45 protein-coding genes and 1 pseudogene (2 of these 46 running past the window's edge) are annotated in these 57,671 nt (G+C 72.5%); 15 read left to right on the forward strand and 31 right to left on the reverse strand.

All coding sequences use genetic code 11. The annotated features are described in order from the left end of the window. On the forward strand, positions 1-1,676 hold the 3' portion of the coding sequence (locus tag OHT01_RS16060; RefSeq protein WP_443043403.1) for a sulfatase-like hydrolase/transferase. Its footprint begins 595 nt before the window's first position; the window shows 1,676 of its 2,271 coding nt (coding positions 596-2,271); its start codon lies off the left edge, out of view; it ends in the stop codon at positions 1,674-1,676. A 170-nt stretch (positions 1,677-1,846) separates the two neighbouring features. Here the strand turns inward: OHT01_RS16060 and OHT01_RS16065 are convergent, their stop codons facing one another. The 3 genes from OHT01_RS16065 to OHT01_RS16075 all read right to left on the reverse strand — a co-directional run bounded on the left by OHT01_RS16065 (position 1,847) and on the right by OHT01_RS16075 (position 5,244). Further along, the gene (locus tag OHT01_RS16065) at positions 1,847-3,403 is read right to left on the reverse strand and encodes an ABC transporter substrate-binding protein (protein WP_328553851.1); all 1,557 of its coding nucleotides are present in this window, start codon (positions 3,401-3,403) and stop codon (positions 1,847-1,849) included. A 146-nt stretch (positions 3,404-3,549) separates the two neighbouring features. Continuing rightward, entirely contained in the window at positions 3,550-4,986 is a 1,437-nt protein-coding gene (locus tag OHT01_RS16070; protein ID WP_328553852.1) for a metallophosphoesterase, read from the reverse strand. A 15-nt stretch (positions 4,987-5,001) separates the two neighbouring features. Further along, on the reverse strand, positions 5,002-5,244 hold the full coding sequence (locus OHT01_RS16075) for an SCO4848 family membrane protein (protein WP_328553853.1): 243 nt from the start codon (positions 5,242-5,244) through the stop codon (positions 5,002-5,004). Between the two features lie 109 nt (positions 5,245-5,353). Here OHT01_RS16075 and OHT01_RS16080 point away from each other — a divergent pair, with 109 nt between their 5' ends. Next, positions 5,354-6,661 carry a D-alanyl-D-alanine carboxypeptidase family protein gene (locus tag OHT01_RS16080; protein WP_328553854.1) on the forward strand — a complete coding sequence of 436 codons (1,308 nt, stop codon included), beginning with the start codon at positions 5,354-5,356 and terminating at the stop codon, positions 6,659-6,661. 178 nt (positions 6,662-6,839) lie between these two features. Here OHT01_RS16080 and OHT01_RS16085 read toward each other — a convergent pair. The 4 genes and pseudogenes from OHT01_RS16085 to OHT01_RS16100 all read right to left on the reverse strand — a co-directional run. Next, positions 6,840-7,763 (reverse strand): annotated as a pseudogene (locus OHT01_RS16085) (YihY/virulence factor BrkB family protein); the annotation flags it as partial. Next, a complete protein-coding gene (locus tag OHT01_RS16090) occupies positions 7,751-8,200 on the reverse strand; it encodes a GtrA family protein (protein WP_328558137.1) in 450 nt (149 codons plus the stop codon). The pseudogene OHT01_RS16085 and the gene OHT01_RS16090, both read right to left, overlap by 13 nt. Positions 8,201-8,370: 170 nt before the next feature. After that, entirely contained in the window at positions 8,371-9,315 is a 945-nt protein-coding gene (locus tag OHT01_RS16095) for a decaprenyl-phosphate phosphoribosyltransferase (protein ID WP_328553855.1), read from the reverse strand. Further along, entirely contained in the window at positions 9,308-9,838 is a 531-nt protein-coding gene (locus tag OHT01_RS16100) for a phosphatase PAP2 family protein (RefSeq protein WP_328558138.1), read from the reverse strand. The genes OHT01_RS16095 and OHT01_RS16100 overlap by 8 nt, the downstream gene beginning before the upstream one ends. A gap of 190 nt (positions 9,839-10,028) precedes the next feature. Between OHT01_RS16100 and OHT01_RS16105 the strand changes: the two genes are divergently transcribed. Together OHT01_RS16105 and OHT01_RS16110 are read left to right on the forward strand one after the other, a co-directional pair. Continuing rightward, a complete protein-coding gene (locus OHT01_RS16105) occupies positions 10,029-11,378 on the forward strand; it encodes an FAD-binding oxidoreductase (protein WP_328553856.1) in 1,350 nt (449 codons plus the stop codon). A 60-nt stretch (positions 11,379-11,438) separates the two neighbouring features. Beyond that, positions 11,439-12,194 (forward strand): decaprenylphospho-beta-D-erythro-pentofuranosid-2-ulose 2-reductase, encoded by a 756-nt coding sequence (locus OHT01_RS16110; RefSeq protein WP_328553857.1) that lies wholly within the window; start codon positions 11,439-11,441, stop codon positions 12,192-12,194. 111 nt (positions 12,195-12,305) lie between these two features. Here OHT01_RS16110 and OHT01_RS16115 read toward each other — a convergent pair whose 3' ends face one another. Both OHT01_RS16115 and trpS read right to left on the reverse strand, forming a co-directional pair. Continuing rightward, a complete protein-coding gene (locus tag OHT01_RS16115; protein ID WP_328553858.1) occupies positions 12,306-12,887 on the reverse strand; it encodes a 2'-5' RNA ligase family protein in 582 nt (193 codons plus the stop codon). Positions 12,888-13,113: 226 nt separating this feature from the next. Next, positions 13,114-14,127, reverse strand: a complete 1,014-nt coding sequence (trpS, locus tag OHT01_RS16120; RefSeq protein ID WP_328553859.1) for a tryptophan--tRNA ligase — start codon at positions 14,125-14,127, stop codon at positions 13,114-13,116. 390 nt (positions 14,128-14,517) lie between these two features. On the opposite strand from trpS, the gene OHT01_RS16125 reads away from it, so the two are divergent. Then, the gene (locus tag OHT01_RS16125; RefSeq protein ID WP_328553860.1) at positions 14,518-15,282 is read left to right on the forward strand and encodes a hypothetical protein; all 765 of its coding nucleotides are present in this window, start codon (positions 14,518-14,520) and stop codon (positions 15,280-15,282) included. A 142-nt stretch (positions 15,283-15,424) separates the two neighbouring features. Here OHT01_RS16125 and OHT01_RS16130 read toward each other — a convergent pair whose 3' ends face one another. Next, positions 15,425-16,870 (reverse strand): glycine hydroxymethyltransferase, encoded by a 1,446-nt coding sequence (locus OHT01_RS16130; RefSeq protein ID WP_328553861.1) that lies wholly within the window; start codon positions 16,868-16,870, stop codon positions 15,425-15,427. Positions 16,871-17,275: 405 nt separating this feature from the next. Between OHT01_RS16130 and rocD the strand changes: the two genes are divergently transcribed. Together rocD and OHT01_RS16140 are read left to right on the forward strand one after the other, a co-directional pair. Further along, the gene (gene rocD / locus OHT01_RS16135; protein WP_328558139.1) at positions 17,276-18,490 is read left to right on the forward strand and encodes an ornithine--oxo-acid transaminase; all 1,215 of its coding nucleotides are present in this window, start codon (positions 17,276-17,278) and stop codon (positions 18,488-18,490) included. Positions 18,491-18,617: 127 nt separating this feature from the next. Next, on the forward strand, positions 18,618-19,514 hold the full coding sequence (locus OHT01_RS16140) for a hypothetical protein (RefSeq protein ID WP_328558140.1): 897 nt from the start codon (positions 18,618-18,620) through the stop codon (positions 19,512-19,514). A gap of 628 nt (positions 19,515-20,142) precedes the next feature. Here the strand turns inward: OHT01_RS16140 and pdxR are convergent. Next, on the reverse strand, positions 20,143-21,534 hold the full coding sequence (gene pdxR, locus OHT01_RS16145; protein ID WP_328553862.1) for a MocR-like pyridoxine biosynthesis transcription factor PdxR: 1,392 nt from the start codon (positions 21,532-21,534) through the stop codon (positions 20,143-20,145). Positions 21,535-21,581: 47 nt separating this feature from the next. On the opposite strand from pdxR, the gene OHT01_RS16150 reads away from it, so the two are divergent. Both OHT01_RS16150 and OHT01_RS16155 read left to right on the forward strand, forming a co-directional pair. Next, on the forward strand, positions 21,582-22,172 hold the full coding sequence (locus tag OHT01_RS16150) for a carboxymuconolactone decarboxylase family protein (RefSeq protein ID WP_328553863.1): 591 nt from the start codon (positions 21,582-21,584) through the stop codon (positions 22,170-22,172). Continuing rightward, entirely contained in the window at positions 22,169-22,879 is a 711-nt protein-coding gene (locus tag OHT01_RS16155) for an isocitrate lyase/PEP mutase family protein (protein WP_328553864.1), read from the forward strand. The genes OHT01_RS16150 and OHT01_RS16155 overlap by 4 nt, the downstream gene beginning before the upstream one ends. A gap of 66 nt (positions 22,880-22,945) precedes the next feature. Here OHT01_RS16155 and OHT01_RS16160 read toward each other — a convergent pair whose 3' ends face one another. The 5 genes from OHT01_RS16160 to OHT01_RS16180 all read right to left on the reverse strand — a co-directional run bounded on the left by OHT01_RS16160 (position 22,946) and on the right by OHT01_RS16180 (position 30,251). Next, complete coding sequence (locus OHT01_RS16160) at positions 22,946-23,908, reverse strand: ABC transporter substrate-binding protein (protein ID WP_328553865.1); 963 nt, start codon at positions 23,906-23,908, stop codon at positions 22,946-22,948. A 1-nt stretch (position 23,909) separates the two neighbouring features. After that, positions 23,910-25,856 (reverse strand): ABC transporter permease, encoded by a 1,947-nt coding sequence (locus tag OHT01_RS16165; RefSeq protein WP_328553866.1) that lies wholly within the window; start codon positions 25,854-25,856, stop codon positions 23,910-23,912. Then, positions 25,856-27,019 (reverse strand): quaternary amine ABC transporter ATP-binding protein, encoded by a 1,164-nt coding sequence (locus OHT01_RS16170; protein ID WP_328558141.1) that lies wholly within the window; start codon positions 27,017-27,019, stop codon positions 25,856-25,858. The genes OHT01_RS16165 and OHT01_RS16170 overlap by 1 nt, the downstream gene beginning before the upstream one ends. Before the next feature lie 80 nt (positions 27,020-27,099). After that, complete coding sequence (locus tag OHT01_RS16175; protein WP_328553867.1) at positions 27,100-28,629, reverse strand: GMC family oxidoreductase; 1,530 nt, start codon at positions 28,627-28,629, stop codon at positions 27,100-27,102. Between the two features lie 110 nt (positions 28,630-28,739). Beyond that, on the reverse strand, positions 28,740-30,251 hold the full coding sequence (locus OHT01_RS16180) for an aldehyde dehydrogenase family protein (protein ID WP_328553868.1): 1,512 nt from the start codon (positions 30,249-30,251) through the stop codon (positions 28,740-28,742). A 298-nt stretch (positions 30,252-30,549) separates the two neighbouring features. Between OHT01_RS16180 and OHT01_RS16185 the strand changes: the two genes are divergently transcribed. Continuing rightward, positions 30,550-31,464 carry a bifunctional helix-turn-helix transcriptional regulator/GNAT family N-acetyltransferase gene (locus OHT01_RS16185; RefSeq protein WP_328553869.1) on the forward strand — a complete coding sequence of 305 codons (915 nt, stop codon included), beginning with the start codon at positions 30,550-30,552 and terminating at the stop codon, positions 31,462-31,464. A 7-nt stretch (positions 31,465-31,471) separates the two neighbouring features. On the opposite strand, the gene OHT01_RS16190 is transcribed toward OHT01_RS16185, so the two are convergent. From OHT01_RS16190 to OHT01_RS16210, 5 genes are all read right to left on the reverse strand, one after another. Then, on the reverse strand, positions 31,472-32,494 hold the full coding sequence (locus OHT01_RS16190; protein ID WP_328553870.1) for a hypothetical protein: 1,023 nt from the start codon (positions 32,492-32,494) through the stop codon (positions 31,472-31,474). A gap of 355 nt (positions 32,495-32,849) precedes the next feature. Beyond that, positions 32,850-33,839 (reverse strand): malate dehydrogenase, encoded by a 990-nt coding sequence (locus OHT01_RS16195; protein WP_328553871.1) that lies wholly within the window; start codon positions 33,837-33,839, stop codon positions 32,850-32,852. A 678-nt stretch (positions 33,840-34,517) separates the two neighbouring features. Then, positions 34,518-35,756, reverse strand: a complete 1,239-nt coding sequence (locus OHT01_RS16200) for an XRE family transcriptional regulator (protein WP_328553872.1) — start codon at positions 35,754-35,756, stop codon at positions 34,518-34,520. A gap of 598 nt (positions 35,757-36,354) precedes the next feature. Beyond that, the gene (locus OHT01_RS16205; protein ID WP_328558142.1) at positions 36,355-36,972 is read right to left on the reverse strand and encodes a DUF3017 domain-containing protein; all 618 of its coding nucleotides are present in this window, start codon (positions 36,970-36,972) and stop codon (positions 36,355-36,357) included. 454 nt (positions 36,973-37,426) lie between these two features. Beyond that, entirely contained in the window at positions 37,427-38,281 is an 855-nt protein-coding gene (locus OHT01_RS16210; RefSeq protein ID WP_081218974.1) for a bifunctional methylenetetrahydrofolate dehydrogenase/methenyltetrahydrofolate cyclohydrolase, read from the reverse strand. Between the two features lie 269 nt (positions 38,282-38,550). Here OHT01_RS16210 and OHT01_RS16215 point away from each other — a divergent pair, with 269 nt between their 5' ends. Next, the gene (locus OHT01_RS16215) at positions 38,551-39,201 is read left to right on the forward strand and encodes a hypothetical protein (protein ID WP_328553873.1); all 651 of its coding nucleotides are present in this window, start codon (positions 38,551-38,553) and stop codon (positions 39,199-39,201) included. A gap of 75 nt (positions 39,202-39,276) precedes the next feature. Here the strand turns inward: OHT01_RS16215 and purH are convergent, their stop codons facing one another. Both purH and purN read right to left on the reverse strand, forming a co-directional pair. Further along, positions 39,277-40,866: a bifunctional phosphoribosylaminoimidazolecarboxamide formyltransferase/IMP cyclohydrolase gene (purH, locus tag OHT01_RS16220; RefSeq protein ID WP_328553874.1), complete on the reverse strand. Its 1,590-nt coding sequence runs from the start codon at positions 40,864-40,866 to the stop codon at positions 39,277-39,279. Beyond that, complete coding sequence (gene purN, locus OHT01_RS16225; RefSeq protein ID WP_328553875.1) at positions 40,863-41,483, reverse strand: phosphoribosylglycinamide formyltransferase; 621 nt, start codon at positions 41,481-41,483, stop codon at positions 40,863-40,865. Before purN ends, purH begins: the two co-directional genes overlap by 4 nt. 471 nt (positions 41,484-41,954) lie before the next feature. Here purN and OHT01_RS16230 point away from each other — a divergent pair, with 471 nt between their 5' ends. After that, positions 41,955-42,848, forward strand: coding sequence for a hypothetical protein (locus tag OHT01_RS16230; protein ID WP_328553876.1), 894 nt, complete (start codon positions 41,955-41,957; stop codon positions 42,846-42,848). 139 nt (positions 42,849-42,987) lie between these two features. Here the strand turns inward: OHT01_RS16230 and OHT01_RS16235 are convergent, their stop codons facing one another. Further along, on the reverse strand, positions 42,988-44,754 hold the full coding sequence (locus OHT01_RS16235; RefSeq protein ID WP_443043527.1) for a cell division protein PerM: 1,767 nt from the start codon (positions 44,752-44,754) through the stop codon (positions 42,988-42,990). 168 nt (positions 44,755-44,922) lie between these two features. On the opposite strand from OHT01_RS16235, the gene OHT01_RS16240 reads away from it, so the two are divergent. Then, the gene (locus tag OHT01_RS16240) at positions 44,923-46,134 is read left to right on the forward strand and encodes a helix-turn-helix domain-containing protein (protein ID WP_328553878.1); all 1,212 of its coding nucleotides are present in this window, start codon (positions 44,923-44,925) and stop codon (positions 46,132-46,134) included. Between the two features lie 76 nt (positions 46,135-46,210). Here the strand turns inward: OHT01_RS16240 and sucD are convergent, their stop codons facing one another. From sucD to OHT01_RS16265, 5 genes are all read right to left on the reverse strand, one after another. Continuing rightward, complete coding sequence (gene sucD / locus OHT01_RS16245) at positions 46,211-47,095, reverse strand: succinate--CoA ligase subunit alpha (protein ID WP_328553879.1); 885 nt, start codon at positions 47,093-47,095, stop codon at positions 46,211-46,213. A gap of 21 nt (positions 47,096-47,116) precedes the next feature. Further along, on the reverse strand, positions 47,117-48,295 hold the full coding sequence (gene sucC / locus OHT01_RS16250; protein ID WP_164370409.1) for an ADP-forming succinate--CoA ligase subunit beta: 1,179 nt from the start codon (positions 48,293-48,295) through the stop codon (positions 47,117-47,119). 406 nt (positions 48,296-48,701) lie between these two features. Then, complete coding sequence (locus OHT01_RS16255; RefSeq protein WP_328553880.1) at positions 48,702-49,874, reverse strand: VWA domain-containing protein; 1,173 nt, start codon at positions 49,872-49,874, stop codon at positions 48,702-48,704. Further along, positions 49,871-52,456, reverse strand: a complete 2,586-nt coding sequence (locus OHT01_RS16260; protein WP_443043404.1) for a DUF5682 family protein — start codon at positions 52,454-52,456, stop codon at positions 49,871-49,873. The genes OHT01_RS16255 and OHT01_RS16260 overlap by 4 nt, the downstream gene beginning before the upstream one ends. Further along, positions 52,453-53,598 (reverse strand): ATP-binding protein, encoded by a 1,146-nt coding sequence (locus OHT01_RS16265; RefSeq protein WP_328553881.1) that lies wholly within the window; start codon positions 53,596-53,598, stop codon positions 52,453-52,455. Before OHT01_RS16265 ends, OHT01_RS16260 begins: the two co-directional genes overlap by 4 nt. Before the next feature lie 133 nt (positions 53,599-53,731). On the opposite strand from OHT01_RS16265, the gene OHT01_RS16270 reads away from it, so the two are divergent. Together OHT01_RS16270 and OHT01_RS16275 are read left to right on the forward strand one after the other, a co-directional pair. Continuing rightward, complete coding sequence (locus OHT01_RS16270) at positions 53,732-55,087, forward strand: SWIM zinc finger family protein (protein WP_328553882.1); 1,356 nt, start codon at positions 53,732-53,734, stop codon at positions 55,085-55,087. A gap of 166 nt (positions 55,088-55,253) precedes the next feature. Further along, complete coding sequence (locus OHT01_RS16275; protein WP_328553883.1) at positions 55,254-57,098, forward strand: DUF5691 domain-containing protein; 1,845 nt, start codon at positions 55,254-55,256, stop codon at positions 57,096-57,098. Between the two features lie 5 nt (positions 57,099-57,103). Here the strand turns inward: OHT01_RS16275 and OHT01_RS16280 are convergent, their stop codons facing one another. Then, positions 57,104-57,259, reverse strand: a complete 156-nt coding sequence (locus OHT01_RS16280; RefSeq protein ID WP_328553884.1) for a hypothetical protein — start codon at positions 57,257-57,259, stop codon at positions 57,104-57,106. Between the two features lie 241 nt (positions 57,260-57,500). Beyond that, positions 57,501-57,671, reverse strand: partial view of a cobalamin B12-binding domain-containing protein gene (locus OHT01_RS16285; protein ID WP_037626795.1) — the final stretch only. 246 nt of this gene lie beyond the right edge of the window; the window shows 171 of its 417 coding nt (coding positions 247-417); its start codon lies off the right edge, out of view; the stop codon is at positions 57,501-57,503.

Below are 57,671 nucleotides of genomic sequence, written 5' to 3' on the forward strand. Positions count from 1 at the left end.
AGCCTCCGGGAGGCGAGCCGCCCGTGCGCGGCGGCTGGCGCGGCCGCTACCCCGTGGCCGCCCGCACCCTCGCGTGGACCACGACCCTCGTCGCGGCCGCCCTCGTCCTGTTCGCGCTGCTCATGCCGAGCAAGGCGGACAAGTTCCAGACGGCCGAGTTCCTGCGCCTCCCGGTGGAGGCGATCTTCGGTGCCGCGCTGCTGATCGTCCTGCCCCGCAGGCCGCGGATCGCCGTGACGGTGACCGCCGGGCTCGGTCTGGGCGTCCTGACCGTCCTGAACCTCCTGGACATCGGCTTCAACGAATACCTCGGACGGGGCTTCAACGTCGTCCTCGACTGGTCGCTCTTCAGCGACGCGCAGTCCTACCTCCAGGACACGTTCGGCAAGGACGGCGCGCTCGGCATCGCGGCCCTGGTCGTGACGCTCGTGATCGCCGTACTGGCCCTCATGACGCTGTCGGTCGTCCGCCTGGGCAACCTGGTGGCGCGGAACACCGAGACGGCGACCCGCACGACGCTGGTCCTGGCCATCGCCTGGGTCACCTGCGCGGCGCTGGGCGTGCAGTACACCGGGGTGCCCGTCGCCTCCGAGCACGTCGCGCTGGTCGTCCAGAACCGGGCGGCGGCGGTACGGCAGACACTGCGGGACGAGGCCGAGTTCGCCAAGATCTCCAAGAAGGACAACTTCGCGAACACACCGCCGGATCAGCTGCTCACCGATCTGCGCGGCAAGGACATGATCATCACGTTCATCGAGAGCTACGGCCGCAGCGCCATCGAGGACCCGGTCATGGCACCGGGCGTCGACGCGACGCTCACCGCGGAGAACAAGAAGCTGACCCAGGCCGGTTTCGCGGCGAAGAGCGGCTGGCTCACCTCGGCGACGTACGGCGGCAGTAGCTGGCTCGGCCACTCGACGTTCATGTCGGGCCTGTGGATCAGCAACCAGCAGCGGTACCGCACCGTGACCGCGGGCGACCACCTGACCCTGCCCGGCGCCTTCAAGAAGACCGGTGACTACGACACCGTCGGCGTCATGCCGGGCATCCAGAAGGCCTGGCCCGAGCAGAAGTTCTACGGCATCGACAAGCTCTACGACGCCCACCATCTCGGTTACAAGGGACCGAAGTTCAGCTGGTCGACCATGCCCGACCAGTACGCCCTGACCGCGTACGAGCGCCTGGTGCACAGCAAGAAGCACGACAAGCCGCTGATGTCGACGATCATCCTGACCTCCAGCCACCAGCCCTGGGCGCCGATCCCCAAGACCGTCCCCCAGGACCAGGTCGGCGACGGATCGATCTACGACGCCATCCAGAAGGCCGGCAAGAAGCCCGGTGACATCATCACCAGCTCGCAGAAGTCGAAGGTGGAGTACGGCAAGTCGATCCAGTACTCGGTGACGAGCCTGATCGACTTCCTCGTGAAGTACGGCAACAAGAACACCGTGCTGATCTACCTCGGCGACCACCAGCCGATCGCCCGGGTCAGCGGCGACCACGCCAGTCGCGACGTGCCCGTCTCCATCGTCGCCAAGGACCCGAAGGTGCTCGACAGGATCGCCGACTGGGGCTGGGCCGACGGCCTTCAGCCCCAGCACAGCACGCCGGTGTGGAAGATGAGCGCGTTCCGCGACCGCTTCCTGACGGCGTACGGATCCACTCCGCACCCGTAGGGAACCGGCAGCTCGTCCGCGGGCGGCGGTCACGGCGAGAGCCGTCACCGCCGCCCGCGGCCGTCGCCCCGCCTCAAGAACTCACGCGTAACACGTAATGGGCAACGGGCAACGGGCAACGGGCAACGGGCTTGTGTATCAAGGCAGTTGTCGGTTGCTGTCGGCCGACGTCACAGCCAGTTCAGCCGCCAGAGGCGGAAGACACCGGTCCCGTCGGACAGGTACTGGCCGCCGCTGACGTCCTCGGTGCTGACGACGTAGTCCTTGCGCTGCCACAGGGGAATCAGCGGAACATCCCGCGCGACGGTTTCCTGGAGCCGCCGGAAGGCGTCCGCCGTACGGCTGCGGTCCTCGTCCTGCTGGGTCTCCCGGATCTGCCGGTCGACATCCGGGCTGCTGTAGCCGTTCTTCATGCTGTTGCCGGTGCCGACGAGCGGCGCGCCGAACGTGTCCGCGTCGGGGTAGTCGGCGACCCAGCCGACCGCCCAGGCGTCCAGCCCGCCCTCCGCGTACCGCTTCTGGAACTCGGTCCACTCGAAGCCCTCGGTCGTCACCTTGAACAGTCCGTCCGCCTCCAGTTGCCGCTTCAGCTCGGCGGCCTCCTCGCCGGCGGCGCCCCGGCCCTCCGCGTACCCGTAGGTGAAACGCACGGGCAGCGGGACCCCGGCCTCGGTCAGCAGGGCCCGCGCCTTCTTGGCGTCCGGGTTCGGGTAGTGGTCGAAGAACGACGTCGAATGCCCGTTGATCCCCGCAGGGATCAGCCCGTACAGCGCCTCGGTGGTCCCCTTGTACGTCCGGTCGACGAGCTTGTCGCGGTCGATCAGCGACGCGACGGCCTGCCGTACCCGCCGGTCGTGCAGGGGCGAACGCGCCCGCACATTGAGGACGAGGTTGCGGGTCTCGGCACTGTCGGCCTCGGTGACGCGCTGCGCGGGGTCGCTCGGCGAGAGCGCGGCGAGCACGGCGGGCGGCAACTGACGGGCCGCTACGTCCAGTTCCTTCGCCTTACGGGCCACTTCCAGCGTCTGCGAGTTGGCGTAGTAGCGAAGCGCCACGGGCCTGCCGAGGTCACCGATGGCGCCCTTGTAGCGGGAGTTGGGCGCGAGGACGGCCCGCTCGTTCTTCGTGTACGCCTTCAGGACGTACGGCCCGGTGCCGTCGACGTCGGTGCCGGTACGCAGGCTGTGCTTGGGATAGAGGGTGCTGTCGACGATCGACCCGGCGCCGGTCGCCACTTTGAACGGGAAGGTCGCGTCGGCCGAGGACAGGTGGAAGGTGACGGTCCGCCCGCTCGCGTCCACGCTGCCCAGGGTGGAGAAGAGCGAGGCGGGCCCGACCTCGTCGGCGATCGTCCTGACGCGGTCGAAGGAGAACTTCACGTCCTCGGCGGTCATCGTGCGCCCGCTCGCGAACGTCAGGTCGTCGCGGAGCGTGCAGCGATACGTGCGCAACCCCGTGCCGGTGAACGCGCAGCTCTTGGCGGCGTCCGGAACGGGTTTGGCGGCGCCGGGCTCGAAGGTGAGCAGCGACTGGAAGACATTGCTGAACAACGCCCACGATCCGGCGTCGTAGGCTCCCGCGGGGTCGAGCGACGTGACGGCGTCCGTCGTGCCCACCGTGATCGTGCGGTCGCTGTTCCCCTTCTCCGGCATCATCTGCCGGCCGGCCACACCCACGCCCACCAGGACGAGCAGTGCCGCCGGAATCCATAAGCGAACCGATCGCATCGGGTGCCCTCCCCAGGCCCACCACAGGTCACTCCCCTGGTGACGCGGATCACCTAACCACAGGAGTTTCAGCCGGGGAAGGGAATGGGGAAGAGTGCGCCGGGCCGGAGAAAACGATCATTTCGGGTCCGTTCCACAGCGGATTCTCAGGCTTGGCGCGAGGCCAGTTCGACGACCGTGATGTCCGAGGGCGCGCCGACCCTGGTCGGTGGCCCCCAGGCGCCCGCGCCCCGGGAGACGTACAACTGCGTGTCGCCGTAGCGCTCCAGGCCCGCGAGTGTCGGGTTGGTCGCGGCCGCGACGAAGTTTCCCGGCCAAAGCTGACCGCCATGGGTGTGTCCGGACAGTTGGAGGTCGACACCGTGGCGTACTGCCTCATGGATCTGCACGGGTTGATGTGCGAGCAGTACACAGGCCCGTGTCCTGTCCCGGCCCCCGAGCGCCTTGCCGAAGTCGGGCCCCTGTCCCTCGCTCTCGCCCTGGAGGTCGTTCACTCCGGCCAGGTCGAAACCGGCCAGCTCGGTGCGCGCGTTCTCCAGGGGATGGATCCCGAGCTCCCGCACCTCCCGGATCCACTGCTCGGCTCCGGAGAAGTACTCGTGGTTCCCGGTCACGAAGTAGGACCCGTGCCGGGCCCGCAGTTGGGCGAGCGGCGCGGCGGCGGGACCGAGGTTCTTCACGCTGCCGTCGACCAGGTCACCGACGACGGCGATCAGATCGGGCTGCGTGGAGTTGATCGTGTCGACGACCTTCTGGGCGAATCCGCGCCCGAGCACCGGCCCGAGGTGGATGTCGCTCACGACGGCGATCCGGAAACCGTGGGCGGACCGGGGCAGTCGGGCGAGCGGCACGGTGACCCGCTTCACCGTGGGGCCGCGCAGTACGCCGTACGTCCCGTAGCCGACGGTCCCCACCGCGACGGCGGCGGCCGCACCGCCCACGACACGCGAGACGAAGAGACGCCGCGACGGCGAAGAAGCATCCCCGGTCGAGCCCGCCGACCCCGCCGATCCGGCCGAGGCCGCCGAGTCGGCCGGTGTCGTCGGCCCTGGCGCCTCCGCCGGCTCCGGCCGCTCCGACGTTTCCGGCGGGGGCGGTGCGGCGGGGGGTCCGGTGGGCGTGGGCGGTGGGCCGGCGGCGGCGGATTCGTTCCGGGGCGGTGCCGCGCCGGGCAGCGGCAGGGCGCCCTCGTGCGACCCCGCCCCCTCGGAGGCGGTCACGGCGGGGGACGTCACCCCGTCGGGGTCCCGCCGGGCGGCGGCCCGGCGTTCCCCGGCCCGGCGCAGGACCGGCCGCAGGGCCTCGCCCGCGAGCAGCGCCAGCACCAGGTACAGCGCCACCGCCATCCACAGGAACCCGGGCCAGGACAGCGTCCGCTGGAGCCAGAAGGGAGCACCCGCCCGCTCGCTCGCGACGGCGCCGATCATCAGGAGCGGTCCGGCGACGAACACGGCCGTGCCCGCCCGGCGGACCGCTCCGGGGCCGGCCGTGGTGTCGCGCACCAGGCGGCGCCACGCGTACCAGTGCAGCCCGCCGAGCACGGCCAGCGCGGCCGTACCCGCCGACACGAACAAGATGACCATGCCGCCGTACCCCCGTTACGACGTCTGGCGCAAAGCGCGTACGCCGCGCAACCCGATGACCCCGACGACCGTCCCCAAGACAAAGGAAACGACGGCGAGCGTCAGATGCACCCAGAAGTACGCCGTCGGATCGCCCGCGTCGTCGAACGCGAGCCCGCTGGCGTCCTGCCATAGATTTTTGACGAAAGTGACCCAAATGACCCAACTCCACACCCCGAAAGCGAGCAGGAACCAGGACACGGGGCGGCTGAGCTTCATGCGTTCAGTATCGCCGCCGCCGACCGTGACCCGGCGCCGGGGTGGAGTGGACGACGAGGCACCGCAGGGTGCTGGGACTTCCCGTCATGATCCCTGTACTTTCTCGATCGTGTCTGCCTCCAAAAAGACCGTCACGCGATCCCTGTTGGTCGCTTCCGCCACGTTGCTGACCCTTTCGCTCACGGCGCCCGCGTTCGCCGATGCCGACCCCGACACGGGTCCGACAGAGAGCCCCAGCCCCTCGGCCACTCCCCCCGCGAACATGTCGACCCTCGGCGGTGAGCGGCTCGGCCGGCCCGGCAGCCAGGTGAACCTCGGCGGCGGCGCCCCCGTCCTGCCCAAGGACGTCACCGCCCGGTCCTGGATCGTCGCCGACGCCGAGTCGGGTGACGTCCTGGCCGCGCACAACGCGCACTGGCGACTGCCCCCGGCGAGCACCCTGAAGATGCTGTTCGCCGACACGGTGCTGCCCAAGTTCCCGAGGACCACCCGGCACAAGGTGATCCCCTCGGACCTGGCGGGCATCGGCGCGGGCTCCAGCGTGGTGGGCATAAAGGAGAACGAGACGTACACCGTCCACGACCTGTGGCTCGGTGTCTTCCTGCGTTCCGGCAACGACGCCGTGCATGTGCTGTCCGCGATGAACGGCGGCGTCGCCGAGACGGTCAAGGACATGCGGGCGCACGCCGAGGACCTCCAGGCACTCGACACGAACGTGGTGAGCCCGGACGGCTACGACGCCAGGGGCCAGGTGTCGTCGGCGTACGACCTGTCGCTGTTCGCCCGTTCGGGGCTCCAGAAGAAGGACTTCCGGGAGTACTGCTCGACGGTGCGGGCGAAATTCCCCGGGGTGACGACCAAGGGCAAGAAGGGCGCGGCCACCCGCGGGTCCTCCGAGATCCAGAACACCAACCGGCTGCTGAGCGGCGACAGCGACGTCACCGCGTACCAGGGCATCGCGGGCGTGAAGAACGGCAACACCACCAACGCGGGCGCCACCTTCACGGGTGTCGCCGAACGCGGCGGGAAGGTGCTGCTCGTCACCGTCATGAACCCGGAGAAGAAGGAGCACAACGAGGTCTACAAGGAGGCCGCGCGGCTCCTCGACTGGGGGTTCCAGGCCGCGGGCAAGGTCCAGCCGGTCGGCGAACTGGTCCCGCCGAAGGACGTCGACACCACCGCTCAGCCGGGCGCGAAGGCATCGGGCGGGGCGAGCCCCGGCACCGGCTCCGGGACCGGCTCCGCCAAGGCCTCCTCGAAGCCGGTGGCGGCCTCCACCGGCGCGGCGAAGGGCGGTTCGAGCGGCATCGGCGTCGCGCTCGGCATCATGGGCGGCTCTCTCGTACTGCTCGCGGCGGGCGTCTTCCTGGTCAACCGCCGCTGGCCGCTGCCGGACCTGATGCGCCGCCGCCGCTGACCGCCCGGGGCTCCGGAGCCTTCGCGTTCTTCGGAGCCCCCGAATCCCGCCGGCGGTCCGATGCGGGCGGCCCGGAGGAGCCGGTCGGTTCCCGCAGGCCGGCCGCATCGTCGGGGCCCGCGGGCTCGGCCGGGTCGCCCACCGGCTCGTCCGAGTCCACTCCTTCGCCCGGGTCCGCTCCTTCGTCCGAGTCCACTCCTTCGTCCGGGTCCGCTCCTTCGCCCGGGTCCGCCCCTTCGCCCGGGTCCGCCGGCTCCTCGCTCGGTGTCGCCGTCCAGGCGGCGGAGTACAGGAGCAGTTTCGAGGTGAAGTTGATCCACAGGAGCAACGCGATCGGCACCCCGAAGGCGCCGTACATACTCTTCGACGCCACCCCTCGCATATAGCCGCTGAGCAGCAGCTTGAGCAGTTCGAAACCGACGGCGCCGATCAGCGCCGCGACGAGAAGCCGACGGCGCGGCGGCTCGACGCCGGGCAGCAGCGTGAGGACGTACAGCAGGACGAGGAAGTCGGCGAGCACGGCCACCGCGAAGGCGACGATCTGGAGCAGCGTGCTCCCCCAGCCGTTCCCGTCGAGGCCCAGATGCCGCGCCGACCAGCCCATCGCCGTGGACGCGAGCGTGGAGACGGCGACCGTGAGAAGCACGGCGCCGCCCAGTCCGACGAGTACCCCGCCGTCCTTGAGCTTGCGCAGGAAGGGGTTCCCCTCGCTGTCGGGCAGTTCCCAGACGGCGCGCAGGCACTCCCGCATCGAGCCGACCCAGCCGATGCCGGTGAACAGCAGCAGGGCCCCCGCGATGAGCCCGATCGTGCCGGCGTTCTGGACGAGGCCGTGGACGTCCAGCTGATCGGAGATGCCCGGCACCTGCTCGGCGAGCTTGTCCTGGAGGTCCTTCTGCTGCTGCTCGCTCAGCGTGGCGGCGCCGATCGCGGCGGCCACGGTCAGCAACGGGAACAGCGCCACGAAGCTGATGAAGGTCATCGCGGCGGCGAGCCGCGTCCACTTCACCCGGTCCAGCCGCTCGTACGACCGCCACGCGTGCGTGGCCGTCAGGCGCACGAGCAGGGGTCCCAAGCCGGGAATCCTTTTCAGCCAGTCCATGATCCGTCTCTGCCCTCGCCTCGGAAAACCAGTGACCGAGTACCCCAAAAACGCAGGACAGTGGCGAGCGCCATGCCGATTCCCGCACCGGACACGGTGTCCGCGCGCGGTGAGGTGAATCCGAGTCCGTAGTGACTGACGGCGATGCACAGCAGTTGTACGAGCGCGCCCGCGACATTGACCGCGAAGAAGATCACGTACCGGCGCGGGCCGCGGGCAGGGGCGTGCCGGTAGGTGCCGTGCGCGTTTCCGGCGTACGCCACCGAGCAGCCCGCCAGGAAGGACAGCGCCTTGGCGGTCAGCGGATCCAGACCCACCGGACCCCGCAGCCAGACGAAGAGACCGAGGTCGGCCGCGTAGGCGAGGACGCCGACGGCGGCGAACCCGAGGAGTTCACGCAGGAGCCGTTCCCGGACACCGGCCGCCCTCGTCGCCACCGGTGTGGTGGCGGCGGCGGTCGCGGGTCCCCCGGGTCCGCCTCTCCGACCCGGCCCGTCCGGCCCGACGGCGACGGTCCCGGAGGCGGGGGACCGGACGACCGTGGTCCCGGGGGCATGCGCGCCGGGTGTGCCGGACGGCCCGGAGCCGGGCCGGTCCTCGGTGACGCTCACCAGTTCGCCACCGCGAGCCCGTACATCGCCAGCCACACCAGGCCGATGAGGGCGAGCGCGCGGTCCCGCAGGACCACGTCCTCCGGCTCGCCCGCCGTGCCCCGGTCGGCGAAGACGGCGTAGCGCAGGACGGCCAGGATGAAGGCGACCATGGACAACTGGCGCCACGGCAGCACCCCGGTGCTCGGCACTCCGCCCTCCTCCAGGGCCCACAGGCAGTAGCCGAGGACGGAGACCCCGGCGGCAAGCTGCCAGACGAAGCGCAGGTAGCCGGTCGTGTACTCGGTGAGCAACGCGCGTGTGGCGCCCCCGTTCCCCGCCATCTGCACGGCCTCGGAGTAACGCTTCGCCGAGACCATGAACAGCGCCCCGAAGCCGGTGGTGATCAGGAACCAGCGCGAGAGCGGGATGCCGAGGGCCAGGCCGCCGATCATCGCCCGCATCAGGAACCCGGTCGTGACGACGACGAGGTCCACGACGAGCACGTGCTTCAGGCTGACGCAGTACGCCAGCTGCATGCCGATGTACGCGGTCAGCAGCGCGCAGACGGCCGGTGGGCAGAGCCAGGCCGCGACGGCGGGGGCGAGGACCGCGAGGGCGCCTCCGACGGCGTACGCGACCGGGACGGGGACCTGGCCCACCGCGACCGGGCGGTGGCGCTTCACCGGGTGGGCACGGTCGGCGACGGCGTCCCGGGCGTCGTTGATCAGGTACACGGCGGCGGCGCAGGTCGTGAACAGGGCGAAGACAAGGGCTAGTTGGCCGATGGCGTGTGGCGACAGGAGCCGGCCCGCGGCGGCCGGGGCGGCCACCACGAGCACGTTCTTCACCCACTGGCGGGGGCGCGCGGTTCTGACGAGACCGCCGAGGAGCCCGGTCAGGCTCCTCGGCGGCGGGGCGACGGCCGGGGTGCGCTCCAGAAGCGCCGTGCGCTCAGCCATGGCCGGCTCCGATCCAGCGGGCGCCCAGTCCGGCCGCCGCGGCGCCCAGGGCCGCGCCGGCGGCGACATCCGTGGGGTAGTGCACGCCGACGACGAGACGTGAGACGCACATCGCGGCGGCGAACGGCACGACGACGTACGCCCCGAGGGCGCCGTAGGCGACCGCCGCGGCAGCCGCGGAGGTGGCGTGCGAACTGGGGAAGGAGTGCCGCCCTGCCGTGCGGACCAAGGGCGCCACGTGCGCGGGGCGGGGGCGGCGCACGATGCGCTTCACGCCCATGCTCGCGAGGTGCGCGGTGGCGGTGAGCGCCGTCGCGCGCAGCCAGGCGCCGCGCCGCTCCCGGTCGGCGGCCGCCCCCGCGAGCCCCGCGGCGAGCCACAGCGCCCCGTGCTCCCCGCTCCGGGACAGGGCACGCGCGACGGCCGCTACGCGCGGGTCCGTTCCGTACGCGTGGAGTGCGGACAGCAGTCGGCGGTCCATTCCGTCGATCCGTGTGTCCAGGTCATCAAGTCGGCGGTCCATGTCGTCACGCTGTCGGTCCATGCCGTCGCGATCGTCAAGGTCGTCCATGCGATCCCACTCTTCTAGGGAGCGGTCGCAGAATTACGGCAATCTTGGACGACATCCCATTAATCACCCATTTCGGTGAGGAGCCGTGGGGGCCGGGTAGATTGCCCCGTTGTGCACCCTTGGCGGCGCTACGGTCACGGTCATGCCTGCCGACACCGTCTCCGTCACGGGTTGGGGCCGCACCGCCCCGACCACCGCCCGCCTGGTCCGCCCGCGCACCTACGAGGAGGCCGCGGCGGCCGTCCGTGAGTGCGGGACGCGGGGAGGGATCGCGCGGGGGCTCGGGCGGGCGTACGGCGACGCGGCGCAGAACGCGGGCGGGGCCGTGCTCGACATGACGGGCCTGGACCGGATCCACACGGTCGACGTGGACGGCGGCACGGTCCGGTGCGACGCGGGGGTGTCCCTGCACCACCTCATGGAGGTCCTGCTCCCCCTCGGCCATTTCGTGCCGGTGACGCCGGGGACCCGCTATGTGACCGTGGGCGGCGCGATCGGTGCGGACATCCACGGCAAGAACCACCATGTGTCGGGCTCGTTCGCCCGTCACGTCCTGTCCTTCGAGCTGCTGACGGCGGACGGCGAGGTCCGGAGGGTCGGCCGCGGCACCCCCCTCTTCGACGCCACGGCGGGCGGCATGGGCCTGACCGGGGTGATCCTCACCGCGACCGTCCGCCTCCAGCCGGTGGAGACCGCCCTGATGTCCGTCGACACCGAGCGCGCGGTGGACCTGGACGACCTGATGGCCCGGCTGACCGCGACCGACCACCGGTACCGCTACTCGGTCGCCTGGATCGATCTTCTCGCCCGCGGGTCACGCATGGGACGCTCGGTCCTCACCCGCGGCGATCACGCGCCGCTGGACTCACTGCCGGCACGCGCGCGCAGACACCCGCTGGCGTTCCGTCCCTCGCGGTTGCCGGCCGCCCCCGCCTTCGTACCGGAAGGCCTCCTCGGACGGACGTCGGTGGGCCTCTTCAACGAACTCTGGTACCGGAAGGCACCCCGCGCGCGGGTGGGTGAACTCCAGCGGATCCCGGCCTTCTTCCACCCCCTCGACGGCGTGCCGCACTGGAACCGCGTCTACGGGCGCGGTGGCTTCGTCCAGTACCAGTTCGTCGTCGGACACGGCCGGGAGGAGACCCTGCGCCGGATCGTGCGGCGCATCTCCGAGCGCCGCTGTCCGTCCTTCCTCGCCGTCCTGAAGCGCTTCGGAGAGGGCGATCCGGGCTGGCTGTCCTTCCCGATGCCCGGCTGGACCCTCGCCCTGGACATCCCGGCGAACCTGCCCGGCCTCGGCGCCTTCCTCGACGAGCTCGACGAGGAGGTGGCGGGCGCCGGAGGCCGCGTGTACCTGGCCAAGGACGCGCGGCTGCGGCCCGAGCTGCTGGCCGCGATGTATCCGCGGCTCGGCGTGTTCCGGTCGCTGCGCCAGGAGCTGGACCCCCGGGGCGTCTTCACCTCGGACCTGTCCCGCCGCCTGGACCTGTAGAGCGCCCTTCCCGGCCGCCCGTCTTCGCCCCGTCGTCTCTAGTCGTCTCTAGGAGCTGTCATGAAGGACGCCTTCGGTATCCCCCAGTCCCTGCTGATCCTCGGTGGCACGTCCGAGATCGCGCTGGCCACCGCCCGTCGGCTGATCACCCGGAGGACCCGGACGGTATGGCTCGCCGGACGGCCGACGCCCGCCCTGGAGGAGGCCGCCGAGCGTTTGCGCCGCCTCGGCGCGGACGCCCGTACCGTCGCCTTCGACGCCCTCGACCCCGAGTCCCACGAGGCCGTGCTCGGCAAGGTCTTCGCCGAGGGCGACATCGACATGGTGCTGATGGCCTTCGGGGTGCTCGGCGACCAGGCCCTGGACGAGAAGGAGCCCGTCGCGGCGGTGCGGGTGGCGCAGACCAACTACACGGGCGCGGTGTCGTCCGGCCTCGTGTGCGCGCGGGCGCTGCAGACGCAGGGGCACGGCTCCCTGGTGGTGCTGTCCTCGGTCGCGGGGGAGCGCGCCCGACGCTCGAACTTCATCTACGGCTCCAGCAAGGCGGGCCTGGACGCCTTCGCGCAGGGCCTCGGCGACGCCCTGTACGGGACGGGCGCCCACGTCATGGTCGTACGCCCCGGGTTCGTCCGGACCCGGATGACGGCCGGGCTGCCGGAGGTACCGCTGTCGACCACTCCGGAGGCGGTGGCCGCGGCGATCGAGCTGGGGCTGAGGCGACGTTCGGAGACGGTGTGGGTGCCGGGGGCGCTCAGGATGGTCATGGCGGCACTGCGGCACACACCACGAGCGGTGTTCCGGCGGCTGCCGATCTGAGTCTCCGCGCCGGGCCGTCTCCACGAGGGCGACGGCCGGCCCGCGGTCCGGGCGCCCGGTACGGCCGTCCGAGGGACCGGCCGTACGTGCCTGCCGTGCGAGCCGGTGCTCCTAGAGCGCCGGCAGTGTGGTGTTCTGCTCCGGCGCGCATGCCTGCGGGGGCACCACCGCACCGCCGAAGACGAACTCGCGGAGCTTGCGCCACACGCCGTCGGCGCCCTGTTCGTAGAGCGCGAATCCGGTGCAGGGCCACCCGGCCTCGTATCCGGAGAGCGCCTCGAAGGCGCGGTCCATCGCCGCGTCGTCGATGCCGTGCGCCACGGTGACATGCGGGTGGTACGGGAACTGCAGCTCGCGGGCGACGGGCCCTGAGCCGTCCCTGACCTGCTTCTGCAGCCAGGCGCAGGCCTCCGCGCCGTCGGCCACCCGCACGTACACCACCGGCGACAGGGGGCGGAAGGTGCCCGTGCCGGACAGTCGCATCGGGAACGGGCGCCCGGCGGCCGCGACCTCGCCGAGGTGCGCCTCGATCGCGGGCAGCGCCGAGTCCTCGACCTCGGTCGGCGGCAGCAGCGTGACGTGCGTGGGAATGCCGGAAGCCGCGGGGTCACCGAAGCCCGCGCGCCGCTCCTGGAGCAGGCTGCCGTGAGGCTCCGGGACCGCGATCGACACGCCGATCGTTACGGTCCCCACGTCGTCTCCTGTCGTTGTCGATGGTCAGGGCTGTTCGGTGGTGCTGCGCGGGCGGAGGCGGTTGCTCGGTCCGCCCGGCTTTCGACTGTACGGCGGTATGGCCCGCAATCGGCCGCCGTACGAGTGTCGCGCTCGTCTCGTACTGACTGCCGAAGGGGCTGTGGTAGGGGCCGCGCCGCCACCGTGCGACCGCGGCGCGGCGGCGCGGACGGTGGCGGCACCGACGTCAGTGCTTGGCGGGCAGGAATCCGACCCTGTCGTACGCCTGGGAGAGCGTCTCCGCGGCGACGGCGCGTGCCTTCTCGGCGCCCTTGGCCAGGATCGAGTCGAGTGTCTCCGGGTCGTCCAGATACTGCTGGGTGCGCTCCCTGAACGGCGTCACGAAGTCGATCATTACCTCCGCGAGGTCCGTTTTCAGCGCACCGTAGCCCTTGCCCGTGTACTTCTGCTCCAGTTCCCCGATTCCGGTCCCGGTGAGCGTCGAGTAGATGGTCAGCAGGTTGCTGATACCCGGTTTCGCCGCCGTGTCATACCTGATGACGGTGTCCGTGTCGGTGACCGCGCTCTTGACCTTCTTGGCGGTCGCCTTCGGATCGTCGAGCAGGTTGATGAGGCCCTTCGGCGTCGACGCCGACTTGCTCATCTTGATCGACGGGTCCTGGAGATCGAAGATCTTCGCCGTCTCCTTGAGGATGTACGGCTTGGGGATCGTGAACGTCTCGCCGAAGCGGCCGTTGAAGCGCTCCGCGAGGTCGCGCGTGAGCTCGATGTGCTGGCGCTGGTCCTCACCGACCGGGACCTCGTTGGCCTGGTACAGCAGGATGTCCGCGACCTGGAGGATCGGGTACGTGAAGAGGCCGACGCTGGCGCGGTCGGCGCCCTGCTTGGCGGACTTGTCCTTGAACTGGGTCATGCGGGAGGCCTCGCCGAAACCGGTCAGGCAGTTCATGATCCAGGCGAGCTGCGCGTGCTCGGGGACATGGCTCTGGACGAAGAGCGTGCAGCGCTCCGGGTCGAGGCCCGCGGCGAGCAACTGCGCGGTGGCGAGCCGGGTGTTGGCGCGCAGGTCCGCGGGGTCCTGCGGAATCGTGATCGCGTGCAGGTCGACGACCATGTAGAACGCGTCGTGGGACTCCTGGAGCGCCACCCACTGACGGACGGCACCGAGGTAGTTGCCGAGGTGGAACGAGCCTGCCGTGGGCTGGATTCCGGAGAGCACGCGAGGACTGTCAGAGGCCATGTTCACCATTCTCTCAGGTGCCGGGGCCCGCTCAGGAACTGGCCGGAAAGAGACAGGACCCGGATGGGCGGGCGTCGCGCCTCCCGGAACGGCGCCCTCCGGGCTCCCGGCCCGCCAGCACAGACGGTGACGATTTCGCTCACCTGAGCGGGTTTCGAGCACTTACTGTCATCGAAGTGCAACGGTGAGATGACATTCCTGCTGGAGGGGGTGTTTTTCGAGGTCACCGGCGCTTAAGAATGCCGAACCGCCAGGTAGCCGGATTCGGCAGGGCGGAGCACTGCTCGGACGTCGCCGATGTCGAGGGGAACCCCGGCGTGTCCGGTCGTGCACCCAGAAATCGGCACAACGGCGTGCGGGCCGGCTCTTCGCCGGCCGCTTGGGGGTTCCATGCGCGGGCTTCGTGAACTGGTCACGGTGGTGGGGGCGTTGGGTGCGACCGCTGCGGCGGTGGTGTCCGCGGCACCGTCCGCCCTGGCCGGCCCGGCGGCGAGTGCGCCGGTGGTCGCACCGGCGGTCCTGGAGAGCGCGGAGCACGCTGCCGAGCTCTCCCCGGTGGCCAGCCCGGACATCGCTCTGACGATCGCCGGTGACACGGGACGGACGACCACCCTGCACAACGAGGACCCGGACTTCGGACTGCTGTGGCGGCTGCTGTCGCCCCGGTACACGGGATCGCAGAAGGCGCCCGACGGGTGGAAGGACGGTCACCTCCCCGAGCCGCAGGCCACGGTGATCTGGGGAGTCACGGGTCCGGGGGACGGGACGCGGACCGCCCACCGGACACCCGAGGGCGACGTCACCATCGAGCGCCAGGACCAGGTGTACCTCGCCGTGGACGGCACGCCGTGGGTGCGGTCGGATCTGTCGCCGGACTCGATGAACGACACCATCGCCTGGCATTCGGCGCCGCGTTCGGTGTTCGACGAGCTGACGAAGGACGGAAGGCTCTTCGGCTCCGGGTCGGTCGTGGCCGCCGCCAAGGTGGAGCTGGACCCGGCGTTCTGGGCGGTGCCCGGACTCGCGGCGGGCGTGGCGCTCGGCGCCGGGGCCGCGTGGTTCATCTGCCAGGCGGCGGTCCGGGCCCGGCGCGAGGATCGCGAGGATGCCGGGCCGTTGCTGGGGACCCGCCAGGAGCTGATCGAGGTCCGGTGACCGGCCGGTGCCGGCCCGACCTGACCTGACCCGGCCTGACCCGGCCTGACCCGGCCCGAGCGCCTCGGGCCGGGCGGTCCATCACCGGCCCCGACCCGGCCGCCGGTCCGGGGCCGGACGGATCCGGCCCCGGCGCGGTGCGTCAGCCGAGGTCGATCTCCGGGTAGAGCGGGAACGGGGCCAGCAGGTCGGTGGCGCGGTGGGAGATCTCGTCGGAGATCTTCGCGTCCAGGACGTGCTGGGCCTTGGACGGGGCGCCCTTGGCGGTGGTGCCGGCCTCGGCGGCGGTGAGGACGCGGTCGATCAGGCCGGCGATCTCGTCCATCTCGGTCGCGCCCAGGCCACGGGTGGTCAGCGCGGGGGTGCCGATGCGGATACCGGAGGTGTACCAGGCGCCGTTCGGGTCGGCCGGGATGGCGTTGCGGTTGGTGACGATGCCCGAGTCGAGCAGCGCGGACTCCGCCTGGCGGCCGGTCAGGCCGTAGGAGGAGGAGACGTCGATGAGGTTGAGGTGGTTGTCCGTACCACCCGTGACCAGGGTGGCGCCGCGTCGCATCAGACCCTCCGCCAGGGCACGGGAGTTGTCGACGACGGCCTGGGCGTAGTCGCGGAACTCGGGGCGGCGGGCCTCGGCGAGCGCGACGGCCTTGGCGGCCATGACGTGCGGAAGGGGGCCGCCGAGGACCATCGGGCAGCCGCGGTCGACCTGCTCGGCGAGGGTCTCGTCGCACAGGACCATGCCACCGCGCGGGCCGCGCAGCGACTTGTGCGTGGTGGTGGTGACGATCTGGGCGTGCGGGACCGGGTCGAAGTCGCCGGTGAGGACCTTGCCCGCGACCAGGCCGGCGAAGTGCGCCATGTCGACCATGAGGGTGGCGCCGACCTCGTCGGCGATCTCCCGCATGATGCGGAAGTTCACCAGACGCGGGTAGGCGGAGTAGCCGGCGACGAGGATCAGCGGCTTGAACTCGCGGGCGGAGACGCGCAGTGCCTCGTAGTCGATGAGGCCGGTGGCGGGGTCGGTGCCGTAGGAGCGCTGGTCGAACATCTTGCCCGAGATGTTCGGGCGGAAGCCGTGGGTGAGGTGGCCGCCGGCGTCCAGGGACATGCCGAGCATGCGCTGGTTGCCGAAGGCCTGGCGCAGTTCGGCCCAGTCGGCCTCGGTGAGGTCGTTGACGTTGCGGACGCCCGCCTTGGCGAGGGCGGGGGCCTCGACGCGCGCGGCGAGGACGGCCCAGAAGGCGACGAGGTTGGCGTCGATGCCGGAGTGCGGCTGGGCGTAGGCGTGCTCGGCGCCGAAGAGTTCGCGGGCGTGCTCGGCGGCGAGGGCCTCGACGGTGTCGACGTTGCGGCAGCCGGCGTAGAAGCGGCGGCCGACGGTGCCCTCGGCGTACTTGTCGCTGAACCAGTTGCCCATGGCCAGCAGGGTCGCCGGGGAGGCGTAGTTCTCGGACGCGATGAGCTTGAGCATGTCACGCTGGTCGGCGATTTCCTGACCGATGGCGTCGGCGACGCGGGGCTCCACGGCCCGGATCACGTCGAGGGCGCTGCGGAAGGCGGTGGACTCGGTGGAAAGGGGCTCTGGCATGACGGCCTCCGGACGTGGCGTTCAGCGTTCACGGGTCGGCCCAGGCGCACGGCACTCGGTTGCCACGACTTCTCGCCCGGACACTCCGGGCACCTCTCGACGGCCTGCTGCTCCGTCCAGAAGTCCGGGATCACCCCCGGGAAGCCACAGCGCGGGTGCCGCTCCCCGATGGTCGGTCCCATCCCAGCGCGCCAGTCACGGCCCCGCCGGTCAGCCTACCGGGCGCGCCGGATCACCGGGGTCCCCGGTCCACCATGCGAGCGACGATAGGAAATAGGCCACAAGTCCAGCCGCGCGCGAGCACCAGGTGTTCGCGCGCGGGGACAACGCGCCACCCGGCGTGTCGGGGAAGACCGCGCCGCTCCCCCGTGCCGCTCGTCAGAGAACGGAGATCCCGTGACCGCTATGGATGCCAGGGAGACGACGGAGGCGTACATCGCCTCGGCCGACGCGCACAGCGCGCACAACTACCACCCGCTGCCGGTCGTCGTGGCGACGGCGGACGGGGCCTGGATGACGGATGTCGAGGGGCGCCGCTTCCTCGACATGCTGGCCGGATACTCGGCGCTGAATTTCGGCCACGGCAACCGGCGGCTGATCGAGGCGGCGAAGGCACAGCTGGACCGGGTGACGCTGACGTCGCGGGCGTTCCACCACGACCGGTTCGGGGATTTCTGCCGGGAACTGGCCGCGCTGTGCGGCATGGAGATGGTGCTGCCGATGAACACCGGCGCGGAGGCGGTGGAGACGGCGGTGAAGACGGCCCGGAAGTGGGGCTACCGGGTCAAGGGTGTCCCTGCGGAGATGGCGAAGATCGTGGTCGCGGGCAACAACTTCCACGGGCGGACGACGACGGTCATCAGCTTCTCGACGGACCCGGAGGCGCGGGCCGACTTCGGCCCGTACACACCGGGATTCGAGATCGTGCCGTACGGGGACCTGACGGCGCTGCGGGGGGCGGTCACGGAGAACACGGTGGCCGTCCTGCTCGAACCGATCCAGGGCGAGGCGGGGGTGCTGGTGCCGCCGGCCGGTTACCTGCCGGCCGTACGGGAGCTGACGCTGGAGCGCGACGTGCTGTTCGTCGCGGACGAGATCCAGTCGGGGCTGGGACGCACCGGCCGTACGTTCGCGTGCGAGCACGAGGGTGTGGTGCCGGACATGTACGTCCTCGGGAAGGCGCTCGGCGGCGGGGTGGTGCCCGTGTCGGCGGTGGTGTCGAGCGCGGAGGTGCTGGGGGTGTTCCGGCCAGGGGAGCACGGGTCGACGTTCGGGGGGAATCCGCTGGCCTGCGCGGTGGCCCTGGAGGTGATCGCGATGCTGCGGACCGGCGAGTACCAGCGGCGGGCGGCCGAGCTCGGTCGACATCTGCACCATGAACTGGGGCTGTTGAAGGACTCCGGTCATGTCACCGCGGTACGCGGGCGCGGGCTGTGGGCGGGCGTCGACATCGCCCCGGCGCACGGCACGGGCCGGGAGATCTCGGAGAAGCTGATGGACCGGGGCGTCCTCGTCAAGGACACCCACGGTGTCACCGTCCGGATCGCCCCTCCCCTGGTCATCGAGAAGGAGGACCTGGACTGGGGGCTGGCCCAACTGCGGGCCGTACTGGGGGCGTAGGCAGACGCCGGTCCGGCCCTGTTCCGGCTTCGCGGGTGGTCACGCCGCCGCCCTCGCGGCCGGGCGGGGGCTCGGCGGTGGCCCCGGGCGACGCGCCGTCCCCTACAGTCACTTCGTGCTCTTTGGAATGGTGTGCGCCCTTGGTGCCTCGGTCTGTTTCGGTACGGCGACGGTTCTGCAGGCGATGGCCGCGCGGGCCGCGGGCGAGGGCGGGACGGGCGGCGGGGCCGGCGGCGCGGCGGCACTGCTGCTGCGGGCGCTGCGGCAGTGGCGCTATCTGGCGGGACTGGGCCTCGACGGGGTCGGGTTCCTGCTGCAGATCATCGCGCTGCGGTCGCTTCCGATCTACGCCGTCGGAGCCGCCCTCGCCGCGAGCCTCGCCGTCACCGCCGTGGTGGCCTCGCGGCTGCTCCATGTACGGCTGAGCCGGGTCGAGTGGGGCGCGGTGGCTGTGGTGTGCGCGGGGCTCGCGATGCTGGGGCTGGCGTCCGGGACGGAGGGGGACCGCACGGGGTCCCTGGCGTTGAAGTACGCGATGCTGGTGACGTCCGTGGCCGTCCTGCTGCTGGGACTGGTCGGCGGACGGCTGCCCGACCGGGGGCGGTCGCTGGCGCTGGGACTCGGGGCGGGATTCGGGTTCGGTGTGGTCGAGGTGGCGGTACGGCTGATCGCGGACCTCGATCCGGGGACACTGCTGGCGAACCCGGCGACGTACGCACTGCTGATCGGCGGCGGTGCGGCGTTCCTGCTGCTCACCACGGCCCTGGAACGGGGCTCGGTGACGACGGCCACCGCCGGGCTGGTCATCGGGGAGACCATCGGGCCCGCGCTGGTCGGGGTGGTGTGGCTGGGCGACCGTACGCGCGAGGGACTGACCTGGCTGGCGGTTCTCGGTTTCGCGGTGGCTGTGGCGGGGGCCTTGGCGCTGGCGCGGTTCGGCGAGGCGCCGGACACGTCGACGTCCGCGCCCGCGGGGGCGAAGGCCGCGGAAGCGGCGGCGGAACAGGGTGAGCGCAAGGCGTAGGCGCCCCGCGCGGGTCGCCCCCTGTCGACCGGCAGCCCGGAGCAGGGCTCTCCGGTATCCGCCTCCCCGGCGACGGGCGGACCCTCCGCTGACCACCAGCCCGGAGACGGGCGCCGCGGACCCCTGCCATCGCCAGGTGAGCCCTCCGGTCGCCTGCCGGCCGGAGGCACCTCCGCGGCAGCCGCCCGCCCGAAGGACAGAGCCCCCAGACCCCTGCCATCGGCAGGTAGCTCGCGGCCGCCCGCCCCGAGCTGAGGCCCCCGATCGCCAGCCGGCCGGAGGCGGCTCCTCGGCAGCCGATTACCCGGAGGCGGGCGCCCCAGGCCCCGTACATCGGCAGGTGACTCCCCGGAGGGCCGCCTGCCCCGAGCTGTGGTCCCTGGTCGCCAGCCGGCCGGAGGCGGCTCCTGGGCAGCCGCCTGCCCGGAGACGGGCGCCCGCAGACCCCTGCCTTCGGCACGTGACTCCCCGAAGGCCGCCCGCCCCGAGCTGAGGCCCCCGGTCGGCAGCCCGACCGGAGGCGGCTCCTCGGCAGCCGCCTGCCTGCTGGGCGGAGCCCCGAAGAGGGGCGCCCGGCGTGGGGCGCCCGGCGTGGGGCTCACGCATCGGTGGGCGCAGGGATCCGCTTTCAGGGAAGGGCTCGGCACAGCGCGTCCAGGGCGCCGGACCACGCGTGGTCCGGCGGGGTGCCGTAGCCGACGACCAGGGCGTCCTGGGGTGGGGTGCGGGCGTCGGGGTGCCGGTGGCGGGAGAGGCCGTGGACGGCCAGGCCCTGCCAGGCGGCGGCCTGGACGACCGACCGCTCGGTGCCGGGCGGGAGCCGGAGCACGGCGTGCAGCCCGGCGGCGATACCGGTGGCGTGCACGGCGGGGGCGCGGGTGGCGAGCGCGGCGACGAGGGCGTCCCGGCGCCGCCGGTAGCGCAGGCGGGCGGCGCGGACGTGCCGGTCGTAGGCGCCGGAGGTGATGAACTCCGCCAGGGTCAACTGGTCCAGCACGCCGGTCGACCAGCCGCCCTCCCCCTTCAGGGAGACGACCTCGTCCGCGAGGGACGGCGGCAGGACCAGCCAGCCGAGGCGCAGCGCGGGGGCCAGGGACTTGCTCGCGGTGCCCAGATGGACCACGTGGTCGGGGTCCAGCCCCTGCAACGCGCCGATGGGCTGCCGGTCGTAGCGGAACTCGCCGTCGTAGTCGTCCTCCAGGACGAGCCCGCCGGTGCGACGGGCCCAGCCGACGACGGCGGCCCGGCGGTCCGGGTGCAGGGGCACGCCCATCGGGAACTGGTGGGAGGGGGTGAGCAGTACGGCTCGTACGCCCGCCATGTCGCGGGTGTCGGTGCCGAGCCCGTCGAACGGCAGCGGGGTCGTGCGCAGACCCGACCGGCGCAGGAGGTTCCAGTGCACGTCGAGGCCGTACGACTCGACCGCGAGCGAGCGCAGGCCCCGCCGGCGCAGGACCGCGCCGAGCAGCGTGAGGCCGTCCGAGAAGCCGGAGCAGATCACGATGCGCTCCGGGTCGGCGCGGACGCCCCGGGCGCGGGAGAGGTAGCCGGCGAGGGCGGTGCGCAGTTCGGGGCGGCCCCGCGGATCGCCGTAGCCGAGGGCGTCGTGCGGTGCGACGGCCAGGGCGCGGCGGGCCGCCTTGAGCCAGGCGGCGCGCGGGAAGGACGCGAGGTCGGGGGTGCCGGGGACGAGGTCGTAGGCCGGACGGCCCTGTTCGCGGCGGCGTGGCGCGGCCTCCGGGGCCGGTCGTACGACGCTCCGCTCGGCCACCCGCGTGCCCGAGCCCTGACGGGCGGTGAGCCAGCCCTCGGCGACGAGGTCGGCGTAGGCGTCGGCGACCGTGTTGCGGGCGACGCCCAGATCGACGGCTAGGGAGCGGGAGGACGGGAGACGGGTTCCGGGGGCCAGCCGGCCGCTGCGGACCGCCTCGCGGAGCGCGTCCGTCAGCCCTTTGCGGAGACCGGATCCGGTGGGCTCGACATGAAGGTCGACACCCAAAGTGGCCCATGTACTCACCATGGAAATGGACCATACCCCTGGGCTACTCCCCTCGTAGGGTCGATCGCATGACGACGCAGGACACGACCACGCAGACCACCTCGACCAGGACCACGGCGAACACCGCGGCGGACAGCTCACCGGACACCACGGCGGACACGGCGGCGGACGCCGGGAGTACGCCGTACGCGCCCGAGCACGCGCCCCGGCTGCAGTGGGCCACGCTCGCCCCCGACGTCTACAAGGCGATGGTCAGACTCGACGCGGCGGCCCGGCGCGGGCTGGACCCCGTGCTCCTGGAGCTGGTGAAGATCCGCGCCTCGCAGCTCAACCACTGTGCGTTCTGCCTCGACATGCACACCAAGGACGCGCTCGCGGCGGGCGAGAGCGTGGAGCGGATCGTGCAGCTCAGCGCCTGGGACGAGTCGCGGCACTTCTACACCGAGAAGGAGCTCGCGGCGATCGAGCTGACCGAGGCCGTCACCGTGCTCACCGAAGGCTTCGTGCCGGACGAGGTGTACGAGCGGGCGGCCCGGCACTTCGAGGAGGCCGAGCTGGCCCAGCTGATCGCCGCGATCACGGTGATCAACGCCTGGAACCGGTTCGGCGTGGCCTGCCGCCTGGCGCCCGGCCACTACCGGGCGGGCCAGTACAAGTGACGGCCGGGAGGTTCCGGGCGCTGCACCACGGGCGGGCGCCCGGCGATCCGCTGGTGCTGCCCGGCCCCTGGGACGCCGCGAGCGCGCGGGTGTTCGTGGACGCGGGGTTCCCGGCGCTCGCCACACCGAGTGCCGGGGTCGCCGCCTCGCTCGGGTACGCGGACGGGGAGACGCCCGCCGACGAGATGTTCGCCGCCGTCGCCCGGATCGTACGGGCCGTCGACGTACCGGTCTCGGCCGACGTCGAGGACGGCTACGGGCTCGCGCCCGAGGAGTTGGTGGAGCGGCTGCTGGAGGCGGGTGCCGTCGGCTGCAACCTGGAGGACTCCACGGGCGGTGTCCTGAAGGACGCGGCCCGGCACGCCGACTGGCTGGCCGAGGTGCGCGGCGCGGCGGGCGACCTGCTGTTCGTGAACGCCCGCGTCGACGTCTTCATCCACGGGGACAAAGATCCCGGGCGGGCCGTCGAGCGGGCCGCGCAGTACGTCGCCGCGGGTGCGGACTGCGTGTACCCGATCGGGGCACCGCCGGAGGTGCTGCCGCTGCTGCGGTCCGGCGTCCGCGGGCCGCTGAACGTGTTCTCCCCGCTCGACGGGACGTCGGCGGCCGAACTCGGTGAACTCGGCGCCACGCGGATCACGTTCGGACCCGGCCTGCAGCGCCGGGCCGCCCAGGCGCTGGCGGAGATCGCGGCGCGACTGGGATAGGCCGGCCGGTTCCGTGGGCGGGTGCCACCTCCGGCACCCACCCCGGACCGTGCGGGGCCCCGGCCCCTACGCCGACGGAAGCCACGCCCGCCAGGTCGACGCGTGGTGCTCCACCCACTTCTTCGCCGCTTCCTCGGGCGTCAGCTTGTCGTTGGCGATCATCAGCGAGACCTCGTTCTGGTCCGCGGTGGTCCACTTGAACTTCTTCAGGAAGGCCGCCGCCTCACCGCCGGTCTTCGCGAAGTCGGCGTTGAGGTACTTCCGCAACGGGGTGTGCGGGTAGGCGCAGGCGACCTTCGCCGCGTCGGCGTCGCAGCCCTCCTGGTACGCGGGCAGCTTCACCTCGGTCATGGGGACCTTCTCGAACAGCCACTGCGGGGAGTACCAGTACGTGAGGAACGGCTTCCGCTCCTTCGCGAACTGCTTCATCTGCGTGATCTGCGCGGCTTCCGAACCGGCGAACACCACCTGGTAGTTGAGCTTCAGGTTGTTCACCAGCGCCTTGTCGTTGGTGACGTACGACGGGGAGCCGTCGAGGAGTTGCCCCTTGCCGCCGCTCTCCGGCGTGCGCAGCCGGTCGGCGTACTTGTCGAGGTTCTTCCAGTTCGTGACGTCGGGGTGCTGTCTGGCGAAGTACGTCGGGACGTACCAGCCGATGTGCCCGGTCACGCCCAGGCTCCCGCCGGGCGCGATCGTCTTCTTGTCCTCGACGTACCGCTTCTCCTGGTCGGGGTGGCCCCAGTCCTCCAGGATCGCGTCGACGCGGCCCTGACTGAGCGCGTCCCAGGCGGGCACCTCGTCGACCTGGACGGTGTCGACGCGGTAGCCCATCTCGTGTTCGAGCAGGTACTGCGCCACGGCGACGTTCGACTGGGCGCCCACCCAGGACTGCACGGACAGGGTCACCGTTCTCGCGCCCCGGGCGTTCGCGAAGGGCGAGGCCTGCTTGGTCATGTCGGCGGCGCCGCAGCCGGTGAGCAGCAGCAGGGCCGACGCTCCGGCCACCGCGGACGTCGTACGAACACGCATGTCACGCTCCCTTCTTCACGCTGCGCCGGGTCGGCTGGGTCACCCGGTCGAGCATCAGGCCGAGGCAGACGATCGCGGCGCCCGCGACCAGGCCGGTGGCCAGGTCGCCCTGGGCGAGGCCGAACACGACGTCGTAGCCGAGCGCGCCACCGCCGACCAGGCCGCCGATGATGACGACGGCGAGGACCAGGACGACACCCTGGTTGACGGCGAGCAGCAGCGCGGGCCGCGCCAACGGGATCTGAACCTGGCGCAGTTGCTGCGCGGGGGTCGCGCCGAGGGAGCGGGCGGCCTCCAGCGCGGCCGGGTCGACGGCGCGCAGCCCCTGGGTGGTGATGCGGACCACGGCGGGCAGCGCGTAGACGACCGCGGCGGCGACGGCGGGTGCGCGGCCGACGCCGAACAGCGCGACCACGGGGATGAGGTACACGAACTGCGGCATGGTCTGGAAGACGTCGAGGACGGGCCTGAGCAGGCGCTCGAAGCGCTCGCTGCGCGCGGCCGCGATCCCGGTGGCGAAGCCGAGCACGAGGGTCACGGCGACCGCCGCGAGCACTTGGGAGAGCGTGTCCAGGGACGGCTTCCACGCGCCCAGCACGCCGATCGCGGCCATGGCGAGGACGGCGGTGAGCGCGGTGCGCCAGGTGCCGATCAGCCAGGCCAGAGCGGCGACCGTCAGCAGGACGGACCACCAGGGCAGCCACTGCAGGCCGTCCCTGAGCGGGTCGAGGACCCAGGTGGTGAAGCGGCCCGCCCAGTCGGCGGTGCCGCCGATGTACGGGACGCCGGAGTAGAGGTGGCCGGTCATCCAGTCGACGACGCGGTTCACCGGCTCGGCGATGTGGACCACCCACGCGTCGGGCCAGTCGAGCCGGCCCACGAGCCGTCCGGCGACGGCGACGGTCACGGCGGTGATCGCCGCGTACACCCAGGGGGTGCTCGTACGGGCCTCTCCGAGCCGTTCGCCGGCCGCGGCCGTGACGCGGTCGAGGACGACCGCGAGGAGCACGATCGGGATACCGGCGGCGAGGGCCGCGCCGACGTCGACGGAGGCCAGGGCCTGGTAGACGCGGTCGCCGAGACCGCCGGCGCCGATCACGGAGGCGATGACGGCCATGGACAGCGCCATCATGATCGTCTGGTTGAGGCCGAGGAGGAGTTCCTTGCGGGCCAGCGGGAGGCGGGCGGTGAGCAGCCGCTGGCGGGCCGTGGCGCCGAGCGAGGCGACGGCCTCCAGAACACCCTCGTCCGCGTCGCGCAGGCCGAGCGCGGTGAGCCGGGCCATGGGCGGAGCGGCGTAGACGACGGTGGCGAGCACGGCCGCGGGCACCCCGATACCGAAGACCAGCACGACCGGCAGCAGATACGCGAAGGCCGGGAGCACCTGCATGGTGTCGAGGACGGGACGCAGTGCCCGGTGGGTGCGGTCGGAGAGCCCTGCGGCGAGACCGAGCAGGGCGCCCAGCACGACCGAGGCGAGCACGGCGACCACCATGACCGCCAGCGTCTGCATGGTGGGCACCCACATGCCGAGCAGGCCGCAGGCGAGGAACGCGACGCCGGTGCCGACGGCCGTCCGTACGCCCGCGGCCCGCCAGGCCACGAGCGCGGCCACGGCGGTCACGCCCGCCCAGCCGGCCGCCAGGAGCAGCAGATAGACGGCGCGTACGGACAGGACGACGGCGTTGCTGACGTAGCCGAAGAAGTACAGGAACAGCGGGTGGCTGTCGCGGTTGTCGATGATCCAGTCACCGGCTCTGCCGAGCGGCCCGGTCAGGTCGACGGTCAGCGCGTGCGGCCAACTGCCGTCGCCCCAGCGGGCGTCGGCCAGGGGTACGAACACCGCCGCGACGACCGCGAGCAGCAGGAGCTTGCCCACGGCCGGATGCCTGAGGCGCCTGGGAAGGACCGTACGGGGGACGGAGGTGGACGTGGTGACCGCGGCCATCACACCGCCTCCTTGCGCGAGTCCGGGCCCGAGGCCGAACCGGCGCGCGGGGCCGAGCCGGCGTACGGGGCCGAGCCGTCTCGAAGGCCGACACCGTCCCGGAGGTCCGACCCGGCGACGACGTGCAGCAGCCGCTCGTGGTCGACGACACCGAGACAGCGGCCGTCCCGTACGACGCAGGCGGCCCGGCCGCTGCGGGCGACGGTCCTGATGGCGTCGGCGACCACGGTTTCGGGGGCGAGCGCGCCGGGGTGGTCCGGCCCACCGCAGTCCCCGGCCCGCATCGCGGTGCGGACCGTCATGACCTGCTCGCGGGGCACGTCGCGGACGAACTCGCGGACATAGGCGTCGGCCGGGGAGCCGACGATCTCCTCGGGGGTGCCGAGCTGGACGATCCGGCCGTCGCGCATCAGGGCGATACGGTCGCCGAGGCGCAGGGCCTCGCTCAGGTCATGGGTGATGAAGACCATCGTGCGGCCCTCCTCGCGGTGCAGCCGGACGACCTCCTCCTGCATGTCGCGACGGATCATCGGGTCGAGCGCGCTGAACGGCTCGTCGAAGAGCAGGACTTCGGGGTCGACTGCGAGCGCGCGGGCCAGCCCGACGCGCTGCTGCTGACCGCCGGACAGTTGTCCGGGCCTGCGCTGCTCCATGCCTTCGAGACCGACCTTGGCGACGACCTCTGCGGCCTTCGCCCGGCGTTCCTCGCGCGGCACGCCCTGGATCTCCAGGCCGTACGCGACGTTGTCGAGCACCGAGCGGTGCGGCAGCAGGCCGAAGTGCTGGAAGACCATGGCGGCGCGGTGGCGGCGCAGTTCGCGCAGCCTGGCCCTGTCCATCGCCAGGACGTCCTCGCCGTCGATCGCGAGGCTCCCCGAGGTCGGCTCGATCAGCCGGGTGAGGCAGCGCACCAGCGTGGACTTGCCCGAGCCGGACAGGCCCATGACGACGAAGACCTCGCCCTTGCGCACGTCGAAACCGACGTCACGGACGGCGGCGGTGCAGCCGGTGGCGGCGCGCAGCTCGGCGGCGTCGAGCGCGGCGAGTTCGGGGTCGCCGGGGACACGGTCGGCCTTCGGGCCGAAGACCTTCCACAGGTTGCGCACGGAGAAGACGGGATTGACTCCCGCGTCCCCGGCGGAAGTTGCCCTGCCGTCGGCCATCGCGTTCCCGTCGGTCGTCGCTTCGTTGCCGGTTGCCGCGTCGTTGCCGGTCGTCGCTTCGTTGTCGGTCGTCGTCCTCATCACGCACCGCCCCCGATCAGCTCGGCGGCCTTCTCGCCGACCATGAGCACCCCGATCATCGGGTTCACGGCGGGCATGGTCGGGAAGACGGAGGCGTCGGCGATCCGGATGCCGTCGAGTCCCCGGACACGCAGTTCGGGGTCCACCACCGCGCGCTCGTCGGAGAGTTCGCCCATCCGGCAGGTGCCCGCCGGGTGGTAGACGGTGTGCGCGACCCGGCGGGCGTACACGCCGAGCTCCTCGTCGCCGGTGACCGCGGGACCGGGGCACACCTCGCGCTTGAGCCAGCCGGCGAGCGGCTCGGCCGCGGCTATCTCGCGGGCGATCCTGATGCCGTCGACGAGGGTACGGCCGTCGTAGTCGTCCTCGTCCGTGAAGTACCGGAAGTCGAGGGCGGGTTTGACGGCCGGGTCGGCGCTGGTCAGGTAGAGGCGGCCGCGGCTGCGCGGCTTGGGGATGTTGGGGGTCATCGAGACGCCGTACGCGGGGCGTTCGTAGCCGAGGCGCTCCGGGTTGTCCGTGAAGGGGATCTGGTAGAAGTGGAACATCAGGTCGGGGCCCGGCTGTTCGGGGTCGCGGCGGACGAACAGGCCCGCGTCGGAGTCCATCGCGGAGTTCTCCGGGATCGGCCCGTTCGTCTCCCAGACGATCACCGACTCGGGATGGTCCAGCAGGTTCTCGCCGACGCCCGGCAGATCGTGCACGACGGGGATGTCCAGCTCCTCCAGGTCACCGGCGGGTCCGATGCCGGAGTGCAGCAGCAGTCGCGGCGAGTCGACGGCGCCCGCGCACAACAGGACCTCGTTCCGCGCCCGTACGAGAACCTCTTCGTCGTCCTTGGTGCGGACGTGCACTCCGGTGACACGCGTCCCGTCCAGCTCCAGTTTGTACGCCCAGGTCTCCAGCAGGAGGGTCAGGTTGGGCCGCTCGTCCATCACCGGGTGCAGATACGCCACCGAGGCGCTCGACCGCTTGTTGGTCTCCGGGTGGTACGCGAGGTCGAAGAAGCCGGCGCCCTCGGTGAACGGCTCCCGGTTGAAGCCTTCGACCCGCGGCACGTCGAGCGCGGACCGCGCGGCGTCCACGAAGTCCCTGGCGATGGCGTTCCGGTCCTTCTCGTCGACCGGGACGATGTTGTTCAGGAGCCGCGCGTAGTACGTCTCCATCGACACCGCGCCCCAGCCCTTGGCGCCGGCCGCCTCCCACTCGTCCCAGTCGGACGGCAGCGGCTTGAACGCGATCAGCGTGTTGTGCGACGAGCAGCCGCCGAGCACCCGGGCGCGGCTGTGCCGGATGTGCGAGTTGCCGCGCGGCTGTTCCGTGGTCGGGTAGTCGTAGTCGAGTTCCCCGCCGAGCAGGCCCATCCAGCGGCGCAGGGTGAGGACGTCCTCACGGCCGACGTCGCTGGGGCCGCCCTCGATGACGGCGACGCTGACGTCCGGGTTCTCGGTGAGGCGGGACGCGATCACGGAGCCCGCCGTGCCGCCGCCGATGACGACGTAGTCGTACGTGTTCTCGTGCTGGGACATGTGGGGGTGCTCCAAAGTGCCTTGTGCAGTGGGGAATTCGGGGAGAGGCCGCGGAGACCGGCCGGACGGCCGCCGGTGTCGGGCGGCGAATCGGCGAGCGGGTGCCGGTGTCAGCCGGCGAACCAGCGGACGGGCGCCGGTGCGAGGTTCTGGTAGATGTGCTTGGTCTCGCGGTACTCGGCGAGCCCGGCCGGGCCGAGTTCGCGCCCCACACCGCTCCTGCCGAAGCCGCCCCACTCCGCCTGCGGGAGGTAGGGGTGGAAGTCGTTGATCCAGACGGTGCCGTGACGCAGCCGCCCCGCGACACGGCGGGCGCGGCCGGCGTCGGCGGTCCAGACGGCGCCCGCGAGGCCGTACTCGGTGTCGTTGGCGAGGGCCGCGGCCTCCTCCTCGGTGGTGAAGGTCTCCACGGTCAGGACGGGCCCGAAGACCTCCTCGCGGACGACCCGCATCCCGCGGTGGCACCGGTCGAGAACGGTCGGCTCGTAGAAGTACCCGGTGGCGGGCCGGACGCCGGACGGCTCGGGCCGCCTGCCGCCGGCGCGCAGCACAGCGCCCTCGGCCAGCGCGGAGGCGACGTACGCCTCGGTCTTCGCGCGCTGCTGCTCGGAGACGAGCGGGCCGCACTCGACACCGTCCTCGGTGCCGCGGCCGAGCCGGATCGCGCCTGCCCTGCGGGCGAGTTCGGCGACGAAGCGCTCGCGCAGGGACTCCTCGACGATGAGCCGTGATCCCGCCGAGCACACCTGGCCGCTGTGGATGAAGGCGGCGTTGAGGGCCTGGTCGACGGCGGTGTCGAAGCCCTGCTCGGTGGCGCAGGCGTCGGCGAAGACGACGTTGGGGTTCTTGCCGCCGAGTTCGAGCGCGACCTTCTTGACCGTGTCGGCGGCGGCGCGCGCCACCTTCGTACCGCTGGCCAGGCCGCCGGTGAAGGAGACGAGGTCGACGTCGGGGTGCTCGGCCAGGCGGGCGCCGACGGTGTGGCCGGGGCCGGTGACAAGCCCCGCGGCACCGGCCGGGAGTCCGGCCTCGGCCAGCAGACCGAGCAGGGCGACGGTGGTCAGCGGGGTGATCTCGCTCGGCTTGACCACGAAGGTGTTGCCCGCGGCGAGGGCCGGAGCGATCTTCCAACTGGCCTGCAGGAGCGGGTAGTTCCAGGGCGTGATCAACGCGCATACGCCGACCGGCTCGTGCACGACGACGCTGTGGACGTCGGACGACCCGGCGTCCACCACGCGCCCGCCGCCCTCGCCCACCACGAGATCGGCGAAGTAGCGGAAGGCGTCGGCGACGCAGTCGATGTCGACGCGCCCCTCCTCCAGGGTCTTGCCCGCGTCACGGCTTTCGAGCAGCCCGAGCTCCTCGCGGTCACGGACCAGGAGGTCTGCGACGCGGCGCAGCAGGGCGGCGCGCTCGGCGACCGGGGTGTGCGGCCAGGGGCCCTCGTCGAAGGCGCGGCGCGCGGCGGCGACCGCGAGGTCCGCGTCCCTCTCGTCACCCTCCGCGACCACGGCGAACGGCTGGGCATCGGCGGGGTCGAGGATCTCGCGCGTCGCGCCGGAGAGCGCCGCGCGCCAATCGCCGCCCACGTGGATGGTCTGTTCTGCCTGGTGTCCGGCCATGATCGGTGTTGCCTTCCGTTCCTTTTCGATGCCCCTGTGTCACACACGTGTCGTTCCCGGGAGCCGTGAGCACCTGCCCTCCGACCCCGGCCGCATGCACGATCCGTCACCAAAAGTGCGGCGGGTCACTGAAAAATCCACCAAAACGCGACGAGAACGGGCGATGGACAGCTCACTTTCCTCTGACTAAAGTCAAAGAAATCGGGGGCCGGAGACGCGGGCGGCGGTGCGGCCGGACTTGAGTCCGGGCAGGCGACCTCCCGTGAAGGCGGACATGGAGGCGGACATGGAGGCGGACATGGAGCCCGTGTCAGCGGAGCAGGTGACGGCGCTGCGGCGGTTCAACCGCTACTTCACGCGGCGCATCGGAGCCCTCGACGACCACTACCTCGGACAGGACCGCCCCCTCGGCGAGGCCCGGCTGCTGTTCGAGATCGGCGGCGACGGGGCTTCCCTGCGCGAACTCCGGGCCCGGCTCGGCCTGGACGCCGGGTACTTGAGCCGGATGGTGCGCGCCCTGGAGACTCAGGGCCTGGTCCGGGTGAGTGTGCATCGCGGCGACAGCAGACTGCGGGTCGCCGACCTCACCGCCGCCGGGCGGGCCGAGGTCGAGGAGCAGAACCGGCGGGCCGACGGTCTGGCCGAGGGCCTGCTCGGCGGCCTCGCCGCACCCCGGCGCGCGGAGCTGACCGCGGCCCTCGACACGGCGCACCGGCTGCTGCGGCTCGCGGCGATCACCGTCGGGACCGTCGACGGCGCCTCCCCCGACGCCCGCGCCTGCCTCGACGCCTACGCCGCCGACATCGACGAGCGGTTCCCCGAGGGCTTCGACCCCGGCAGCCTCGTCCGGCCCCACGAGGTGTCGGGCGACGCGGGTGCCTTCCTCGTCGCCTACGAGGAGAACCGTCCCGTGGGCTGCGGCGCCCTGCGCCGGCTCGCTCCCCGCGTGGGAGAGATCCGCCATGTGTGGGTGCATCCCGGCGCCCGCCGGCTCGGCCTCGGACGCCGCATCCTCGACGGTCTCGAACAGCGGGCCGCGGAGCGCGGGTTCACGGTCGTACGACTCGACACGCACGCCGTGCTCACCGAGGCCCAGGCGATGTACCGGGCCTGTGGATACACGGAGATCCAGCGGTACGACGACAACGTCTACGCGGCGCACTGGTTCGAGAAGCGGCTGCCCGGCAACACGCAGGAGCCGCCCGCGCGTTGAGCGTTCCTCAGGTGGGGTTCGCGCAGGCGTACCCGCTCGGGCAGAAGGAGTTCACGGCCGTCGTGAGCTGCTCGGTCATGTCCGTTCCCGGCGGGCTGCTGGCGACGATGCCGTACGGCGTACCGTCGGCGGCCTGGAAACGGTGGTCGATGTTCTCGGTGGGCCCGTTCTCCTTGCTGTCGTAGCGGTAGCTGAACTCCGTCCAGTCGGTGCCGCTGCGCCGGTCCAGGTACTGGTAGCCCCGGGCCCCCTCCGCGATGGACTGGGCCTGCGCCGAGGACTCCGGCACGGAGTCCTCCTTGATCTCGAACACCAGGAGGCTGCGGTCACCACCGGGTGCCGTGTACGTGACGACGGGCGCCAGCTTGCCCTGCTTCTCCTCGCGCGCCCAGCCGTCCGGCACGTCCACGGTGTAGCCGAGGGGGTCGACCGACCGGCTGTACCCGGGGGACGGCGCGGGGGCGGTGGTCCCGGCCGGGTCGGCGTAGGCACCCTCGCCGCCCGAGGCGTTCGGGGTGTCCGGTGACGCGCCGGGCTGGGTCGCCGTGACCGTCACCGCAGGACCCGACGGACCCGCTTTCGGGTGCCCCGCCGTGTCGCTCCTGGTCAGCGCCCACAGCCCGCCGCCCACACCGCCCGCCAGAACGGCCACGGCCACGATCACCAGGAGCAGCCGGCGCGAATCACCGGCCCCGCGCGGCCGACCGCCCCCGGGCGGCACACCGGCCCCGGGCCAGGTCTGCTGCTGCGGGTGCGGCTGCGACCAGACCTGGGGATGAGGCTGCTGCTGGGGCCATTGAGGCTGGTGAGGCGGCTGCTGAGGCGGCAACGGCTGCGGAGGTACGGACCCCGCGGGCGAAGGGGGATCGGGCCGGAGTTGGCCCGCCTGTGTGGGCGCCGCCCACCACTGCTGCTCCCCGACCGGCGGCGCTCCGCCCGCGGCGACACCGTCCTGGACTCCACCGCCCTCGGCCCCGCCCGTACCGTCGTCGACCCATTGCCGACGGTCCGCGTCCCATCTCTGCGCCATCCCGCAACCCCCCGCTCCCCGTCGGCCCCACCCGACGGCCGATCTCGGCGCGATCCCGCCGAACCTCTGTCGCGCCCCTGCCCCCCGGCGGAGCGTACGTAACGAAGATAGTGAGAATTCCGCCCGCCGCACCCCTCTTTATGAGGACAAAGCACACACGTTCGATACGTAGTTTCCGTACGCCCGGGCGAGGCCCGCCGGACGGCCGTTCACCGGGTCCGGTCACGGTGGGCCCGGTCAGGACCCCGGACACGCCGATGCCCGGGTGGTGATCACCACCCGGGCATCCTGCGTACCGCGCCGGATCCGGCTCGGCCGAGCCGATGTCTGCTCGGCTCCAGCACTGCGGATCGGACTAGATCAGGCCGAGACCGCGGACCGCCTCTCGCTCCTCCTCGAGCTCCTTCACGGAGGCGTCGATGCGGGCACGGGAGAAGTCGTTGATGTCCAGGCCCTGGACGATCTCGTAGCGGCCGTCCTTCGTGGTGACGGGGAAGGAGGAGATGAGACCCTCCGGCACGCCGTACGAACCGTCCGACGGGATACCCATGGAGGTCCAGTCACCGTCGGCCGTGCCGTTGACCCAGGTGTAGACGTGGTCGATGGCGGCGTTGGCGGCCGAGGCGGCCGAGGACGCGCCACGGGCCTCGATGATCGCCGCACCGCGCTTGGCGACGGTCGGGATGAACTCCTCGGCCAGCCACTTCTCGTCGTTGACGACCTCGGCGGCGTTCTTGCCGGCGACCGAGGCGTGGAAGATGTCCGGGTACTGGGTGGCGGAGTGGTTGCCCCAGATCGTCAGACGCTGGATGTCGGCGACCGTGGTGCCCGTCTTCTTCGCGAGCTGGGTCAGCGCGCGGTTGTGGTCCAGACGGGTCATGGCGGTGAAGCGCTCGGCCGGTACGTCCGGGGCGGCGGCCTGGGCGATCAGCGCGTTGGTGTTCGCCGGGTTGCCGACGACCAGGATCTTGACGTCGTCCGCGGCGTTGTCGTTGATGGCCTTGCCCTGCGGCTTGAAGATGCCTCCGTTGGCGGAGAGCAGGTCACCGCGCTCCATGCCCTTGGTGCGGGGGCGGGCGCCGACGAGGAGACCGACGTTGGTGCCGTCGAAGGCGACGTTCGGGTCGTCCGTGATGTCGATGCCCTGAAGGAGCGGGAAGGCGCAGTCGTCGAGCTCCATGGCGGTGCCCTCGGCGGCCTTGAGCGCCGGCGTGATCTCCAGGAGGCGCAGCTTGACCGGCACGTCCGCGCCGAGCAACTGGCCGGAGGCGATGCGGAAGAGCAGGGCGTAACCGATCTGGCCGGCCGCGCCGGTGACGGTGACGTTCACGGGAGTGCGGGTCATGGCGTTCTCCGTATGACAGCAGGCGGTGGGGCGTCCCTGCCCCAGGTGCAGGATCGTCCCCTGCAACCACCGCAATGATCGATCAAAGGTTCCGATGATCGATCTCTCGGCGTCAAGAGAGATCCGCCGTCAGGCTATCGCGCATCCGGGACCCCGGGTGTCAGGGTCCGTGTGGCCCACCCCACAGATCTGCCGCGGATTCCCGAATAAGGCGGTCGCCGGGCTCGGGAGAGGGTGAACTCGGCGACCGCCAAAGGGGGTACCGGGGGCATTCGGGAAGGGATCTCCCCCCTCCCCGACGCGCCGGATCCCGTGGGGATAACGGTTCGCCTGCCCCCTTTTCCCGAACTCAATCCGCCAACTCAAGGTTTTCTCGGAGCCCTCCCCCAGCCGCTCCTCGCCCCTCCGCCGCAGCCGAGTGACACGACCGGGACAGCACCGCACCCGAGCAGCCACGCTCGGCCCGCAGCCGACAACGTACGGGAGGGGCCGTGCCGGTTCATCAAATGCCCGTCGCGCACGCCAGGACCGATCAACGGCCCCTTCCCGGGCCCACGTCAGCTCCAACGGCGACGGGCGGATGTACCGGCACGGCCCCGACCCACAACGCACCCGCGGACGACGCCGAACCGGAACGCGAACCCATCGCAGCGCCCCGCCCCGCCCCGCCCCGCCCCGCTACGGAGTACACCCCTTCAGACCGGACTTCAGCGTCGCGCAAGCCTTCGCGGAGCCGGCGTCCTTCACCGCGACCATCGGCGTGTACGCGTCCGGGTCCGAGTCCGCCACGGCCGTCCGCTTCGCCGCGGTCCCCGACGACACCTCGACCCGGTCCCCCGCCACCGCCTGCGTCATACGGGCCCAAGCCGCGCCGCACGTCCTGCTGTACCGCACCTCCACCAGCGTCGCACCCACCGTCACGCTGGTCGTGGTCCTGGCCAGTTCACCCCCGCACCCCATCTTCTCGGGGTCCTTCCCGGTGCACGAGGCCCCGCCGCACTTCACCCCGGGCGGCAGATCGGGCTGAGCACTCGCGGAGGTCACCGCCTTCTTCGGCGTACCGCCTGCGGCCTTCTTGTCCCCGCCCTGGGTGAGATAGGCGGCGGCCGCGACGACCACGAGCGCGCCCACGACCCCGGCGAGGAACATCGTCAGCCTCCGTTTGCGCCGCGCGGCGCCCTCCCGCGTCCCCGCGCCGACGGGCCGCGCGTCCTCCGGCGACGGCCCCCCGGGGCCAGCCGCACGAGCGGGCCCCACCGGCGTCACCGGACCGAACTGCCCACCCCCGTCGGCCCCCGACGCGACAGCCCCCCAGCCACCACCGGCACGCCCCGCCCCACCGGAGCCGGAGCCGGAACCGGAACCGGACGACGACCGCCCGCCCGACACCCCTCCGGCAGCACCCTGACGCCCGTCCCGCCCGGACGGCTGCGACGGCACCGACGGCGCCCCGGACGGCGGTTCGTCCACCGGCACCGCACTTCCGGGCGAGGCGGGAGAAGCGGGAGAGGCGGTCGCGCTGCCGCGCCCACGGGCCGACGGTTGCGGCCCACCTCCCCCCTTCGCCGAGGACGGCCCGAACTCCCCCAGCGCGGCCCGCGCCTGGGATATTCGTATCGCCTCCATCGTCATGTCGTGGCGCATCTCGGAACGGCTCCAGGCACGCTCGGCGAGCTCCCACATGGTGGCCAGATGAACGGGATTCGTCCCGGTCACCTCGGCCAGCGCGACGATCGCCCCCTTGGGCGCGAGCAGCCGGCCGTTCAGATAACGCTCCCAGGATGTCTTGCTGTAGCCCGTACGGTCGGCCACGGCCGCGACACTCAACCCGCTCCGGTCGACGAGCAGTCGCAACTGACTGGCGAACTCCCTGACCTGCGGATCGAGTTCATCCGGCAAGGCCTTCCAACGAGGCATGCTTTCCCCCCACTTCCCCCCGTACGTGCACAACTGTCCTTCCGTGTACGGCTCCCGCGCTCTCGACCCACGCCGAAAGGAGGACACCCCCGTCCGCGCCGAGTCCCCGTTCTGGATACCCACAGGGATGCGCCCGGCCGGGATACCAGTTCCCGATATGGGGGCGCACGGGAGCATTTGAGCCGGGACATGCAGCGTTGCACGCCCGCCGGACCACGCTCCAGTGTTCCACCGGCACCGACGCGGCGGCAGACCGCAACAGCCGCTCAGCAGGCCGGAGTTGAGTGGTTCCCGTCGCACAGCGCGCACACCGTACCGGAATGGTCACTTCCGTGCCACAGCGGACTGCCGACTGTTGAACAGCCCGTTCCCGTGCACAAGGGTTGACCCCGGGCGGAACACTCGCCCGATCGCGGCCCGTCCTTGACTCGGGGGAGAGGACGGGCCGCGGTCGTCCCCGCACCCGGCGGCCACGTGCCCGGCGAAGAGGGAGGCGGGACGCGGGGGAAGAAACGACGCGGCCCGTCCTGCCCCGAAGGGGAAGACGGGCCGTCGGCACGTACGGCGAGCCGCCGCGCAACGCGCGAGCGGTCCGCGATCAGCGGACCGTGAAGTGCAGTGTGTCGTCGAGGAACGGGATCTCCAGCCACGGCTGCGGCTGGGCCATCAGCGCGAGCACCACGATGGCGACGCCCAGGACGCCGTACGTGAGCATGTCCGTGAAGCGTGAACGGACCGCGAGCATGCCCACGCTGGGCAGCACCCAGCGCATCACGGCCCCCGCGAGCAGCGCGGCGCCGATCAGGATCGTGCCGAGGCGGAACACGTCGAGCGCGGTGAGCAGCAGGCCGAGCGCGACGGTGGACAGCACGGTGAGGATGGGCCACTGGCGCGCGGGCGCCGGGGCATCCCCGGACGCCGCCCGGCCGCCGCCCTCGGGCCGTGCCGTGTCCCGGGTGAACAGCGGGAAACGTCGTGTGGTGCGCCGGGGCTTCCCCTCGGCATCGGGCGCGCTGATGGCATCCCGCACGACGAGCCCGTCCGGTTCCCCGCCCCCGGCCTCGGCCTCGGCCTCGGCCCTGACCCCGGCCGCCGTCGGGGCCTCGGACTCCGCCTCAACCTCGGGCTCGGCCACGGTCGCCGTCTCAGCACCGGACCCGGACTCGACCTCGCCCTGGGCCGCGGCCTCAGCACCGGTCCCGGACCTGTCCGCCACCTCGGTGCCGGACGCGGACGCGGACCCGGCCCTGTCTTCAGTCTTCAACTCGGCCTCGATCTCAGCCTCCTCGGACCCGGTACCGGACCCAGTACCGGACCCGGACCCGGTCCCTGCCCCGGTCTTCGACTGGGCCTCGTTCTCGGCCCCCGTCCCGGATCCCGCCTCGGAGCCGGACTCAGGACCGCCCCCGGACTCGGACCCGGCCCGCACGGAGCCCCCGGCACGTGCCCCGGACTCCGGCGCCCGGCCGCCCGTACCGCGCGCCACGGAGGCGGCGGAGGCCACGGACGCGGGGGCCGTGGACGTAGAGGCCGCGGGGGCCGTGGAGACTCCGGCACGCGCGCCGGTGACGGCGTCGCGCACCGCGCTCTCGGCGGCCCGGACGGCCGCCTCGGCGCCGGCGGCTCGCGCGCCGCGCGCCGAGCCGTCGTCGGACTCGTGGGTGCTGCCGTCAGCCGACACTGCGTTCCGCCGCTTCCACCACGTTGACGAGGAGCTGGGCGCGGGTCATCGGACCCACACCGCCCGGGTTCGGGGAGATCCAGGCGGCGACCTCGGCGACGTCCGGGTGGACGTCGCCGACGATCTTGCCCTCGGCGCTGCGCGAGACACCGACGTCGAGGACGGCGGCGCCCGGCTTGACGTCCTCGGCCCTGATGAGGTGCGCGGAACCGGCGGCGGCGACGATGATGTCGGCGCGCTTGAGGTGCGCGGAGAGGTCACGGGTGCCGGTGTGGCACTGGGTGACCGTGGCGTTCTCGCTGCGGCGGGTCAGCAGCAGCGGCATCGGGCGCCCGATGGTCACCCCGCGGCCGACGACCACGACCTCGGCGCCCTTGATCTCCACGCCGTAGCGGCGCAGGAGCGTGAGGACACCGTTGGGCGTGCAGGGCAGCGGGGCGGGCTCGTTGAGGACGAGACGCCCGAGGTTCATCGGGTGCAGGCCGTCCGCGTCCTTGTCCGGGTCCATCAGTTCCAGGATGCGGTTCTCGTCGATGCCCTTGGGGAGCGGAAGCTGGACGATGTAGCCGGTGCAGGCGGGGTCCTCGTTCAGCTCGCGGACCACCGCCTCGATCTCTTCCTGCGTGGCGGTCGCGGGCAGTTCGCGCTGGATGGAGGCGATGCCGACCTGAGCGCAGTCGCGGTGCTTGCCCGCGACGTACTTCTGGCTTCCGGGGTCGTCCCCGACCAGGACCGTCCCGAGGCCGGGCGTGACGCCCTTCTCCTTCAGGGCCGCCACGCGGACGGTCAGGTCGGACTTGATCGCGGCTGCGGTGGCCTTGCCATCGAGAATCTGGGCGGTCATGACCCCCATCCTCCCGGATGACGCGGTCCAGGTTCCAATCCGGGGCCACAACGGCCCTCCGGCGCCCGATTCGCCCGTATCCGGCCATGATCACTCATGTTGCACTTGGACAACACATACGGAATCGCGCTGGACAAGTAAGAGACTGCTAAAGAACGATGAGCACATACAGTGCCGCGGGCAGTACCGGGGGGACGGACCGCTCTGTAGAAATTCCTCCGAACCGTGCCGCGCGTAGTCCCCGCACCAGGCAACGGAGGAACCCCGCCATGAGTTTCGGCGACCCGAACAATCCTTACGGCCCGCCGCCGCAGCAGCCTCCCACCGCGCCGCCGGGGGCTCCGGGGTACGGGTACCCGCAGGCCCCGCCGTCCGTGCCCCCGCAGGGCTACGGCTACCCGCAGCAGCCCGCGTACCCGGGCTACCCGGTCGGCAACATGATGCAGCCGACCATGCCGGGCCTGCTGACCACGGCCCGCGTCTTCCTGTTCATCATCGGCGCGGTGCAGGTCCTGGGGGCGCTCGCCTGGTTCTACGTCGCCGCCTTCGTCAGCGACGTCTCGGACGCGGCGGACCGCTACAGCACGACGTCCGACGACCCGTTCAGCTCGTTCAGCGACGGCGCCGGTGTCGCGTCGGGCGTGATCGTGCTGTTCGCCCTGATCGCGGCGGGGTTCGCGGCCCTGTCGATCATCCTGGGCGTGAAGTTCGGCAAGGGCGGCCAGGGCGTCCGCATCACCACGGTCGTCTACGGCGCGCTGGGCGGGGTCGTCGGACTGATCGCGCTCGTCGCGGGCCTGGACTCCGGCCTGGCGTCCGCAATCCTCTTCCCTCTGATCTGGGTGGTGTTCGCGGCCATCATCACGGCGGCTCCCGTCGTACCGAGCGGCACCGCCTGGTTCGCCCGCCCGCGCTACTGAACGGTCCGGTTCGCGCCCGAGGGCCGGGTCCCACCCCGTGAAGGGGGGACCCGGCCCTCGCGTTTCGGCGCGGGATCAGTGGAAGAAGTGCCGCGTCCCGGTGAAGTACATCGTGACGCCGGCCTTCTTCGCGGCCTCCACGACCAGCTCGTCACGGACCGAACCGCCCGGCTGGACCACGGCCTTGACGCCCGCGTCGGCGAGGATCTCCAGGCCGTCGGGGAACGGGAAGAACGCGTCCGATGCGGCGTAGGAGCCGCGGGCGCGCTCGGCACCGGCCCGCTCGACCGCGAGCTTCGCGGAGTCGACGCGGTTGACCTGTCCCATGCCGACGCCGACCGAGGCGCCGTCCTTGGCGAGCAGGATCGCGTTGGACTTCACCGCGCGGCAGGCGCGCCACGCGAAGGCCAGCTCGTCGAGCTCGCCCTCGCTCAGGGCGTCACCGGTCGCGAGCGTCCAGCTCGCCGGGTTGTCGCCGGCGGCCTGGAGCCGGTCGGTGACCTGGAGCAGCGCGCCGCCGTCGACGGGCTTGATCTCGACCGGGGCGGCCGGGGCGTTGTGGGCCCGCAGCACGCGGATGTTCTTCTTCTTGGTGAGGGCTTCGAGGGCGCCGTCCTCGTACTCGGGCGCGACGATGACCTCGGTGAAGATCTCCGCGACCTGCTCGGCCATCTCCTTGGTGACCGGGCGGTTGACCGCGATCACACCGCCGAACGCGGACAGCGGGTCACAGGCGTGCGCCTTGCGGTGCGCCTCGGCGACGTTCGACGCGACCGCGATCCCGCACGGGTTGGCGTGCTTGATGATCGCGACGCAGGGGTCCTCGTGGTCGTACGCGGCACGGCGCGCGGCATCCGTGTCCGTGTAGTTGTTGTACGACATCTCCTTGCCGTGGAGCTGCTCGGCCTCGGCGAGACCGCCCGTGCCGGAGGTGTAGAGCGCCGCGGGCTGGTGCGGGTTCTCGCCGTAGCGCAGGGTGTGCGCGCGCTCCCAGGTGGCACCGAGGAAGTCGGGGAACTGCGAGTCGTCGACCGGCGCGTACGAGGAGGCGAACCAGGAGGCGACGGCGACGTCGTACGCGGCCGTGTGCTGGAAGGCCTCGGCGGCGAGCCGCTTGCGGGTGCGCAGGTCGAAACCGCCGTCCTGGACCGCGGCGAGGACGTCGCCGTAGCGGTCGGGGCTGGTGACGACGGCGACGGAGGGGTGGTTCTTGGCCGCGGCGCGGACCATCGAGGGGCCGCCGATGTCGATCTGCTCGACGCACTCGTCGGGGGTCGCCCCGGACGCCACCGTCTCCTTGAACGGGTAGAGGTTGACGACCACGAGGTCGAACGGCTCGACACCGAGCTCGGCGAGCTGCTGCCGGTGGCTCTCCAGGCGCAGATCGGCGAGGATCCCGGCGTGGACCTTCGGGTGCAGGGTCTTGACGCGGCCGTCGAGGCACTCGGGGAACCCGGTGAGCTCCTCCACCTTGGTGACGGGTACACCGGTCGCGGCGATCTTCGCGGCGGTGGACCCGGTGGAGACGAGTTCGACACCGGCCGCGTGCAGCCCGCGGGCCAGCTCCTCAAGACCGGTCTTGTCGTACACGCTGACGAGCGCGCGCCGGATGACGCGCTTGGTGCCCTCGGTGCTCTCGGCCGTGACTGTGCTGTCGGCGGTCACTGGATAACTACCTTTCGTCCCTCAATGCGATAGCCGTTGCGGGCGAGCCGCCCCACGACATCGACGAGCAGCCTTCGCTCGACTTCCTTGATGCGCTCGTGCAGAGCGCTCTCGTCGTCCTCGTTGCGGACCTCGACCACGCCCTGGGCGATGATCGGTCCGGTGTCGACGCCGTCGTCGACGAAGTGGACGGTGCAGCCGGTGACCCGGGCTCCGTACGCGAGCGCGTCGCGGACACCGTGGGCGCCGGGAAAACTGGGGAGCAGCGCGGGATGGGTGTTGACGAACCGCCCGCCGAACCGGGCGAGGAACTCCTTGCCCACGATCTTCATGAACCCGGCGGACACGACGAGGTCCGGCTCGTACGCGGCGGTCGCCTCGGCGAGCGCGCGGTCCCACTCGTCCCGGCCGGCGTGGTCCTTGACCTTGCACACGAAGGTCGGGAGCCCTGCCCGCTCGGCCCGCGAGAGCCCCTCGATGCCGTCCCGGTCGGCTCCGACGGCCACGATCTCGGCGCCGTAGGCCGCTGAGCCCGCCTCCGCGACGGCGTCGAGCAGTGCCTGCAGATTCGTACCTGATCCGGAGACCAGCACGACGAGGCGCTTGGTCTTGGCCACGAGAGGGCCCTTTCTCGGGGGAGCGTTTGTACGGTCGTACGAATGCTTCGCGCCCCGGGATACGGGGAAGTCTACGAAGCGGCCGACCGACAGCAACGATACCGGCACACCGGGCGGCCCCCACGGGACGGGGGCGGGGCCGGAAGGTAGCGTCTGGGGAGGATCCACCCGGCAACACCTCCGTCACGGGGAACGCCCCGTGCGCGCGGGACGTTGACCTGGGACGAGGACGAACGCTCGGGGCACGGGCCCCGGCACCGCCCGCGGCACGGGACCCGGAGACATCCGGAGCGCGTGTCCGGGGATACGAAGCTCGGGGCGCGAGTCCGGAGTGCGAAGCTCGGGGCGTCAGTCCGGGGCGGACCGGCCGAGGCGTCAGCCCGGGAGGACCGGCTCGGGGCGCGCGTCGCGAGCGCGAAGCTGTGTGGACACGCCGCCTGCCAGAACCACCAAGGGGAAGACGCTCACCTGATGCCGGACCGCAGTCTCCGACTCCCTCCGCTCCTGCTGCGCGAGCGGCGCTCTTCGTCCACCCCGCCGAGGTCGGACGGGGACGGCTCCACAGGCGGACCCGGCTCCGCGGACGGGAACGGCAGCGGCTCGGCAGGTGGAAGCGGTGGCCCCTCGGGCGAGCGCGGACCCGACGCGCCCGGCACACCCCCGTCCGGCCCGTCCGCTCCCTCGAACCAGGACGACAATCCGTTCGCGCCACCGCCTGAGGGGACACCCGACCGGCCGTGGCAGCCGCGCCGGCACGGCCAGGGGCACGGGCCGGACTCGGGCTCGGGCTCGGGCGAGAACGGCGGGGGCGGTCAGCAGGGCTCCGGGCAGTCGCCCTGGGGCAGCCAGTGGAGCGACCGGCAGCCCGGCCCCTCCGACGGCGGCGGTTTCGGTGACCGTCCGCGTGCGCCGCAGGGGCAGGACGGTCCCGAAGGGCCCGGCGGCACACCCGGCGGGGGCATGCGCTGGGACCCGAAGGACCCGGCCCAACGCCGCGCCCGGTACGCGCTGCTCTCCGGCATGTGGGCGTTCTTCTTCGTCCTGTTCGGCTGGCCCTACGTGGCCCTGCTGCTCGGCGCGCTCGCCCTGTACTGGGGCGGCAGCGCCCTCCGCTCCAGGTCACGCACGCCGGACCCGGACGCTCCGGCGCCCGACCCGAACATGCGCCCCCAGATGACCGCCGCCGTGAGCGGCCTGGTCACCGCGTCGCTGGCCATCGTGATGGTCGCCGGGATCTTCACCGCCCACCTCGTCTACAGCGACTACTACTCCTGCACCAACGACGCCCTGACGAACGCCGCGAAGCAGTCCTGCAACGACCTTCTCCCGAAGGATCTGCGCGGGCTGCTGGGCACCCACAACTGACGGTCCGCCTCCTGCCGGGTGCTGCCGCCCGGCAGGAGGCGAATTCCCCGGCCCGGTTCTCCGGGCCCGCGCCCGGCTCGTTCCCGCGCGGCTCCGCCGCTCGTTCCCGCCGCCCGTTCCGGGGCGCTCCGCCCCGCCTTCACCGCGGGTCCCCCGCACCTCCGGTCCGCCCCCGAGCCGGGTCCTCGTCGTTCACCACGCCCTCGACACCGCCCGGGCCCTCGGGGTCCACGGGGTCCACCAAGTGTTCCGGGTGTCCCGGGTGCTCCGATTGTTCCGGTCCGGCGGGCCCGGTCGCCTTCCTCAGGGCTTCCCAGCGGTTCTCCCTGGCCGTGTCCTCGTGCCAGGGGGCCGCCGCTGCCTCCCTCGGATGAAGGTCGTACGAGCCGTACGAGCCGTAGGGGTCGTAGCGGTCGAACGGGTCGTACGGCTCGAAGGCTTCGAGAACGGATTCCGGCGCCGCCTGTTCGACCCGGGCCGCGGTGGGCGGCGACGTCGGCACGGGCACCCGCACCGACACCGGCGTGGACGGTGTGCCCCCGCGCCCCGGCCTCCAGCCGGGCATCCCCAGCAGGGAAGTCCGCCCGCTTCCCCGCGGGTCCCCGGGGGCGCCCGCGCCCTGCGCCGCCCTGCGGCCCCGGTCCCGCCACTGCCCTGCGGCCACCGCGACGGGAATCCCGACGACCGCCGTCCACACGGCCGCGGCGGGCCCCACCTGCCACCACACCGGCCCGAAGTGCGTCAGGGCGCCGACCCCGAGCGGCCCCCCGGCCAGCCCGGCGAGCACACCGAGCGCGAGACCGCACCCTCCGGCGGCGAGACCGACGACGGCCACCGTCCGTCCGGGCGCCCACGGTTCCTCCCGGCCGACGGTCCCGCGAACCGCCCCCGCCTTCACCACGAACCACGCCACCGTCACCCCGGCGGCCACCGGCACCAGCCCGGCCACCCAGGACGGCGCCCCGGACCCCGCCCCCGGTACCGCCGCGAGCAGCGGGAACGCCGGGAGCAGATCGGTCGGCGCACGGGTTCCCGCGACGACCGTGGACAGCGGACCCGCGACATGGCCGGCGCTCAGGACGACGCCGGGCCCGAGCCCGTAGGCCGCCCCCCACACCGCCGCGTTCGGCACCAGGACCAGGCACAGCAGCAGTACGGCGAACCGCCCCGACCACCCGCCGGTGAGCTGGAGGAACGAGGCGCGAGCCGCGTCCCCGTGCCACACCAGCGACGCCGCCACGAGCAGGGCGCCGCCTCCGACGAGGACGGCGACCCCGGCAGCGGCGGCCCGTGCCGCGCCGCCGAGCACCCGGTCGTCCTCGGCGGCGAGACGGCGTACGGCCAGGACCGGACGGACTCCGGTGAGCGGAAGAGCGCGCGCGACCCGCTTCCCCCAGAAGGGCACCGGGCCCCACGGGCGCCCGTACGCCGTCCAGACCCCCGTTCCCGCGGCGGTCACCGCGAGGAGCGGCAGACAGGCGACGGCCCAGGCCCAGGAGGGGCGCAGCGTCCCGCCCGAGGCGTACAGCGCGGCGGCCCAGCCGACGAGCAGATAGCCGGCCGCGACGCCGGCCAACGCCGTACGCGGTGACGCCTTCGACGAGGCGTCGGCGGCCTCCCGCGCGGCCCGGTGGAGCAGCCACGCGGGGAGCGCGAGCAGGAGGAGCGGGGTCACGCCGACCGGCATCGGCAGGCCGGACAGGGTGTCGGTGCGGATCAGTTCCACGCCGTGGGCGAGCAGCCAGAGCGCGGCGGCGACGTGCAGCGCTCCGCCCGGTCCGCTGTCCGGGTACGGCGAACTGATCCACAGCACCATGACGAGGACGGCGAACGAGCCGAGTCCGAGCCCCGCCGCGAGGGCGCCGCCCAGGAGGCTCGCGGTCAGTCCGGGGGATCGGTCGCGCATCCGGGTGAGCAGCGGCGACAACGAGAGCCTGCGGTCGGTGATTTGGGTCACGGCTCTCATGCTCCCAACGACACGCGCTTTCTCGTCGTAACAGGCGAACCCTGGATGTGTCGCTCAATATGCAGTTATGTACTTTTTCGTACGAAGGGGCACCCTGGGGGATCCGACATGACACAGAGCCCCGCCACCCCGCTGCCCGCGGCCGAGGAGCGCCGTCGTCTGCGCGAGGAACGGTCGCTGACCCAGGCGGACGTGGCCGTCCGGCTCGGCGTCAGCCGGGCGACCGTGCGCTCGTGGGAGACCGGCCGCTCGAACCCGCGCGGCCGCAAGCGGGAGGCGTACGCGAGGCTGCTGACCGCCGGACCGGCCCGCGCCGGGGCCGAGGTGAGCGCACGTCAGGAGGACATCGGCTCCGAACTGGTGGGGGCCGGAACGAGGGCGGCGCCCGCCCGCGAGACCCGGTCCGACGACCTGGGGAAACGTTCCGCCAGGACCGGTGGGCGTTCCGTTAGGGCCGGGAAGCGGGTCACCGGGGCCAGGGAACGGATCGCCCGGGACGCCGACTCCGATCTGCCGGACGCGTCCCTGACGCCCGCTCAGGCCTTCGACGCCCTCTACGCGTTCTGCGCCCCCGCTCTCGTACGACAGGCCTATCTGCTGACCGGGCGGCGCGAGCTGGCCCGCGAGTCCGTGGAGCGCGCGTTCCAACAGGCCTGGTACCGCTGGCCCGAGGTGGCCGTGGACCGGGACCCGGCCGGATGGGTGCGCGCGACGGCCTACGAGTACGCCCTCTCCCCCTGGCACCGGCTGCGCCCGCGCTACCGGCACCCGGAGGCGCCGCCCGCCGGCGCCGACGACCGCGCGCTGCTCGACGTGCTCCTCGAACTGCCGCCCGTGTACCGGCGCACCCTGCTGCTGTACGACGGTGTCGGGCTCGGCCTGCCGGAGACCGCGGCCGAGACGGAGGCGAGCACGCCCGCGGCGGCCAATCGGGTGCTGCACGCGCGCGAGGCCGTCGCCGCACGGCTGCCGGAGCTGGCGTCGCCGGAGGCCCTGCACTGGCGGCTCGCGGAACTGGCGAGCGCGGAGCGGCTGCGCGCCGCGAAGCCCCGCACGGTCCGCTGGTACGGCGAGCGCCGGGCCCAGCAGTGGACCCGGGCGGCCATCGCGTTCACGGTCCTGCTGATCGGGGTGACCGCCCTGACGCTGGACACGGCACCCGACCACTACGAGGCTCCCCTCTCCCCGCCGGAGACCATCCACGGCCTGCCGCCCAGGGCCGCCCCAGGTCCGCTCTCCGCGGCGGAGCTGAGGCTCCGGGCCAGGCTGAGGTCCCAGGAGGTGAGCGGTCCGGAGCGGATGATCCCGGAGATCCGCTGACGTCCGGAGCGCGAGAACGCCGGTGGGCCCGCACCCCCAAGGGGGCGGGCCCACCGGCGTTCGGTCGAGCGCCAGCTCAGCCGGCGAGGATCTCGCGCGCGAGCTTGGCCGTCTCGGTCGGCGTCTTGCCGACCTTGACACCGGCGGCCTCCAGGGCCTCCTTCTTCGCGGCGGCCGTGCCGGAGGAGCCGGAGACGATGGCGCCGGCGTGGCCCATGGTCTTGCCCTCGGGCGCGGTGAAGCCGGCGACGTAGCCGACGACCGGCTTCGTCACGTTCTTCGCGATGAAGTCCGCCGCACGCTCCTCGGCGTCGCCGCCGATCTCGCCGATCATGACGATCAGGTCGGTGTCGGGGTCGGCCTCGAACGCGGCGAGCGCGTCGATGTGCGTCGTACCGATGACCGGGTCGCCACCGATGCCGACGGCGGACGAGAAGCCGATGTCACGGAGCTCGTACATCATCTGGTACGTCAGCGTGCCGGACTTCGAGACCAGGCCGATGCGGCCCGGCTTCGCGATGTCGCCCGGGATGATGCCGGCGTTGGACTGGCCCGGGGTGATGAGACCGGGGCAGTTCGGGCCGATGATGCGGGTCTTGTTGCCCTTCGACTTCGCGTACGCCCAGAAGGCGGCGGAGTCGTGGACGGCGATGCCCTCGGTGATGACGACGGCGAGGGGGATCTCCGCGTCGATCGCCTCGACCACGGCGGCCTTGGCGAAGGCCGGCGGCACGAAGAGGACGGACACGTTGGCGCCGGTCTTCTCGATGGCCTCGGCGACCGTGCCGAAGACGGGGATCTCGGTGCCGTCGATGTCGACGGACGTGCCCGCCTTGCGCGGGTTCACGCCACCGACGATGTTGGAGCCGTCCGCGAGCATGAGCTTGGTGTGCTTCATACCCGTGGCACCGGTCATGCCCTGGACGATGACCTTGCTGTCCTTGTTGAGGAAGATAGCCATGGCTGTTTAGTCCCTCGTCCCTTACTTCGCAGCCGCGAGCTCGGCGGCCTTGTCGGCCGCGCCGTCCATGGTGTCCACGCGCTGGACCAGCGGGTGGTTGGCGTCCGAAAGGATCTTGCGACCCAGCTCGGCGTTGTTGCCGTCGAGACGCACGACCAGCGGCTTGGTGACTGCCTCGCCCTTGTCGGCGAGCAGCTGGAGCGCCTGGACGATGCCGTTGGCGACCTCGTCACAGGCGGTGATGCCACCGAAGACGTTGACGAAGACGGACTTGACGTCCGGGTCGCCGAGGATGATCTCCAGGCCGTTCGCCATGACCGCGGCGGAGGCGCCGCCGCCGATGTCGAGGAAGTTGGCCGGCTTCACGCCGCCGTGGTTCTCACCGGCGTACGCGACGACGTCGAGGGTGCTCATGACGAGACCCGCGCCGTTGCCGATGATGCCGACCTCACCGTCGAGCTTGACGTAGTTGAGGTTCTTGGCCTTGGCGGCGGCCTCCAGCGGGTTGGCGGCCGCGTGGTCGACGAGCGCCTCGTGGTCCGGCTGGCGGAACTCGGCGTTCTCGTCCAGCGACACCTTGCCGTCGAGGGCGATGACCTTGCCGGAGGCGACCTTGGCGAGCGGGTTCACCTCGACGAGGAGGGCGTCCTCCTTGATGAAGGTGTCCCACAGCGTCACCAGGATCTCGGCGACCTGCTCGGCCACCTCGGCCGGGAACTTCGCCTGGGCGACGATCTCGCGGGCCTTCTCGATCGACACGCCTTCGTTGGCGTCGACCGGGACCTTCGCGAGGGCCTCGGGGTTCTCCTCCGCGACGACCTCGATCTCCACGCCGCCCTGAACGGACGCCATGGCGAGGAAGGTGCGGTTCGTGCGGTCGAGGAGGTACGAGACGTAGTACTCCTCGACGATCTCGGGCGCGGTCTCGGCGATCATCACCTTGTTGACCGTGTGGCCCTTGATGTCCATGCCGAGGATGTCCGTCGCACGTGCGACGGCCTCGTCCGGGGTGGCGGCGAGCTTGACGCCACCGGCCTTTCCACGGCCACCGACCTTCACCTGGGCCTTGACGACGGACTTGCCGCCAAGACGCTCGGTCGCCTCGCGGGCTGCCTCAGGCGTGTCAATGACTTCACCGGCCAGCACCGGTACACCGTGCTTGGCGAAGAGGTCCCTCGCCTGGTACTCGAACAGGTCCACGCGCGTCCGTCCCTATCAGTGATCTCGCGGTTCGTTGGATGCGTGGGCGTGCCGCGAAGGGCAACGTGACGTCCGCTTGTCACAAGGGTGGCGCACACGGTGTCCGAGCGCGCGGCATGTCCGTCTCGCAGGTTATCGCCGTGGGACGCGGGTCCCTAAATCGCAGGTCACACCTCAGCGGTGATACCTGTCACAGATCCGCCCCGGACCGGTCCTCACCAGGCCGGGGATTACCCGGCGAGGCCCCTTTGAGCAGCCATTGAGGGCCCCGCGCGAGTGATCGCCATCCCTTCGGGAGCACCCGGCCCCCGCGCAGGGGCCCGGTCGGGTGGATCCGCCGGCCTTCCGCCGTCCGGGTGCCCTGAACCCATCGAAACCGGTCATCCGCGGCCAGAACAGGAAACGCTCACCTGCTGTCCGGTACCGGCAGCGGCCGCTTCTCGATCGCCGCCGCCATGACCTCGGGAAAGAGATCGGGGGTGCAGGCGAAGGCCGGCGCGTCGAGCGCCGCGAGCGCGGCCGCGTGCTCACGGTCGTACGCGGGCGCCCCCTCGTCGGACAGCGCCAGGAGCGTCACGAACTGCACCCCCGCCGCCTTCATCGCCGCGACCCGCTTCAGCATCTCGTTCCGTATCCCGCCTTCGTAGAGGTCACTGATGAGAACGACGACCGTGTCGGCGGGCCTGGTGATCCGGGCCTGGCAGTACGCGAGCGCGCGATTGATGTCCGTGCCGCCGCCGAGCTGCGTGCCGAAGAGGACGTCGACCGGGTCGTCGAGCTGGTCGGTGAGGTCGACGACGGCCGTGTCGAAGACGACGAGCCGGGTGGCGATGGACCGCATCGACGCGAGCACGGCGCCGAACACGGAGGCGTAGACGACCGACGCCGCCATCGATCCCGACTGGTCGATGCAGAGGATGACCTCCTTCTTCACCGACTGGGAGGCCCGCCCGTAGCCGATCAGCCGCTCGGGCACGACCGTGCGGTACTCGGGCAGGTAGTGCTTCAGGTTGGCCGCGATCGTGCGGTTCCAGTCGATGTCGTGGTGCCGGGGTCTGCTGATCCGGGCGCTGCGGTCCAGGGCACCGGTGAGAGTGGCCCGGGTGCGCGTGGCGAGCCGCTTCTCCAGGTCCTCCACGACCTTGCGCACGACGGCCCGCGCGGTCTCCTTCGTCGTCTCCGGCATGGCCTTGTTGAGGGAGAGGAGAGTGCCCACCAGGTGCACGTCGGCCTCCACCGCCTCCAGCATCTCGGGCTCCAGGAGCAACGCGGAGAGCCCGAGCCGGTCGATCGCGTCGCGTTGCATCACCTGCACCACGGAGGAGGGGAAGTAGGTCCGGATGTCGCCGAGCCAGCGCGCGACCGACGGCGCCGACGCCCCGAGTCCCGCCGAGCGGTCCCGCCCCGACTGCCCCTTGCTCCCGTTGCCCCGTCTGCCGTAGAGCGCGCTCAGCGCCCCGTCCATGGCGGCGTCCCGCCCGGAGAGCACACATCCGGTGCCGTCCGCCTCGTCGCCGCCGAGCACCAGCCGCCAACGCCGCAGCCGCTCGTCGCCGGCACCCACCGCTGCCTCGGTCATGGAGCCACCCTCACCAGGTCGTTGTCGTTGCCGTGCCGCGTCCGGTCGTCGTCGCCGTGAAGCCCCTGGTCCGCGCCGTCCCCGCCACCCGTCCGGCCGGACGCGTCCTCCTCGCCGTCGGCGGATCCGCCCAGCCCCAGCAGCAGACTCAGCAAGGGCAGTACGGCATCCGCGCGCCCGGTGTCGAGGTCGGGGGCGAACCCGGGAATGCCGGAGCCGGAACCGGTCGCCTCGGCGGGCGTCCGGGGCGCCGGGCCGCGCCGGACGAGCTCGCCCAGCGTTCTGCGCACCCCCGGCTCGTACGCCGAGAACGTCCGGCGCAGCAGTGGCAGCACGTCGGTGAACGCCTCCGTCGGCACCCCGGTCAGCCACGCGTCCACCAGTCCGAGCAGCCGCTCGTCGTGCACGAGCAGCATGCCGCCGCCCGAGCCGCCTCCGACGAAGCCCTCGATCCACGCGGCCGCGTCCGCGGGCTCCGTCCCCGGCGACAGCACGAGACCCATGAGCCGCGCGGCCTCCTCCTGGGCCAGTTCCCCTTCGTCGAGGAGCAGCCGGACCGCCCGCCCCCTGACCACCCCCGGCACGGTGTCCCGCGCGGCGAGCACCCGCAGCACGGAGTGCCAGCGCCCCCGGATGCCGCCGACGGGGGCTCCGCCGCCGGACGAGGAGTCCTGCGCGGCCGTCTCCCCCAGCAGTCCCACCGCCCCGTGCACGGCGTCCACATGGCCGCGCATCTCCTCGGCCGCGTCGCTGTCGAGGGCGGCGCAGGCCGGGGGGAGACCGACGAAGACGCGCTCGGCGAGACCGGCCGCGACATCGGCGAGGGCACGGGTGTCCGTGCCGCGTACGTCGCCGTAGCGCAGGGAGCGGACGAGCGCGGGCAGGGCCTGCGCGAGGTGGCCCACGTCCGCGTCGAGTGCGGCCCGGTCGGCGAGCACGCGCATCACCACGGGGAGCGCGTCCGGGAGCTCGGCGAGGAGGCAGCGCTCGGCGAGCGCCGTCACCTCGGCCAGTGACGGCGCGCCGACGGCGTCGGCCTCCGCCCTGGCCGTCGCGGCGGCCGGCACCGTGGTGCCCCACACGCCCGCCTCGGCGACCCGTACCGACAGCTCCGGCTCCCAGCGGAGCCGCCAGGTCTCCCGGAAGGTGCCCGTGCTGCCGCGGGACATCGCGGGCTCGCCCCACGCGATGCCCAGGAGCCGCAACCGGTGCAGGAGCGTGCTGCGCCCCGCGTCGGTCTCCTTGCGCAGGTCGAGCTCCATCTCCCGCTCCAGCGCCTCGGGCTTGAGCCGCAGCCGCCGCTGCGCGCGGGTCAGGTCCCGCTGCAACGGCACCGCCGGGGCGGATTCCGGCACCTCCCCCAGTACGTCCCCGACCACGAGCCGGTCGCGCACCAGCGCGAGGGGGACGTCCGAGCCCTCGCACATCACGGCCCGGACGGCGTCGGTGGTCTCCGTCAGTCCGGGCAGCGGGCGACCGCGCATCGCCGCGAGTGTGTCGGCCAGCCGTACGGCCTCGATGACATGGGCCGAGGACACACCCCGGTCCTCGTCGCGCAGCAGCCGGGCCACCTTGGTCATCCACCGCGCGACCGGGCGGTCGGGGGCGCCGAACAGGTGCCCGTACCAGCCCGGCGAGTCGATGCCGGCCCCGTACCCGCTGACGCGCGAGAGCCGGCGGTGCGTCCAGGGCACCCACGTCAGATCGACCTTGGCCCTGGGCAGGCCCTTGAGAAGCGCGCGGTCGGCGCCGACCGTGGTCCTCTGTCGCAGCGCGGGCACGTGCCACGCCCCGCACACCACGGCCACGTCGTCCTCGAACTCCCGCCGCGCCGCGCGGATCTGGAGCCGCATGTACGCCTCACGCACCAGGTCCCGGTCGTGTCCCCCGACCCCGTAGGCCTCGCGCAGCGCACCCATCGCGTCCTCCAGCACGGCGAACGGCGCGAACGGATCGCCCGCCGCCCCGGCCCGGTGCTCGACCACGTCCTCCCACCAGCGCTCCGGGTCGTCGTGACCGGCCGTACCGGCGAGCACCGCCAGGGGGTCGATCCGCACGGCCGCCGCGTCGAGGGGGCGGTCCGCGTCATCCGCCTCCTCCGGCCGGCCGGGATCTGCCGCCGGACCGGCGTCACCGGGCGAACCCGGCCCGGCGGACGGCGTGTTCGCCGGCTCGCTCCGCTCCGGTTCCGTCTCCTCCGTCTCCCAGGCCAGGGTGTGGGCCGCCGGAAGGTCGATGAAGCGGACCGGCGCTCCGTGTTCCAGGGCCCACTGGATCGCCACCCACTCCGGTGAGAACTCGGCCAGGGGCCAGAAGGCCGAGCGGCCTGGCTCGTCCACGGCATGGGCGAGCAGCGCCACGGGGGGCCGCATGTCCTTGTCCGCGGCCAGCGGGACGAGGGCGTCGGCCTCGGGCGGCCCCTCGATCAGGACGACCCGTGGAGCCGCCGCCTCCAGCGCGGCCCGCACGGCCCGCGCCGAGCCCGGCCCGTGGTGCCGCACACCGAGCAGCAGCGGACTCGCGCCCCGGACGCTCACCGCGGCCTCCGGGACGGGCGGGTCGGCCTCCCGCTCCGCGTTCACGCGCTCACCTCGCGGCAGGCGCGGTAGAAGTCCTTCCAGCCGTCCCGCTCGCGGACCACCGCTTCCAGGTACTCCTGCCAGATGACGCGGTCGGCAGCCGGGTCGCGGACGACGGCTCCCAGGATGCCGGCGGCGACATCGCTCGCCCGCAGGACACCGTCGCCGAAGTGGGCGGCCAGGGCCAGGCCGTTGGTGACGACGGAGATCGCCTCGGCCGTGGACAGCGTGCCGCTGGGCGACTTCAGCTTCGTCCGCCCGTCCGCCGTGATCCCGTCGCGCAGTTCCCGGAAGACGGTGACGACGCGGCGGATCTCGTCGACGCCCTCGGGCACGGCGGGCAGGTCGAGGGAGCGGCCGACCTGGTCGACCCGGCGCGAGACGATGTCGACCTCGGCGTCGGCACTCGCCGGGAGCGGCAGCACCACCGTGTTGAATCGGCGGCGCAGCGCGCTGGAGAGTTCGTTGACCCCGCGGTCGCGGTCGTTGGCCGTGGCGATCAGGTTGAAGCCGCGGACGGCCTGCACCTCCTGGCCCAACTCCGGGATCGGCAGGGTCTTTTCGGAGAGGATCGTGATCAGGCTGTCCTGTACGTCCGCGGGAACACGGGTCAGTTCCTCGACGCGGGCGGTCATGCCCTCGGCCATGGCCCGCATCACGGGGCTCGGCACGAGCGCGTCCCGGCTGGGCCCGTGCGCCAGCAACTGCGCGTAGTTCCAGCCGTACCGGATGGCCTCCTCCGGGGTGCCGGCCGTGCCCTGCACGAGAAGGGTCGAGTCACCGCTGACCGCGGCGGCCAGGTGCTCGGACACCCAGGTCTTCGCGGTACCGGGCACCCCGAGGAGCAGCAGCGCCCGGTCGGTGGCGAGGGTGGTGACGGCGACCTCGACGATGCGGCGCGGCCCCACGTACTTGGGGGTGATCACGGTGCCGTCCGGCAGGGTGCCGCCCAGCAGATACGTGGCCACGGCCCAGGGCGACAGCAGCCAGCGTTCCGGGCGGGGCCGGTCGTCCTGTGCTGCGAGCGCGGCGAGTTCGGCGGCGAAGGTGTGCTCCGCGTGCGGCCGCAGCACCTCGCTCCGCCCGCTCGCTCCCCCCTCTTCCGCGGGTGTGTGAACGGTCGTCGGTTCAACGGACACGGACATGGCTCGGTCCCCCTCCAGCTCGGCCGGCTCGGATCTGGTTCCACCGTGCACCACGCCACTGACAACGCGCTCTGACCTGCGAAAACAAGCTCGCGAAGGTCGATTGTCAGTGGCGGGACCTACCTTCGATGGCATGACACAGCAGGCGGTGCGCTGGACGGCGGATCAGGTGCTGGCACTGGCGCCTGACGCCGCGTCACGCAAGGCGGGGAGCAATCTCGGCGCGGCCGGCCCGTGGTCGGAGGCGGGCAGTACGGAGGAGGGGACGGTATGGGGACTGTGCAGGGGAAGCGGCAGCAAGCCGTATCAGACGGTCATCGACATCGCGGACTCGACGGGGCCCGCTTACAAGTGCAGTTGCCCGAGCCGGAAGTTCCCGTGCAAGCACGCGCTGGGACTGCTGCTGCTCTGGGCGGGCGCGGACGGCGCGGTGCCCGCGGGGCAGGCGCCGGACTGGGCCGCGCAGTGGCTGGAGGGAAGACGCAGGCGCGCGGAGGACAGGAGCGCGGCGGGCGGGGGATCTGGAGCGTCTTCGCCGAGTGATCCCGAGGCGGCGCGGCGCAGGGCGGAGCGGCGGGCCGGGCGGATCACCTCGGGGGCGGCCGAGTTGGAGCAGCGGCTGGCGGACCTGCTCCGCGGCGGCCTGGCCTCCGCGGAGCGGGCGGGGTACGGGATGTGGGAGGAGACGGCGGCCCGCATGGTCGACGCGCAGGCCCCCGGTCTGGCGGCACGCGTAAGGGAGTTGGGCGCGATCCCCTCGTCGGGACCGGGCTGGCCGGTGCGGCTGCTGGAGGAGTGCGCGCTGCTCCACCTCCTCGACCAGGGCTGGCTGCGGCGCGAGCGGCTGCCGGACGGCCTGGCCGCGACGGTCCGTTCCCGGGTCGGGCTGCCCGGCTCGGCGGACGGCCCGCCGGTGCGCGACCGCTGGCTGGTTCTCGCGCAGTACGACACGGCGGACGCCCGGCTCACGACGCGCAGGATCTGGCTGCACGGCGCCGAGTCCGGTCGCACGGCCCTGCTCCTCTCCTACGGCGCGGCCGGCCGGGCACCCGAACTGGCCCTTCCGGTGGGGCTGGCTTTCGAGGCGGAGCTGTCCGCGTACGCGGGTGACGGGCAGTTGCGGGCGGCGTTGGGCGAGCGGTTCACTCCCCCGGCGCCCTCGGTGATCCGGCCGCCGGGGCTGACCACGTCCCAGGCCGCCGCCCGCTACGGAGAGGCCCTGCGTGCCGATCCCTGGCTGGACTCGTACCCGGTCACCCTGGAGGGGGTCGTCCCGGCCCCGGACGGCGACGCCTGGCAACTCGCCGACGCCGACGGGAAGTCGGCTCTTCCCCTGAGCCCTGCTTCGCGGTCCCGCCCCGATCTGTGGCGTCTGGTCGCCCTCTCCGGAGGGGCCCCGGTCACGGTTTTCGGTGAGTGCGGCCACCGCGGCTTCACTCCGCTGACGGCGTGGCCGCGGGGCGCGGGCGAGGCGGTGCCGCTGTGCTGACCGCCGTCGCCGAGGGCACCCGTCCTCACCGCGGGCACCTGTCGCCACCGCGCGTCCCCGACGCCGCCCCGGCCACAGTCCCGACGGGCCCGACGACGGGCCCGGCCAACGCCGTAGCGGCCTGCGCCGCTGATGCCCTCCGTAGCTCCGCGGTGAAAGGACGCTCATGAACACGACCACGACCACGGACACAGCCTCGGGCTCGGACACGGTCTCGACCCCCGTCTCGGGCCCGGCCCCCGTCTCGACCCCCGTCTCGGGCTCGGGCCCGGTCTCGGGCTCGGGCTCGGGCACGGGCTCGGGCTCGGGCACGGGCACGGCCCCGGGCCCCGTCTCGGCCCCGGGCTCAGGCACGGGCACGGCCCCAGGCTCGGGCACGGGCACGGGCACGGCCCCGGCCCCGGCCCCGGCGGGGGCGTCCGTCGGCGGCTCCTGGGAGGAGCTCGTCACCGTGGCACTGCTCGGAACCGAGCGGCGTACGCCTCCGGGGCACCACCCCGGGCGGGAGGCGCCGGTGGCGCTGCTGGACGCCGCCGCGGTGGAGACCGTACGGCGGCGGGCCGGAGTGCGGCCGGCGCGGGCCGTCGCACCGCCGGAGCCCGCGGCGCCGGACCCGCGTCCCGCGCTGCCGCCCGCCGCGGCGCGCAGACTGGCGACGTTGCTGGCGGACCGCCCCGGGACGGGCGGGGGCGGTCGCAGAGGGGCGGCGCCCGACCTCATGGAGCTGCTGCCCCAGTGGCTGTCCCTGGCGAACGCACGTGGATTCGCCCCGCCTCCGCAGACCCTCCCCGCGTTGCTCGACGCCGCCAGGGGGCGCACGGACCTGCGGCCCGCGGCGCTGGCCTTCGCCGGGCCGCGGGCGTTGTGGCTGGCCCGGCTGAACCCGGAGTGGCGTTTCGCGTTGCGTTCCTCGCCCGGCGGCGGCGCCGCGCTTCCGGAGCCGGAGGAGGCCGGTCGCGTACGACGGCTGTGGCAGGAAGGGCTGTTCGCCGAGCGGGTCGCGCTGCTGGGGGTCGTACGGGCCAAGAGTCCGTCCGCCGCGCGCGAGTTGCTCGTCACGACCTGGGCGACGGAGCGGGCCGAGGACCGGCTGATGTTTCTCGACTCGCTGCGGTCCGGCCTGTGCGCCGAGGACGAACCGTTCCTCGAACGGGCCCTTGCCGACCGGAGCCGCAACGTACGGGCGACGGCGGCCGAGTTGCTGTCCGCCCTGCCGGGTTCCGCTCTCGCCGCGCGGATGGCGGCCCGGGCCGCCTCGTGCGTGGCCGTCGACCGTACGCGGGACACGCCGGCGATCGTGGTCGAGGCACCGCACGAGTGCGACGCGGCGATGGAGCGGGACGGTGTGGTGCCGAAGCCCCCGGCGGGCCGAGGTGAACGGTCTTGGTGGCTGGGCCAGTTGGTCGAGTCGACGCCGCTCGGGACCTGGCGGGACCGGCTCGGTGGCCGTTCCCCGGAGGAGGTGGTCGCCCTGCCCGTGGCGGACGGCTGGCAGGGCGAGCTGCACGGGGCCTGGTGCCGGGCGGCGGTGCGGCAGCGCGATCCCGGTTGGTCGAGGGCGCTCCTCGGGGCACCCTCTGCTCCGGAGGCAGGGGGGCCGGGGGCGGTTTCCCTGGCCGAGCGGGCCAAGCTCCTCGCCACGCTGGGCGCCGAGGAGCGGGCCGCATGGGTGGCGGGGTTCATCGGTACGCACGGACTGTCCGAGGCGTTCCAGTTGCTCGGGGTGTGCGCGGTGCCCTGGGCGGGCGGCCTCGGGCGGGCGGTGGTCGACGCGCTCGACATCGCGCGGGACGCGGGCAGCTATCCATGGAGCTTCAGCGGGGTGATGGGGCTGGCCGAACGGTGTCTCGACCCCGCGGAGGCGGGCCGGCTCGACGGTCTCACCTCGGTCCCCGACGAGTCGGAGAACGCGGTACCGGGGGCCGGCGGCTACTGGGCCGAGGCGTTCCAGCGGCTCGTGACGACCCTGCGCCTGAGAGCGACGATGTCCGCCGAGCTCACGACGCCGTGAGCCGCTCACAGGGCCTTACGCATGGCGCCGTGCGGCATTCCGGCGTCCGGGAACTCCGCTCCCGCCCCGCCGCGACCGGGGCGGCGGTACCGGCCCCGCTCCGCGCCCGCCACCCGCACCCGCACCCGCACCCGCACCCGCACCCGCCCGAGGATCGACACCCGCGCGACCTCGCTGCCCGCGCGGGGGCGCAAGCGGCCCGCGGGGCAGGTCGGGCCACCTACGGCACCCGGACCGCACGGCCCCTGGGACTGCGCGGCACGGCGACGCACCCGTGTCCCGGGCCAGGGCGACACCCCGGCCGACCGGGACGGCTCGTAAGGCTCGGAGAGTCCGTGCCGGCCCTTCTCCGGGGCCGGAGAAGGGCGAGGGCGGCCGGGTGGGAGCGCAGGCGCCCGCCGGTTACGCGCCGGCCGGCTGCCTGACGTTCGCCCGGACCCAGTCCACGATCGACACGGTCGTCGCGCCCGGCGTGAAGATCTCCGCGACGCCCTTCTCCTTGAGGGGAGCGATGTCCGCCTCGGGGATGATGCCGCCGCCGAAGACCTTGATGTCCTCGGCCTCGCGCTCCTT

Origin of the sequence: Streptomyces sp. NBC_00358 (assembly GCF_036099295.1) — a bacterium.
Lineage (GTDB): Bacteria > Actinomycetota > Actinomycetes > Streptomycetales > Streptomycetaceae > Streptomyces.

Coding starts and splice junctions, on each gene's coding strand:
- OHT01_RS16065 (WP_328553851.1), bottom strand. CDS start 3,403: ATGCGATCGGTTCGCTTATGGATTCCGGCGGCACTGCTCGTCCTGGTG.
- OHT01_RS16070 (WP_328553852.1), bottom strand. CDS start 4,986: ATGGTCATCTTGTTCGTGTCGGCGGGTACGGCCGCGCTGGCCGTGCTC.
- OHT01_RS16075 (WP_328553853.1), bottom strand. CDS start 5,244: ATGAAGCTCAGCCGCCCCGTGTCCTGGTTCCTGCTCGCTTTCGGGGTG.
- OHT01_RS16095 (WP_328553855.1), bottom strand. CDS start 9,315: ATGGCTGAGCGCACGGCGCTTCTGGAGCGCACCCCGGCCGTCGCCCCG.
- OHT01_RS16100 (WP_328558138.1), bottom strand. CDS start 9,838: ATGGACCGCCGACTTGATGACCTGGACACACGGATCGACGGAATGGAC.
- OHT01_RS16105 (WP_328553856.1), top strand. CDS start 10,029: ATGCCTGCCGACACCGTCTCCGTCACGGGTTGGGGCCGCACCGCCCCG.
- OHT01_RS16110 (WP_328553857.1), top strand. CDS start 11,439: ATGAAGGACGCCTTCGGTATCCCCCAGTCCCTGCTGATCCTCGGTGGC.
- trpS (WP_328553859.1), bottom strand. CDS start 14,127: ATGGCCTCTGACAGTCCTCGCGTGCTCTCCGGAATCCAGCCCACGGCA.
- OHT01_RS16125 (WP_328553860.1), top strand. CDS start 14,518: ATGCGCGGGCTTCGTGAACTGGTCACGGTGGTGGGGGCGTTGGGTGCG.
- OHT01_RS16130 (WP_328553861.1), bottom strand. CDS start 16,870: ATGCCAGAGCCCCTTTCCACCGAGTCCACCGCCTTCCGCAGCGCCCTC.
- rocD (WP_328558139.1), top strand. CDS start 17,276: ATGGATGCCAGGGAGACGACGGAGGCGTACATCGCCTCGGCCGACGCG.
- OHT01_RS16140 (WP_328558140.1), top strand. CDS start 18,618: ATGGTGTGCGCCCTTGGTGCCTCGGTCTGTTTCGGTACGGCGACGGTT.
- pdxR (WP_328553862.1), bottom strand. CDS start 21,534: ATGGTGAGTACATGGGCCACTTTGGGTGTCGACCTTCATGTCGAGCCC.
- OHT01_RS16150 (WP_328553863.1), top strand. CDS start 21,582: ATGACGACGCAGGACACGACCACGCAGACCACCTCGACCAGGACCACG.
- OHT01_RS16160 (WP_328553865.1), bottom strand. CDS start 23,908: ATGCGTGTTCGTACGACGTCCGCGGTGGCCGGAGCGTCGGCCCTGCTG.
- OHT01_RS16165 (WP_328553866.1), bottom strand. CDS start 25,856: ATGGCCGCGGTCACCACGTCCACCTCCGTCCCCCGTACGGTCCTTCCC.
- OHT01_RS16170 (WP_328558141.1), bottom strand. CDS start 27,019: ATGGCCGACGGCAGGGCAACTTCCGCCGGGGACGCGGGAGTCAATCCC.
- OHT01_RS16175 (WP_328553867.1), bottom strand. CDS start 28,629: ATGTCCCAGCACGAGAACACGTACGACTACGTCGTCATCGGCGGCGGC.
- OHT01_RS16180 (WP_328553868.1), bottom strand. CDS start 30,251: ATGGCCGGACACCAGGCAGAACAGACCATCCACGTGGGCGGCGATTGG.
- OHT01_RS16185 (WP_328553869.1), top strand. CDS start 30,550: ATGGAGCCCGTGTCAGCGGAGCAGGTGACGGCGCTGCGGCGGTTCAAC.
- OHT01_RS16190 (WP_328553870.1), bottom strand. CDS start 32,494: ATGGCGCAGAGATGGGACGCGGACCGTCGGCAATGGGTCGACGACGGT.
- OHT01_RS16195 (WP_328553871.1), bottom strand. CDS start 33,839: ATGACCCGCACTCCCGTGAACGTCACCGTCACCGGCGCGGCCGGCCAG.
- OHT01_RS16200 (WP_328553872.1), bottom strand. CDS start 35,756: ATGCCTCGTTGGAAGGCCTTGCCGGATGAACTCGATCCGCAGGTCAGG.
- OHT01_RS16210 (WP_081218974.1), bottom strand. CDS start 38,281: ATGACCGCCCAGATTCTCGATGGCAAGGCCACCGCAGCCGCGATCAAG.
- OHT01_RS16215 (WP_328553873.1), top strand. CDS start 38,551: ATGAGTTTCGGCGACCCGAACAATCCTTACGGCCCGCCGCCGCAGCAG.
- OHT01_RS16230 (WP_328553876.1), top strand. CDS start 41,955: ATGCCGGACCGCAGTCTCCGACTCCCTCCGCTCCTGCTGCGCGAGCGG.
- OHT01_RS16235 (WP_443043527.1), bottom strand. CDS start 44,754: ATGCGCGACCGATCCCCCGGACTGACCGCGAGCCTCCTGGGCGGCGCC.
- OHT01_RS16240 (WP_328553878.1), top strand. CDS start 44,923: ATGACACAGAGCCCCGCCACCCCGCTGCCCGCGGCCGAGGAGCGCCGT.
- sucD (WP_328553879.1), bottom strand. CDS start 47,095: ATGGCTATCTTCCTCAACAAGGACAGCAAGGTCATCGTCCAGGGCATG.
- OHT01_RS16255 (WP_328553880.1), bottom strand. CDS start 49,874: ATGACCGAGGCAGCGGTGGGTGCCGGCGACGAGCGGCTGCGGCGTTGG.
- OHT01_RS16265 (WP_328553881.1), bottom strand. CDS start 53,598: ATGTCCGTGTCCGTTGAACCGACGACCGTTCACACACCCGCGGAAGAG.
- OHT01_RS16270 (WP_328553882.1), top strand. CDS start 53,732: ATGACACAGCAGGCGGTGCGCTGGACGGCGGATCAGGTGCTGGCACTG.
- OHT01_RS16275 (WP_328553883.1), top strand. CDS start 55,254: ATGAACACGACCACGACCACGGACACAGCCTCGGGCTCGGACACGGTC.